We start from the raw sequence: 44,743 nt of genomic DNA, 5'->3' as shown, positions 1-44,743 counted from the left end.
ATCCTCGGCACCGTCACGTCAACCGAATGCCGAAATTACTTCACAGAGGCAGGCTATGCCCAACCTAAATTCATCCCGCTCTAGTAGACTTAGCTGGAGTGTTCATGCTTGAGGTTCTTGTCAGCGCGCCGCAGTCGCTGGAAATCCGGCCGGGCATGCCACAGCCCGGCGCCAGCGAGGTGGTCGTTCACGTCAGCCGTGTCGGCATCGTGGCTCCGACATTCACATCCTGCATGGCTCCAATCCGTTCGCCGTCTATCCGCGCGTCATCGACCATGAGTTCGCGGGCACCGTCACCGCGCTCGGACGCCATGTGACCGGCGTTGCCGTGGGAGACCGCGTGGTGGTCGACCCCGTGGTGTCGTGCGGCCACTGCTATCCCTGCCGGATCGGCCGTTCCAATGTCTCCGCCAACCTCGAAGTGATCGGCGTCCATCGCGACGGCGGTTTCCGTAACTTCGTCGCCGTCCCGGCGCATAATGCCATTCCAATTCCGGCCGACATGCCGTTCAGTCTGGCGGCGCTGGCCGAACCGATCTCGATTGCCGCCAACGTCCTAACGATCGACAAGCGACCGGTGTCGCACACACCCTGTAGCGGGTGGTGTGTCGCGACCGCGCTGGCATCCACTCGATTCTTGCTGAAATTCCGGCTAGCTTGGCGACAGATGGCTCAATTTCTGGTCGGTGAGCCACAATGAGACCGCCCGTCAAGAGAATAATGGGCGGCACCTTTGGTCCCGAGGCGAGTGCAATGGCGCACGAATGAGTTCTACAACGATGCGCCGTGCGGCGCCAGCGACCTTGTCCTTTCGTATACCGATCAAGCAATTGGCTATATGGGCAAGGGGAATTTCACCTTTACCAGTCCGGATTGGAATCAAGAGGGATGATTTCTGCCGATTTTTTTGACATCGCTTTCCTCCTCGATCCATCCCACAATACAACAGGAAGTCTCTGCTCACACCCGCGCGGCGATATTCGCCAACCCATCCAGTTCCGGACTCGCGATCAGAAAGCATATCTGAACGGCATTCCATAGAAGCAATATAGATTGAAAATTGCGGCCAAACCCAGGATGGTTTCGAAGCCGGCGGGCCACTCACGGTCTCAAGGCGAGAATTTTAAGAGACGTTCAAGAATGACCCAGCACGCAGAAAACGCTCGGATTCTCATGTACAGCCACGACACGTTCGGGCTCGGCCACTTGCAGCGCTGCCGGACTATCGCGCATTCGCTAGTCGAGGATTTCCGTGGGCTTCAGGTGCTTATCATTTCGGGTGCGACTATCGCTGGCGCCTTCGACTACCGCGCCCGTGTCGACTTCGTGAAGATCCCCAGCGTCATCAAGTTGCGCAACGGCGAATACACCTCGTTGGAAAAGGACATCGATCTGCATGAGACGCTAAGGATGCGTCAGTCTATCATCCGCCACACAGCCGAGACCTTCCGGCCGGATATCTTCATCGTCGACAAGGAACCGCTCGGCCTGCGCGGTGAGATTGAGGACACGCTGTCCTACCTCAAGACGCGGGGCACCACGCTGGTGCTTGGCCTGCGCGAGGTGATGGATGCACCGCATCTGCTCGAAGCAGAGTGGGCGCGCAGGGATGTGATGCGCAAGATAGGCCTGTTCTACGACAAGGTCTGGGCCTATGGCCCGCCGGATTTCTACGATCCGTTGACCGGCTTGGATGTGCCGCCGGCTGTCAGAGCAAAAATGAGATTCGTCGGTTTCCTGCAGCGGAGCCTGCAGCGGAACGAGTTGCCCGGCCACCGGCCAGAGGGCGACTATATCCTGGTTACCACCGGTGGCGGCGGCGACGGCGCCGAATTGATTCACGACGTCATCGATGCTTATCAGCAGGATCCGAAATTGCAGCACAGGGCGCTGATCGTGCTTGGGCCTTACATGCCGGCGCGCAAGCGCAACAAGTTGCTGAAGAAGGGGGCCACGATCCCCTACATCAAAATTATCGAGTTCGACAACCGCATGGAAGACCTGATTGCCGGCGCCAAGGCGGTAGTGGCGATGGGCGGTTACAATACTTATTGCGAGATACTATCTTTCGACAAGCCGGCGCTCATCGTGCCGCGCATCGAACCCCGCCAGGAACAACTGATCCGCGCTCGGCGCGCGGCCGAACTGGGCCTCGTCGAAATGCTTCTGCCGGAGGAAGCCAAGGACTCCCAGCGGTTTGCCGATGCACTGGTGGCGCTGCCGAACCGGCCTCGTCCATCCCAGAGTAATCCGCATCTGACCCTGGAAGGGCTCCCTCACATTTCCGAAATCGTCGCGGAACTGCTCGACCGGCAGGCCGGTCCTCACCTTTCGGTTATTGAAGGCATGAACTGAGTTGCAACATCGCAAGATCGTCGTGGTTCTGAAGGGTTATCCGCGGCTGTCGGAAACCTTCATCGCGCAGGAACTGCTCGGACTGGAGCGTGCGGGGTTCGATCTGATACTCGTCGCGCTCAGGCGGCCGACCGACGCAAAACGCCACCCCGTGCATGACGAGATCAAGGCGCCCGTCCATTATCTGCCGGAATATCTGCATGAAGAGCCGCTGCGCGTAGTTCGCTCGCTTTTTGCTTGTTTGCTGCGGCCGGGCTTCTGGCGTGCACTGGGATCGCTGGCCGTCGATATCCCGCGCGACTTTACGCGCAGTCGCGCGCGCCGTTTCGGGCAAGCGCTCGTGCTAGCGGCCGAATGGCCCGAAGACGCGGTATGGTTGCATGCGCATTTCGCGCACACGCCGGCATCGGTGACGCGCTATGCCAGCCAGCTTCTTGGTCTACCCTGGAGCTGCTCGGCCCATGCCAAAGACATCTGGACTTCGGCGGACTGGGATCTGGCCAGCAAGCTTTCCTCGGCGCGCTGGACGGTAACTTGCACGAAAACCGGCTTCGACCGTCTGAAAAAACTCGCCGACGACAACTCGTCCGTGCATTTGAGCTATCATGGGCTCGATCTTGATCGGTTCGGCATTTTCGGCGAGGCGCGAAAACAGCATGACGGCTCGGAGCCGAGCGGACCGGTCATCGTTCTGAGTGTCGGGCGCGCCGTCGAAAAGAAAGGCTACGATATCTTGCTGAAAGCCCTTGCCATCCTGCCTGGCGACTTGGCGTGGCGTTTCGAGCATATCGGCAGCGGCGAGGAACTGGAACCGCTGAAGGCGCTGGCGCAAAAGCTCGGACTGGATGGTCGCATCTCTTGGAAAGGCGCGCTAGCACAGGAGGAGGTGCTTGAGCACTACCGCCGTGCCGATATCTTCGCCCTGGCCTGCAGGATCACTGCAAATGGCGACCGGGACGGTCTTCCGAATGTTCTGGTGGAGGCGGCCAGCCAGCGGCTTGCCTGCGTGTCGACCGATATTTCCGGCGTGCCGGAGCTTTTATCGCCGGATGAAACCGGGCTGCTGGTTCCGACGGAAAACCCAATTGCCCTGGCACAGGCGCTGGAGCGCCTGATCCGTGATCCCGTGCTGCGTGCCCGCCTCGGCGACACCGCAGAGGCGCGCGTGCGCGGCAATTTCGATCATTTGGCAAGCATTGGACATCTCAAGGAGCTGTTCGAACGGGAGTGGCGGGCCGTCGAATGAAGCGGCTGCGCGCTTTCTTCTATGTCCAGCACCTGCTCGGCATCGGCCATCTCGCGCGCTCCAGCCGCGTCGCGGCGGCTCTGGTCGATGACGGGTTTGACGTAACCGTCGTCACTGGCGGAGCGCCGGTCGCGGGATTTCCGGGATTGGGGGCAATATCTGTAACCCTGCCACCTGTCACCTCCGGTGATGAAGGATTCTCCGGACTTGTCGACCTGCAGGGCAAGCCCATCGACGATGATTTCAAGAGACGACGTTCAGAGATGCTGCTGCAGGCATTCCGGGATTGCAGGCCTGATATCGTCATTGTCGAGGCGTTTCCATTTGGACGCCGGCAGATGCGTTTCGAACTCTTGCCGCTGATCGAGGCCGTCGACGCGGCGTCGCCCAGACCGCTGCTGGTGACGTCCGTCCGTGATATCCTTCAGGAGCGCGTCAAGCCGGGCCGAAACGAGGAAACGGTCGATCTCGTTAACAGGCATTTTGACCTTGTCATGGTCCACGGCGATCCAGCTTTCGCAACCATCGACAAGACATTTCCACTGGCGGGGGCGATCAGGGCCGAGGTTGCGTACACGGGACTCGTTGCCGCGTCACCAGCGCCCGCGGCCTCCGAGCGTTTCGACGTTGTGGTGTCGGTTGGCGGCGGGGCCGCCGGAAAGAGCCTTGTCCGGTCCACCATCGCATCAGCGTGGAATGCCGACAACGCCTGGAAATGGTGTCTGATCACCGGCCCAAACTTGCCGAAGGACGAGTTTGACGCGATTTCACGCGATGCCACGCCGGGCCTGTCCATCTTCCGGTTTCGCGAGGATTTCGCCAGCTTGCTTACCGGAGCCCGCCTGTCGGTCTCGCAGGCGGGTTACAACACGGTCTGCGATGTCCTGCGCGCGGGTTGCCGCTCCCTGCTCGTCCCATTTGCAGCCGGCGGCGAAACAGAACAAACGGTTCGCGCCCTGATGCTCGAGGAACTGGGTTTGGCGACGGTTCTGAGGGAAAACGACCTGACGCCTGGAGGTCTAGCACAAGCGATCGAACAGGCGCTTGCGGGACCGACGCCAGCTGCGCATCGTCTCGATCTGGATGGCGCGCGTCGCTCGGCGCAAGTCCTGCGCGAGCGATATCGAACCTGGTCCTCGAAATCCTAGCGCAGGTCGCATCTCGGTTGGATTGGCGCAACGCGCTTCAAACAGTTCCAATCAGCATGAAGCGCGTATATTTTTTTGTCCGCAGTTCGCCGGAGAACCTGATCTCCCGTAGCGCCGCCATTGCTTCGAAGGCTGCCAGTGAAACCACGCAATTGATGTGCGTCGGCTCGCTGAAATAATCGTTCGATTGCAGCAGAACATTCGCGCCCCGTGGAACCAGAGCAAGCCAGGCGCGCAGATCGGCTATGTGTTCGCAGCTCGTATTGATCACCAGGTCGGGCCGCCCGGCCGCATAGTCGAGTGCGTACATATCTTCCGTCAGCGCCTGGAAACGGTCGCCGGCTTCCCGGTTGAGGGTCCGGGCGACCGGCCCGACTTCCGGATCGATGTCGATGCTGTCGATCGCCGCAATGTCGAAACGGGCGTCGTTGAAAAGCATTGCCGGCAATACGCCGTACCATCCACCCAGCACCCATATACGCCCGAACCGGCCACCGCAGCTTCCAAACAGCTCGTCGAGCGCCCACATCTTGCAAGCGACCTGCTTGTGGTTGAAGGCGTTGGCGATATCGGCCGTCGGATGCTTGGCGATGACGCGCGCCAGCCCGGCGACGAGAGGGTGATCGACATAGGCGGCAATTCCCCGGGCGAGGTCCAAGGCTTGTTCGTGCCCGCCGGCATTGCGTGCTTGTGTGACATCCATCATATTCGTCTTCTATGTTGGGATTTCGGGCGACACAACGCAATATTGCCTCACGCGAGCCTGTTCGACTTGCGGATGAGAGGATGCCGCCAGCCGTTTCGCCGTTGCGCGGTGGTGAAGGGGGCCGATTGCGTCTGTCCCGACCAGCGGCGTCCATCCGCGAAGATATTGCCGATACATCGTTTGCCAGCAGGTGCTTTCACCGCCTGCATCCTCCAAACTGACAGTCGCATATGGAACCCAGCCTAGCCCGCTATATCTGGACGCACACCCGGAAGCAGCAGATCTGGATATTGATGATCGTCCTGCTTTCGATGATCCCATATTTCATGTCCTTCGACCTGCCGAAGCTGATCGTCAACGGCCCGATCCAGGGCAAGGGGTTCGAGCAACCCGGCGCGACCCTGCCCTTCATGAGATTGCACTATAACCTGCCGTTCATTGGCGAGGTCCAGTTCTTCTCCGGTTTTCAACTTGACCGCAAGGAGACGCTGCTCGCCCTGAGCCTTGTGTTCCTCTTGCTGGTCGTCATCAACGGCCTGTTCAAACTCTACATCAACACTTACAAGGGCCGCCTCGGCGAACGCATGCTGCGGCGTATCCGCTTCGATCTGATCGATCGTGTGCTGCGGTTTCCGCCGATTTACTTCAAGCGTGTGAAATCCGCCGAAGTGGCGACCATGGTGAAGGATGAGGTGGAGCCGCTTGGCGGCTTTATCGGCGATGCCTTCCTGCAGCCGGTGCTGCTCGGCGGCCAGGCGCTGACGGCCATGCTGTTCATCATGGTCCAGAACGTCTGGCTCGGAATGATAGCGGTGGTGATCGTGATCATCCAGATCGTACTCATTCCGCGGATGCGGCGGCGGCTGCTCGTGCTTGGGCGCCAACGGCAGTTGACGGCGCGCGCGCTTTCGGGCCGGGTTGGCGAAATCGTCGACGGTATCGGCACGGTTCACGTCCACGACACGTCGAACTACGAGCGCGCCGACATAGCTGCTAGGCTAGGGCTCATCTTCAAGATCCGCTTCGATCTTTACCAATGGAAATTCATGGTAAAGTTCCTCAACAATTTTCTCGCACAGCTCACGCCCTTTCTGTTCTACATGATCGGCGGGTATCTGGTCATCGGGGGCCGGCTGGACGTCGGCCAGCTCGTGGCGGTGATCGGAGCCTACAAGGACCTGCCCGGACCGATGAAGGAACTGATCGACTGGGATCAGGATCGGCAGGATGTCCAGGTCAAATATCAGCAGGTCGTCGAACAGTTCACCGTCGAGGACATCATTGCGCCGGGAATCGCGGCACTGACGATCGACGATCCCGGTCCGATGACAAACCCGCTATCGGCGGTCGGTCTGTCCATGGCAGACGATGGCGGTGCAATGCTCCTCAACCGTGTCTCCATGCAGGTCAAGCCGGCTGAGAGGGTGGCGCTGGTCAGCACCCCGACAGGCGGAGCGGAGGCGCTAGCAGAAGCCTTCGCGCGTCTGAACTGGCCAGAGAGTGGAAAGGTCGCTTCAGGCGCCGATGATCTGCTTGAACTCCCCGAAGCCGTGACCGGCCGGCGCATGTCCTACGCCTCGTCGGATGTTTTCCTATTCCAAGCAAGCCTGCGCGATAACCTGCTCTACGGGTTGAAGCATGCACCGCTGACATCGGTGACTTATGACGGCGCCGCGGCAGACCAGCAGCGCTGGAACATGGACGAGGCGCGCCGGTCGGGCAATCCGGATTTCGACGTCCACAGCGACTGGATCGACTATGCTTCCGCCGGTGCTACCGGCCCGCACGACCTCTTTGAAGCGGTGCGCCGGGTGCTCGACGCGGTTCTTCTGTCGCGCGACATTCTGGATCTTGGCTTGCGCTCTTCGGCCGACCTCACGCGTCACACGAAGCTCGCCGGGCGGATCGTCGAACTGCGTGCAGCGCTGCGAACCCGGCTGGAACAGGAAGGGCTGCGCGAACTGGTGGTTCCTTTCGAGCCGGGCGCTTACAACACGGAAGCGACGATCGGCCAGAACTTGCTTTTCGGCGCCGCCGCCGGCCCCGAACTGGCCGACAAGGCTCTGGCGGCCAATCCCTACTTTGCTTCCGTGCTGAAGCAGGCCGGCCTCGACAGCACGCTCTACGAGATGGGCATGGAGATCGCCGAACAGGCGATCGAGCTGTTTGCCGACCTGCCGCCAGATCACCAGTTCTTCCAGCAACTCGCCTTCATGAGCGCCGAGGAGATCCCCGCCTACGAGACCTTGCTGCAGCGGCTCAAGAACCGCCCCTACGAGGCGGTTTCGGAGGCCGACCGCGCCATGATCATCACCTTGAGCTTTGCCTATATCGAGCCCCGGCACCGCTTCGGCCTGCTGACCGACGAGTTGATGAGCAAGATCGTCGCCGCACGCAACCAGTTCTATGAAAACCTGCCGCCCGAGCTGCACAACGCGATCGAACGGTATGATCCTGCCAGATACATTGCCGCGGCCACCGTCATGGACAATGTCCTATTCGGCCGTGTGGGAAACAACCATCCCGACGCCCCGGACCGCATACGCTCCATCGTCTATGACATTCTTGACGAGCTGGGGCTCTATGCCGAGCTTCTGGATGTCGGCCTGGACTTCAACGTCGGCGCCGGTGGAAGGCGGCTGACTGGCGGACAGCGACAGAAGCTCGATGTTGCCCGGGCTCTGCTCAAGCGTCCCGATTTTCTCATTCTCAACCGGCCGCTGTCGGCGCTCGACCAGCGCATTCAGGACAAGGTGCTGCGAAACGTGCTCGAGGAAGCCAGACGCGACGGCCATTCGCCGGCAATTGTGTGGGTCGTGACGAGTCCGGCAATGGCGATGATGTTCGATCGCGTTATCGTCTTTGACTCGGGTCAATTGGTGGAAGACGGTACACACGAGACACTTTTGGCAGAGAACGGTATCTTCAAGGAACTTCTGTCATAGACTGGCAGACGCGAATTTAGGAAGGTTTGCGACAATGCTGCTCAAGGATGAAGTTGGAATGCTGCAACGCGTTCCCTTGTTCTCTGGCATTGAGCCGGCAAAGCTCAAGCTGCTCGCGTTCACATCCGATCGCGTGAATTACAGCGCCGGCCAGATTCTTTTCCGGCAGGGCGACGAGGCAGACGCTGCCTATGTCATCCTTTCAGGCAGGGCGGATATTCTGGTCGATTCCGACAGCGGGCCGATAAAAGTTGCCGAACTGCTGCCAAATTCGATTGTCGGCGAGATCGCCATATTGTGCAACAGCTCCCGCACTGCCACCGTCAGCGCGGCAAGTGATCTGGAGGCCTTGAGAATCCGCAAGGATCATTTCCTGAGGCTTATGAAGGAGTTCCCGGAAATGACCATCGAGATATTGCGGGTTCTTGCCGATCGGCTAAGCCATACGACCGCGGATCTGATCAACGCACGAAGCGCCTAGAGCTATGATGGGCGAAAGGTAGCATGGACGACGATTTTTTCCTGGTCAGATTTTGGGGCGTGCGCGGCAGCATTGCTGTATCCGGGCCAGAATTCGCTCGCTATGGCGGCAACACAATCTGCATTGAGATGCGATGCGGCAAGCATACGCTTCTGTTCGACGCAGGCTCTGGCCTGCGGCCTGCCGGCAGGGCGCTTCAGGCGTCGGATGTGACCGATTTCGACCTGCTTTTCACCCATTGCCATTACGATCACATCATCGGGCTGCCGGCTTTTGCGCCTATCTTCGACCCGAGCGTCAAGCTTACGCTTTGGTCCGGGCATCTTGCAGGACGCATGACGACCCGGCAGATTATCGATGAGTTCATACGGCCGCCGTGGTTTCCGGTGAAAATGAACGTCTGCAAGGCAAATCTCGACTGCCGCGATTTCGTATCCGGAGACGTGCTTCGGCCGCGCGAAGGGGTGGTGGTTCGGACCGGCAGTCTCACCCATCCGGGAGGCTGCATAGGCTACCGGATCGAATGGGGCGGCCGCGTCGTGGCGGTGATCACCGACACCGAGCACGAGCCGGACAAACTCGATCAGTCGGTGCTCGACCTGATCGAAGATGCCGACCTCGTCATTTACGATTGCACCTACACCGAGAAGGAAATGGAACGCCGCCGCGGTAACGGGCACTCGACATGGCAACAGGGCGTCAAGCTCTGTGAGGCGGCTGGTGCACGTGCGCTTGCGCTGTTTCACCACGATCCGACACGCACCGACGAGCAACTGGACGAGATGGAGAAGCTGGCCAAGCACAGGTTTGCCGGCGCTTTTGCCGCGCGGGATGGCCAGACGCTCAAATTCCCGGTCTCATCGCACAGAAAGCGCTGAGCTATTTTCCTTTACCCGCGCGGCGCCCGATCAATGTCCTGATCGGAAGCCATGCACAGGGTTCAGCCTGTGCGGTGACTGTCAACAATCGTTCGAGGAAAAGCCAGGCCGATTCATCATGTACAAGATGGTGGGTGAGCAGGCCGATCGGCTCGCCGTCGGATGCATGCTGCAAGTGTGCGATGATAGCCTGGACCAATAGACCATGATCGCGGCAGCCGCGCGTGCCATGCCAATCCATGATGTCGACATTGCTGTTGATGACAGCCAGTGAAGCCGGCTTCGGCGGCCCGAAGACCGACAATGCCGCGAATCCTATCGACCCAAGGTCGGCTATCACGCCGGCGTCGATCCTGTTCCAGGGCGGCACCAGCATCGGAACGGCACGTGCGCCATGCAGGCCGGTTACGCGCGACAGTCCGCGAGCCAGATCATCGAGCACCGCCTCGCGTGGCCGATGCGCGCCGAGCTCCTGCTTTTTCTGGCCCTCGGGCGCATGATTTCGGTGCGCCCAGCCATGGATCGCGACCGTGGCATGCGGGGCCTCGTCAAGCCGGGCGACAAGCTTCGCGTCGGTCAGGGCCGGAATGACGGCCAGAGTGACCGGAACCGCGAATTCACCGGTGAGGTCGAGCAGCCGATCAAGCGCAGGCGTCGGATCCACGGCGTCGTCGTCGCGCAGCCAGAACTTCGCCTTGCGGCCCGCCCGTTGCAGGCGCGCCAGCTCGTCCGCCAAGAGCTGCCAGATCGGATCGGACGTCATGAGACCGGGACCTTCGCAAAAAGTTCGGCCAGACGCGCAGCTGCGCCACCGAGGGAACGTTCTTCGAGAACGAAACGCCTGGCTTCCGCGGCCATGATGGTTCTTTCATCGTTACGGGCGAGAAGCCTTTCAATGGCGGAAGCAAACTCCGTGACATCGCCCGGCGTGGTGAGAAACCCGGTCTGGCCATCGCGCACGACTTCCGGCACGCCGGCGATGTCCTGAGCCACCACCGGAAGGCCGGCGGCCTGTGCTTCAAGATAGGCAACGCCGTAGGCCTCGCCATAACCCGGCCAGACATAGATTCCCCCGGTATAAAGGACATCCGGCACGGCGGCAGGCTCGATCGAGCCGATCCATTCGATACGATCGCCGGGCAAGCCGGCGAATTGCGCTTCGACCTCGTCGCGAGCTGGCCCGTCTCCGACGACCGACATGGTCCAGGGCAGATGGCTGATCAATCCGAGCGCTTGCGCCAGCATGCGATAGCTGCCCAGTTTGTCGCCCGGGCGCATCATGGCGACGGTAACGAGGCGGGTCGGACAACCCCGTGCCGGGATTTCCCGGAATGCCGATATGTCGATGAAGGGCGAAAGCATACCGAAAGTGGCCTTGGGAATAGCATCCGCCAGTCCCTGACGATCCCTTTGGGTGAAGCAGATGTTCAGAGCCGCCTGTTCGATGGCTCGCGCCACCAATGCTTGGCTATCGGCCCACAAGCCGGCATTGCGTCGCCTGGAATAGGAGGCTTCCGCTGTCACATAGGGGACAGCAAAGGCCGACGCCAGCTCCGGCCCGATCAAGTCGGGCGCCTTGTAATAGGGATGGTAGGTGAACCAGAGATCGGGCTTGCCGTCACGATCCCAAAGCTTGGTCAGCCGCGCGGCTTCCTCTGCGGCCTCGATCTTTAGTGCCGCGAAACTTTTCGACTCCGGCTGGCGTAGATAGAAGCGCAACTCAGATGCCAGTTCGACGCGATGCCCTCCGTGCTCCAGCGCTTTGACGAGCATCCGTGCCATCTGGCGGTCGCCGGAGACAACGGGATGATTGGGTGACTTCAGCGGCGCGTAGAAGGCAATTCGCATCGCGCGACCTATCATCGGAAAGCCTGCGCAAGTCAATTTCGAAGCGTAATCGACTTCACCTTCAAGCCGTGGAATGTGCTATCTGATGGCCATGGAAACAGCTGTCGCGTCCGACCCGTTTGTCGCTTCTTTGCCGGTCTTCGCAAAGTTCGAAAGCGTTGCCGATATCGATAACTATCGGCCCCTCCCCGATGGCTGGGCGCTGGCCACTGCCGACATTGTCGGCTCGACCAAGGCGGTCGAGGCGGGGCGCTATAAAACCGTCAATATGGCCGGCGCAAGCGTCATTTCGGCGCTGCTCAATGCGCTGGGTCGGCAAGATCTCCCCTTTGTCTTCGGCGGCGACGGCGCACTCGTGGCGTTTCCCGGCTCGGCGCTGGAGGTCGCCCGCAACGCGCTGGCGACCGTCCAAAGATGGGTGGCGGACGAACTGGGCCTGACCTTGCGCGCCGCGATCGTGCCGATAGGGGACATAAGGGCGCATGGCCTCGACGTTCGCGTGGCGAGGTTCCAGGCCTCCGAAGCGGCCTTCTATGCCATGTTCGCCGGCGGTGGCGGCAGTTGGGCGGAAGCCGAGATGAAGGCGGGGCGCTACCGCATCGATCCCGCGCCTGTCGGCGCGCGGCCGGATCTGACCGGCCTTTCCTGCCGTTGGAACCCGATCGAAGCACGGCATGGCGAAATCGTCTCGATCATAGCCACACCGGGGGCGTCGCGCGACTTGCGCGGGTTTCAGTTTCTGGCTTCCGACATCATCGCCCTCGCCGGCAGGCAGGAGCGCGATGGCCACCCGGTGCCGGTGGACGGCCCGGGCTACAGTCTGCTGCCCGCCGGCCTGGATGTCGAGGCGCGGGCGATGGCCCCGGCAGGATGGCGGTGGCGGTCGAAGCTGTGGATCGTGTTCCTGATGACGCTCACGGCTGTAACCGATCGATTTGGCTGGACGATTGGCCGTTTCGATCCGAAGGTCTACAAACGCGAGGTGGCCAGCAATTCGGATTTCCGAAAGTTCGACGACGGCTTGAAAATCACCATCGACGTTGACGCGGATGTGCTGCATCGGATCCAAGACCGGCTGAAGCAGGCGGAACAGGCGGGCATCTGCAATTATGGCCTGCACCGCCAGAAGTCGGCCTTGATGACCTGCCTCGTCATCTCGCCGCTGCAGCGCGATCACGTTCATTTCATCGATGGCGCCGCCGGCGGCTACGCGATGGCTGCCGCAAGCCTGAAGGCGAAGGCGCCGGTCTGCTGACTGCTTGCGGAAATCGATTTCCGCAATATGCCCTCACTCATGGTTCTTGGCACCGGTGAGCCGCGCCATGGGAGGGGTAGTCTGTCCGAATTGACGGCAAAGCAGATTTTTGGACGCCTCACGATCGACATATGACCGTCTTCTGAACCGGATTTCGAGGCGCGCCGCGCATCTCGGCGTGATCGCGCTGGCTATGTCGGGTTGCCGCTGTCGGTTGCGATCGCACGCGCCGGGTCCCCGGTTTCCGGCTTCGGAATCGAAACCCGGAAGGTCGAGAGCCTGAACAACGGCCAATCTTACTTGAGGCAGTGACGTCGACAGCCCTTGCCGGCCGGGCGCTTCCGCGCCACTGCGGATTTGTCGAACTAGCCGTCTGCGATGCCATCATAATCTGCGTTCCGACACACGACACACCGGGAGCCGGAGAGGATCCCCGACGGATTCGATGCTGTCGTCGTGGCAACCGACCACGACGATCGACTATCAGGCGATCGGTGATCACGCTCCTCTGATCGTCGACACACGCAATGATTTGGCCGCCTCGGGCTGGTCCAAGAGACAGTGGTGGTGAAGGCCCGACGACGTCTGAGACGGCGAATTCTTTGCCCGATGTCAGGATCGAGATTGCACTCCGCCGGAAGCCTCGCCACATAGGGTTCCAGGTGATAGATGCTGTTTACGCCTGCTTCCTTCCTGCAAGGAGTTATTTAGGAAATTCTTCGCCGGCTTTCGTCGAAGCCGGCTTCAGTAACTTCGATTGTGTGGCGGATCAAAGGAGATGGCTCGTCTTCGACGGGTTTGAGATAGCATGAGCACAGCGCAAGCAGAGATTTCCACCATTCTCATGGATAAAGTTGCCGACTGGCTGAGCCAATCGGCGCTGGCGGGCAACGACCTGGAAACATTGGTAAAGGGCTTTTGTGAACGGCTGGCTGCTGCCGGCCTGCCGCTGAAGCGGGTGCATTTGAGCTTTTCGATGCTTCATCCGCTTTATGACGCGCTTGGCTTTACCTGGCTTCGCGGCCAGGGCCTGGAAGTGGAAGGCTTCCGCAGTGAGAACGGCGTTCATTCCGACAGATTCCTGACCAGCCCATACTACCATCTGCTCAGCAACAAGCTCGACCACCTGCGGCGCCGGCTTGACCCGTCGGTGCGGTCGGAGTTTCCTGTTTTCGACGACCTCAGGCGTATGGGCGTCACCGATTACATGGCTTTCGTGCATCCCTTCAACGGCGATACCAGCCAGGGCATGATGGGGTCGTGGTCGACCGACAGTGCGTCTGGCTTCAGCGACGGCATGATTTCGGCGCTGTTGCGGATCCAGAACTATCTCGCTATCGCCACCAAGATGGCGGTGCTCACCAAGCTCGCCGACAACATGATGACCACTTATCTTGGCGGCGACGCCGGCAGGCGTGTGCTGGACGGCCAGATCAAGCGCGGCGAGGGTGACACAATCCGGGCCGCATTGGTCATGGGCGATATGCGCGGGTCGACAAGGCTTGCAGAAACCTCCGGTCGCGAAATCTACATCGATACGCTGAACCAGTTTTTCGATGCCATCGCTGCGCCTTTCAATCGCAAAGGCGGGCAGATCATGAGTTTCCTGGGTGATGGCTTCATCGCCGTCTACCCCTGCGAAAGGCATCGTTCGCAGTCCGAGATCGCCTGCCAGGCTGCTCTTGCGGCAGCGCACAAGGCCAGCGCGCGCATGATGGAACTCAATCGGCGCAGAAAGGAGCAGGGACTGGGCGACATAAAGTTTGGTATCGGCCTGCATGTCGGCAATGTGATGTTCGGCAATGTCGGGCTTACCGACCGGCTGACATTCTCTGTCTTCGGCTCGGCTGTAAACGAGGTCCAGCGTCTCCAGACCCTGACCAAGAAATATCCGCACAGCGTTCTCGCCAGCAAGGACTTCGCCAGCTATTGCGGCGCCAACAGTTGGCTGACGCTCGGCACGGAGGAACTGGCGGGCAGCAAGCAGAAGCTGACGGTGCTTTCACCCGATCTGTCGGGTGCTCTCGCACTCGATGAAGACGCTGCGCCGATTCACGACCGGATATCGGACGCCGAGCAGGTCATGCTGCTTCATCGCGATGCCGCGCGGCTGTCGGCGAGTGAGCGGAGGAAGCTCCAGTAACCGACACGATCTGGTCCGAGCGCCTTGGTGTGCAGTCCGGTCGCCGGTTCTGTCGCCGAATCCGTTTCGAATCCAAGTTGCTCTAGGCTGGCAATGCGCTAGTCTCGCTTTTGGGTCTGCCGCCCGGCAGACTGCCAGAGTGGGGCTGGTGTGAGAATGAATTCGGGCGTTGATCTGCTGCGGATCGAGGATCTTGGCATCTCTTTTGCCATGATCGGGGGACCGTTGCATGCTGTCAGGCGTGCAAATCTTCGCGTCCTGCCCGGCAAGGTTACCGCGCTTGTGGGCGAGTCCGGTTCCGGAAAATCGGTTCTCAGCCAGGCAGTGATGGGCATTTTGCCGAACACAGCACATGTTCGCGGCCGTATCCTGTTTTCCGATCCTGAAAAGCCCGGAACGACGCAGGATATCCTGCAGATGCAGCGTGACGGAACCGAAATCCGGGCGTTGAGAGGCAGCCGCGTCGGCAAAATCTTTCAGGAGCCAATGACATCGCTGTCGCCGCTGCACACGATCGGCAACCAGGTCAGCGAATCCTTGCAGATTCATACGCCTATGGCTCGGGCGGAGCGCAAGGCGCGGACCGAGGAAATGCTCGGCCTTGTCGGCTTCCCCAATCCCAAGCGCGCCTACGACATGTATCCATTTGAACTTTCGGGAGGATTGCGGCAACGCGCCATGATTGCCATGGCGCTTATCTGCCGGCCTGCTTTGTTGATCGCCGACGAGCCGACGACGGCGTTGGACGTCACCATCCAGGCGCAAATCCTGCATTTGCTGCGCGGGCTTCAGACCAAGCTGAACATGGCGATGCTGCTGATCACGCACGACCTCGGCGTTGTCGCCAATGTCGCCGACGAGGTGGTGGTCATGTACCATGGCGAGATCATGGAAATGGGGCCTGTCGAGGCGATATTCCGCCGGCCGGGCCACCCTTACCTGAAGGGCCTGATGGCAGCCGTTCCGCATTTCGAGCTGAAGCCCGGTGAAAGGCTAAAGGCGCTCCGCGAGGTACCGGTAAATGTCGGGAACCTGCTCGGCAAGCAGACTGCCCCGGGATCGAGGGGGCCAGACGACATCCTCCTGTCGGTGAGGAATCTGACAAAGACCTTTACCACCCGCAAGTCCGGATGGTTCAGCGGGGGTCATCAATCCTCTGTTCACGCGGTGGACGGCGTGAGCTTCGACATCAGGCGGGGTGAGTGTCTGGGTTTGGTCGGCGAAAGCGGCTGTGGCAAAACAACCGTCAGCAAGATCCTCATGCGGGCCATCACCCCCAGCGGCGGTTCTGTGATCTTCAACGGCCGCGATGGACCGACCGACGTCCTGGGCGCAGAGGGAGATGCCCTGCGCATGTTGCGCGCGAAAATCCAGATGGTCTTCCAGGACCCAGTTTCGTCGCTTTCACCTCGCATGACGGTGGAGAACATCTTGAGCGAGCCGCTGGAAATCCATGAGCGTGGCAATACCGCGTCCCGGCTCGCCACGGTCAAGAGCCTGATGCAGGCAATCGGGCTCGATCCGCGCTTCATCAAGCGTTATCCGCACAGTTTCTCCGGCGGGCAGCGTCAGCGCATCGGCATCGCGCGCGCATTGGCGCTGGGGCCTGAACTCCTGATCTGCGACGAGCCGGTTTCGGCGCTTGACGTCTCTGTCCAGGCGCAGATCCTGAACCTTCTGAAGGACCTGCAGAAGGAACTGGGCCTGACCTACCTGTTCATATCCCACAATTTGGCGGTGGTGGACTACATGGCGGACCGCATCGCGGTGATGTGCGGCGGGCGTATCGTCGAGCTTGCGCCGCGCGAAATTCTGCTCAGGAAACCGATCCACCCCTACACGCGCTCACTGCTTGCCGCGGTACCCTTCCCCGATCTCGACCGGCCGATGGATTTCAAGACGCTGAAGCTCGGCGGCGCTTCCGACACCAGCGCATGGGGACCGCAATTCCGCGAAGAAGGCGACGAGGATGTCCTGGCGCCGCTCGATCTTGGCGGCGGCCACCTCGTGCTGGCCCGACGTTCGGCCGATGTCAGCGAGTTACGCCATTGATCAGCCGTCGCACCGTCCTTGGCCTGATGGCTTCGGCACTCCTGCCGGGCACGTCGCGCGCTGGCGACCTGGAGCCGGAATTTCTTCGGCCGCAGCTGACAGCCAGGGCGCTGCCGGCACTCACCGAGCGCCTGCCCAAGAGCCCGCGCGCCTTGAATCTCGCCACGATGGGCCGGCAGCCGGGCCAATATGGCGGCACGCTGCGTACGATCATCGGCAGCCAAAAAGATATCCGGATGATGACGATCTACGGGTATTCTCGCCTGGTCGGTTATGACGAAAAGCTCAACATGCAACCCGACATTCTCGAACGTTTCGACGTAGCGGATGATCGCGTCTTCACCTTCAAGATACGGGAAGGGCACAAATGGTCTGACGGCAGCCTGCTGACGCCGGAGGATTTTCGCTATTGTTGGGAAGATGTCTGGCTGAACGACGAGCTTTCGCAAGGCGGGCTCGCCCCGACCCTGCTGGCGGACGGCAAGCCGCCACGCTTCGAGATCGTCGATCCGTTGACGGTGCGCTATAGTTGGGATGCGCCTAATCCAGACTTCCTGCCCAAGCTCGCTGCCGCTTCGCCGCTATCGCTTGTCCTGCCGGCCGCCTATCTCAAGCAATTCCACAAGAAATATCAGGATCCATTCCGGCTCGCCGGCCTGATGAAGGAGAACCGGACCCAGAAATGGACGCTCCTGCATATCCGTATGTCGCGGCAGTATCGCCCGGAGAACCCGGAACTGCCGACGCTCGACCCCTGGCAGAACCGGACCAAGCCGCCGGCCGAGCAATTCATCTTCGAGCGCAACCCGTTCTTTCATCGAGTAGACGAGAACGGCCGGCAACTGCCCTATGTTGACCGGATCATCATGAATGTCAGCTCATCGGCGATCATCTCCGCCAAGACCGGGGCGGGCGAGAGCGATCTTCAATGCATGGGAATTGACTTCAGCGATTACTCCTTCCTGAAGGACGCGGAAAAGCGCTATCCGGTGAAGATGCACCTGTGGAAACGCACACAGGGTTCTCGGCTGGCGCTGCTGCCGAATCTGAATTGCGCCGACCAGGTGTGGCGTGGCCTTCTGCGTGACGTGCGCGTGCGCCGCGCACTTTCGCTCGCCGTGGACAGGCGCGAGATCAATATGGCCGTGTTCTACGGATTGGCGCAGGAAAGCGCCGATACGGTCTTGTCCGAGAGCCCGCTCTACCGGCCGGAATTCGCTAAAGCTTGGGTTGCCCATGATCCCGACCAGGCCAACGCGCTGCTCGACGAGGTCGGGCTTCTGGCACGTGACGATGACGGTCTGCGGATACTTCCCGATGGACGCTCTGCCCAGATCATCGTGGAAACCGCCGGCGAAAGCACGCTGGAAACCGACGCGCTCGAACTCATCACCGATCACTGGCGAAAGATCGGCATCGCCCTGTTCATCCGGACTTCGCAGCGCGACATCTTCCGCAGCCGCGCGCTTGGCGGCCAGATCATGATGTCGATGTGGTCGGGCATCGACAATGGCGTGCCGACCGCCGACATGAACCCGAGTCAGTTGGCCCCCACCATCGACGATCAGCTGCAATGGCCGCTCTGGGGTGCTCACTACTTGTCTCATGGCAAGATGGGCGAGGCGCCCGATCTTCCTGCAGTGATCGAGTTAATGGTTTTGCTCAAGCGCTGGAACGCATCGACCGAAGCGACAGAGCGCGCCGAAATCTGGAATTCGATGCTGTCGATCTACACCGATCAGGTGTTTTCGATCGGGACCGTGAACGGAACGCATCAGCCGATTCTGGTGTCCTCACGGCTGCGCAATCTGCCTGACAAGGCGCTCTTCGGCTACGATCCGACCGCCTATTTCGGTGTCTACATGCCGGATACATTCTGGCTTGGAGAGTCCTGAGCGTGCTTCGATATATTGTCTGGCGCATTACTGTGATGGTTCCAACGCTGCTGGTGATATCAGCGCTGGTGTTCACGATCATCGAACTTCCCCCCGGCGACTATTTCGACAGCTATGTCGCCGAGCTTCGGGCACAGGGCGAAGGGGTGGATTCCGATCGCATCGAGATGATGCGCAAGGAATATGGTTTCGACAAGCCTCCGATCATTCGCTACTTCTATTGGGTCGGCGGGATGCTGCACGGCGATTTCGGCTATTCCTTCGAGTATGAGTTGCCGGTTCGCGACGTCGTCGGGGACCGAATGTGGCTGACTGTGCTGGTTTCCTTCGTCACGATCATCTTCACTTGGCTCATCGCCTTTCCGATCGGCATGTACTCCGCGACGCATCAATACAGTTGGGGCGATTACGGCCTGACCTTTTTTGGCCTCCTGGGCCTTGCCATTCCGAACTTCATGCTGGCGCTGATCCTGATGTATTTCGCCAACATCTGGTTCGGCACGTCCATCGGCCATCTCATGGACCCGCAATATCTCAGCGAGCCGATGAGCTGGGCCAAGGCGAAGTCGATACTCTCCCATCTCTGGATCCCGGTCTTGATCATCGGCACCGGCGGCACGGCAAGCATGATCCGGCGGCTGCGCGCCAATCTGCTGGATGAGCTACACAAGCAATATGTGGTGACCGCGCGCGCCAAAGGTCTTCATCCGTTCAGGGCGCTGATCAAATATCCGCTGCGCATGGCGCTCAATTTCTTCATTTCCGACATCGGCTCCATCCTGCCGGCCATCATCTCCGGCGCCGAAATCACCGCCATCGTGCTGTCTTTGGAAACGACCGGGCCGATGCTGATCAAGGCGTTGCAAAGCCAGGACATGTATCTGGCGGGGTCGTTCCTGATGTTCCTCGCCTTCCTGACAGTCATCGGGGTCCTGATTTCCGACCTGGCGCTGGCGCTGCTGGATCCACGAATTCGTTTGCAGGGCGGCAGCACCAAATGAAGACGGATTCGCCGCTCCCCGCTCCAGGTGCTCCACTAGAACACTATGTTTCCAGCGCGCCCTTTGACCTGCAGTCGGTTGAGGCGATGACGGTGGAGCAGTCGAAGGTCTTTCAGGCGTCGCAGTTGCGGCTGATGTGGTGGAAATTCCGCATGCACCGGCTTGCCCTTGTATCCGGCATATTCCTGGTAGTGCTTTATTTCGGGATACTTATCTGCGAGTTCCTGGCGCCCTACAATCTGCACACACGCAACATGGACTACATCTATTCGCCGCCGCAGCAGGTGCACCTGTTCCACAACGGCCAGTTCGTCGGGCCGTTCGTCTATGGCCGCCAGATGACGCTGGACATGGACACGCTCAAGCGGAACTACATCGACAACCAGGACGATGTTCAGCGGCTCCGTTTCTTCTGCAAGGGCGATAGGTACCGGTTCTGGGGCCTGCTCGAAGGGAACAGGCATTTTGTCTGTCCTGCCGAAAACGGCCAGCTCTTCCTGGCCGGCACCGACAGGCTGGGGCGCGACGTGCTCTCGCGCATGATCTATGGCGCACGCATTTCGCTGACAATCGGCCTCGTCGGAATCAGTTTCAGCTTCCTGCTCGGCATCATCATCGGCGGACTGGCCGGTTATCACGGCGGCATCTTCGACTTGATCGTTCAACGGATAATCGAAGTTCTGCAATCGATTCCCAGCATTCCGCTATGGTTGGCCCTGGCGGCGATCATGCCGATAACCTGGAGTCCGATCCTGATCTATTTCGGCATCACCGTCATCCTCGGAGTGCTCGACTGGACCGGACTGGCGCGGGCCGTGCGTTCAAAGCTTCTGGCCTTGCGCGAGGAAGATTACGTTCTCGCCGCGCAGTTGATGGGCGCCGGAAGCAGCCGCATCATTAGGCGGCATCTCATTCCCGGCTTCATGTCGCATCTGATCGCGACGGCGACGCTCTCCATACCCGGCATGATCCTGGGCGAGACGGCGCTGAGCTTCCTCGGGCTCGGCCTGAGGGCGCCGATAACCAGCTGGGGCATCCTGCTCACCGAGGCGCGCAGCGTCAGCGTGATCGCGTTCTATCCATGGCTTCTCCTGCCGATGCTCCCCGTCATTCTCGTCATCATGGCGTTTAACTTCCTCGGTGACGGCTTGCGGGACGCCGCAGATCCCTACAAGTGAGGTCGTTATTTTGCCGCGCGCCGTGCCGCCTATTCCATCCGGTATGATCCTTGCCGGCTGCCTGTACGGTTGTTGCAGTGTTCATCGCCCACCTCTATATGTGCCGAGACGTGATCGAGTTTAGCACTACGCCTTCGGGATTCACCCGTGAACAGTTCTTGTCGGCGGCATTGACGATCTCTTGAGCTGGTTCAGGACACACAAAAGCATATGAGTCGCCTCGAGAATTTCATCAGCAGGATGACCGCACAGCGCGACATTCTCGACCAAGTCTGCGTCGAGGTGGCGAAGATGGAGGGGCTTGTACTCGAGCTCGGCCTCGGCAACGGTCGGACGTTCCACCATCTGCGCGAGCGCCTGCCCGGGCGCCGGATCGTGGTGTTCGACCGCGAAGTCGGCGCACATGCCAGCTCAATTCCCGAAGCCGAAAACCTCGTGCTCGGCGAAATTCGCGAGACGGCCCGCAAGTTCATTGGCATCGAAGCCGCCCTTGTTCATGCCGACATCGGCACCGGCTATGACGATCGGGATGCAGTGACTGCTACCTGGCTTCCCGATCTGATTGCGAGCCTTCTCCGCGTCGGCGGCTTTGCGGTCAGTGGCACGCCGCTCGATCACCCGCTGCTGCAACGCCTCCCGGCGCCGACTTCAGAGCCCGCCGATCGTTATTTCCTCTGCAAGCGCGTGTGAGCGGCCGAGAGCGCCTCATCTTTTCACGCAAACGCTGCTCTACCGCAATTCCAAGGGAAAGTGCTACGCGCTTTTCCCGAAAAAACGTTTACACTTCCCTGGAATTGCTCTGGACGGCCCAATTGCTCAGGGGATTGTATACACCGCTATCTCCCGCTCGATGCCGCGCAGCGAGACCTCGTGAGGCACGGGCGTCAGAGCGTTCCTGCGCAACAGATCGGCGGTGAGATTGTCGTCGACCACCGCGCGGGTGGCGAAGATAGCCTGTGCGTTGGCCAGGTTCTGGACCCGTGAAGCAATGTTGACCGTCTGGCCGAAATAGTCCTGTCGCTCGTTCATGGACACGGCGATGCAGGGGCCGGCATGCACACCGATCTTGAGCAGCAGATCCTCGCGCCCGCTTCTGTCATTAAGCGCACGCATGGCATCACGCATCCTGAGGGCCGCAGCCATCGCGCGATCAGGCGTCGCGAATGTCGCCATCACCGCATCACCGATGGTCTTCACCACCGCGCCTGCCTCCGCCGCGACGATCTCGTGCAGAACTTGGAAATGCACGCGCACGAGATCGAAGGCTGAAAGGTCGCCCACCCGCTCGTAAAGCGCGGTCGATCCGCGCAGGTCGGTGAACAGGAAGGTGAGGCTGGTGATCTTCAGGCGCTGGTTGATGTCGAGCGTATCCGTACGATAGAGGTCGCGGAATGTCTGGTTGGTGAGCAGGCGCTTGGCGGTCAGAAAAGGCCGGCGTTTGCCCAGGAGATTATGCAATGCCTCGCCGGCGATGAAGACTGCCGGCAGCACCCGGGTGTCGGTCCTGTTTTCCAGCGAAATACGCAGCGGACCGGGTTGCATTTCCAGTGTCTGGTTCTGGACATGGTCGCGATCGAAAGCCAACGACAGGCTTCGCCGCTCTTTTGTTGGTTCGCCCTTCGCGTCGATGAACTGCGCTGAATGGGTAACCGGCTCGAAGACGATGATGAATTCGGACGGAAGCTGTATGGGCAGAACGGCCTTTTCACCCGGCGCCAGCTCGATATCCGCCAGCGAGAACGCTTCTATGTTTTTCGCCAGATCCTCTTCCGGCAGATCGACGCCGGATCCCCAGTAGATCTGGCGAAAATATTCCACCAACGGCAGTTCGTGTGGATTGTGGGCGGCAATCCTGCGCACGCGGGAACTCACGGTGAATGTCACCTCGACCATTTCATCGAGGGTCGGCGAATAGCCTTCGGAACATAGCGCGCAGGTGTATTCGTCCCTCTGCAGGGTTTTCAGCGTAGCGTTGGTGTCGAGCACGCCGCCACAGCCGGGGCACAGAACATTCCAGGAAATATCGAAGATGGCCACCCGCGCCGCATGGAGGAAGGCGCTTATGGCGCGTTCCTCGTCGAGGCCATGCTTGCTGGCGAAAGCCGGCACATTGATGCGGCAAAGTTCATGATCCTTGCCTTCCGCGATGGTCCGCCGAATCGCGTCGATTGCCTGGGGATCGACATCGGTCGATTGCCCCAAAAGCGAGAACAGATCCTGAGTTTCGGTCATCGTGCAGGCTCCGGAAAATGCGCCCCCGAGGTGGGTTGGCCGGAACCGGTCTTCGTTCCGAGCGCTCCATCTTACTTCGAAACGGAGCGTACAGCCATTCGAATGGAAAAGCCCGCCGACGTGTCAATTCCGTCGGGATTTTCACCGATCACAAGCGGCGCTATGGTGGGTCCATGGAGTATTCATCTTTGGGACTTTCTCCCGCGCCGACACCCGACAACCCGCCATTTCCCGCGGCCTTGCGGCTTTCTCTGCGGGGGTCATCATCGTCCGGATCGTCGGCGCCGGCCTTTTTTCGCGCCTGCGCTGGTCAAGCCGCGCTGGCCCTGGGCCGTCACGCCGTTCAACGCCCGCTTCCTCGGCGGCTTCTACACCGCCGAAATGGTCGTCATGGCGGCGCTGCTGGTCTGGAATCGCTGGTCGCCAGGCAGGCTCGTGCTTGTCATGGCCTTCATCTTCACCGTCATCGTTTCGGCGGCTTCGTTCATCAATCTCGGCTACTTCAACTTCGAGCGGAAAGCGCCCTGGCTCTGGTTTTTGGTCTATCTTGCTTCGGTCGCGGTATCCGGGCTGTTCTTGTGGCGGGCCAGGGCTCGTCCTTCCGCAAAGGGCGTGACCTTAAACTCTGCATGGCGGGGCTACATGTCGATGGAAATGGCGATCCTCGGGCTCTATGGCGTCGGTCTGCTGCTGTTTCCCCTGACATTCGGCGGCTTCTGGCCATGGCGACACCGCGATGCACCGGATCGACTGGACGGCGACGGGGACATTGTGCTGGCTCGCCCTCTACGCCGTCTCCCGGTACTTCAGCGCGCAATCGGCATCATAGGATGCGGAGATGGCTGGATTTTCAGGTGACGTCCGGTGCATCGTGCCGGGCCGATTGCCTTCGCCGGGAAAGCCATGACCAGCACGACCTCGCCATTCCCAGAGAAAATCCAGCCGCAGCTCCGGGCCATTCGGCCAAGCGATGCGGAGGCGCTTTGCGCCATCTTCAACATGCCGGGCTTCCGCTGGGGCACGCTCAGGATGCCATTCGAGATGGTGGAGCAGGTAGAACGGCGTATCGCCAAGTCCGGCCAGGAAACCACCTGGATCGTTGCCGAGCTGGACGGCAAGGTCGTCGGCCATGGCAGCCTGGTCGTGCAGGGTTCGCCGCGCCGTTCGCATATCGGCGAGATCAATATCGGCCTTGACGATGGCTTTGTCGGCAAGGGTATCGGCTCTGCCATACTTGGCGCGCTGCTTGACGTGGCCGACAACTGGCGCGCCCTAAAGCGAGTCGAATTGACCGTCTATGCCGACAATGAACCGGCCATCCGCCTCTACACAAGCCACGGCTTCGAGGTCGAAGGCCGGCATGTGAAGGCCGGCTTTACCGAAGGGCGGTACCACGACCTCCTGAGCATGGCCCGGCTGCGGTTTTGATGACCACGGTCTTTGATCCAACCCTTAAGCCCCCGGTGGAACTTCTGGCAGTGCTGTCACGGCTCTGTCCGGAAGTCGTGCGTGACATCGAGCAGAACTGGAATGCACCGGTTTCCGAATACGCCCGCCATCTGTGGCGGCCGGTAGCAAGGCCTGCATCGGGTCCGGCGATCGCTGCCCGCTCGATCCTGCTTGATATCCTGCATCAGCGCCTTGGTTTGATCATGCAGCCTGAAGAGGTCGGCAAGGCCCTCCAAGAATTCGACCACAGACCCGTGATTCAGTCCGGCCTGCACTGCCTGCTTCTGATGGACCGGATCACCTTCGATGCCCTCCTGTTTGCCTGGCTCGGCGCGGTCGAAAACGGGCTGTCGGCCTTCGTCGGCTTCATGGGAACGACGATGACCATGGAGACAGTTGGCCGGGAGGGGCCGGGATGGCTCGATGTCGGCGACGACAAGGTCAACCTGTTTGGCATGGGGCGCCACAAACTGTGCCGCAAAAGCGCCTGCGCGGCCGGTCCCGTCACCCTCAACAAACGTGCGCTCGAAGCGGTGGGCGACGAAACGGATGCCAGCCGCTGGCTGGGCACACTGCTCGCCAGCCAGGACAAGGTGTTTGGAACCGCCGCCGATGCACTGACAGCGCTCAACGAGGATCTGGTCGCCGATTGGGATCGTTCCGGCATGGCTCGGCCGGTGTTCATCGATGACCGGCTCGCGGCTTCCGTCGTGGCGCGGCATCTGGACCATGACGGCAGCCTTCTTTCCAAGCTGCTCCTTGAGCCCGCAAGGCGTCAGCGTCTCGAACGTACCCTGCAAGAGACCGAATCGGGCCCATTTGGCAGATTCCTGCCCAATGCCACGGCCTACTTCTGGGGCATTCGCGAGGAGCGCGTGCGCAAGCTTGTTCTCGATAACGGGCACCTGATCGAGCCTGAAAGGCAGAATGGTCTTTCCATCCCGTTCGAGAGGGCGCATCTCAAGCAGGCGCTGCTGGACGGCGTGCTGCTGCCGAACTTGTTCCTGACATTCCTCGTTCTTGCCATATTGCCGCGTGTACGAGTTGTGGGCGGCCTGAGACAGATTGGCTATGTAGCGCTCTTCCACTCGATCCTGCTGGCTGCGCTGGATGAAGATGCGCCGGAAGAGCGCGATCTGGCTGCGGAGCTGCAGGTCCGGGAAAATGCCTGGGGCATGCAGGTCATCGATGAAAAGAGCTCGGTCCGCGAGCAGCTTGCCGGCCTGCCGGCAGGGGCGCTCTTCCCGGACCTGCTTCGGCAATATCGCTTGCGGACATTTGCCGAGATGACCGAAGACCTGAAACTGGTTCGCGAAAACGCCCGATGGCGAAAGATCGGCCGGGCCTTTAGCATCTGATCCGGCCGCATGCCCTCATTTGTCATTGCACTATTCCGCCTTGCGGAGCCCGTCGATCATGAGTTCGAAATCGGCAGGGTGTCTTGTAAGGCAAGACTTTGCGACGGTATTCCAGCGAATAGTCAGGATTGACGCGAGCAGTTCCTGCCATGCCGCCCGCGCGTGCCGAGATCGCTGACCGAGAGGTCGAGCCTCGCCTTGACCTAGCGATAGGCGTCCTCGGACAGGCAGATAGCGCCGGGCGCCGCGACGCCCTCCAGACGCGAGGCGAATCTTCGTCCGCGCTGGCGACCGGCTGTATCCAACCACATCTGCAGCTCGGATTGCGACTAGTCTGCGATTCTCGCTTAAGGTCCGTCTCCTCATCTCCATAGCAGGAAGACGGAGGGGCGAAGAGAGAACTTCGCAACGACGGCCAAGCAGCCGTCCGAATCGGCAACGCTCCGCCACCGGACCCACGGATGCCCATTTGCGCTGCCGCTTGCCGGTTGACGGCTATCGGTTCATCATTGTGAATACCCTGGCCGTGAAGGGCGTGGCGAGATCACGAGTCATGGCCCCAAGAGCCGGATGATTGCAGGCCGAATCGACCTGAAATCTGAATCCATCTCTAGGTCAAAGAGACAGAGCATGATGTGGTCCGAAAATCGCTTCAAACTTTTCGGCATCATGCTCGGGTGAGGTTTCCATGGACTGCTCGGGCTGCGGTTTCGAGATTGAGGGCGGTTACGCCTTCTGTCCGAAGTGTGGCAGGCGCCAGCCTGTGCCATGCGCCAGCTGCGGCTACCCCTGCGCACCTGATTTCGAGTTCTGTCCGAAATGTGGGGCACGCCTTGGTGCGTCCGCAAAAGCCGCCGAACGGCCTGTTCCGGAACCAAGCGCGACCATCGTGCCGCCTTCTCGAATCCCGTCGCTGCCTCCGAACATCGAAAGCTATGGGCTGCATCCCGTCTCTGACGCCGATCGCCGGACGGTAACGGTCCTGTTCGCCGACCTTTGCGGCTTCACGACACTCAGCGAACAGCTCGACCCCGAGGTGATGCAAGCTCTGCAGAACGCGCTGTTCAAGGAATTGACGGCGGCCGTGCGAAACTTTGGCGGTTTCGTAGACAAATTCATCGGCGATGCGCTGCTCGCTTTGTTCGGTGCGCCGGTGGCGTATGAAGACGATCCGGAACGTGCGCTTCGCGCCGCTCTCGACATGATTGCCCGGACGGCGCGGCTCGGTGAAAGCACCCCCCACTCCGGCTCGCCTCTGTTACTCCACATCGGCATAAACACCGGTCCGGTTGTTACTGGCGGATTGGGCATCGGCACCGCCAAATCCTATTCGGTGACCGGCGACACCGTGAATACGGCGCAGCGCCTGCAATCTCTGGCCGCACCGGGTGAGGTGCTGGTAGGCGAACTCACTCACAGGCTGACCCGGCATGCCTTCTCTTACGAGTCGCTGGGCGATGTCGTGCTTCGCGGCAAGGCCGGCAGCGTGCTCGTCCATCGACTGGATGCACCGCTTGCGGCCCCGCGTGCAGCACGTGGGCTGGAGGCGCTCGGCCTCAGCGCGCCGATGATAGGTCGCGGTGCGGAGCTTCATAGAATGTTGGCGAGCCTTGACCAAGCGTGCGGCGGCTCGGCCCAACTTGTCCGCCTCGTCGGAGAGGCCGGTATCGGGAAGTCGCGGCTCGTGAAGGAGTTCGTCGCCCGCGTCGGCGACGAGGATCGTTTTCGCAACGTCGCCGTGCGGCAGGCCGCGTGCTCACCGCTGGGCGAACAATCATTTGGCGCCTTGGACGCAGTTGTGCGCAGCGCTGCGGGGATGATGCAGAACGACAATGGGGATGAAATAAGGGGGAAGCTCGCAGCCTTGCTTACCGATCTCGGCCTGCAGGGCGAGGAGGCGAAGCGACTGATGCCTTTGCTTTACCATGTGCTTGGCCTTGGCGACCCCGATGCCACCTTGCAGCATATCGAACCCGAGCAGCTGCGGCGGCAAATTCTTTACGCAGTCCGCACAATCATCGAACGGCGGCTTGCGTTGTCGCCGCTGTTGATTGTCGTGGAAGACCTGCACTGGGCCGACGCCGTGTCAATTGAGGCACTGCGTTTCGTGATGGACAGGTTGGAACGCACACGGTTGATGTTGCTGGTCACGCATCGTCCAGCGCTGGACAACGACCAACTCGATTCAAATCGGGTCAGTCACACGGCGCTCAGGCTTTCGCCGCTCAACAATGATGACGGACGCAGTCTGCTGGCGGCGCTTTTCGGCGAGAGCTGGGTAAGCTCCGCAGGAGGGCTTCTCGGCCAGATCCTCGAGCGCGCGGGCGGCAACCCGCTTTTTTTAGAGGAGATCGTTCGCGGCCTTATCGATCGCGGTGTATTGATGCGAGAGGGCCAGCGATGGCGGACTGTGGCAGGCGAAGTCGCAACCGGCATTCCCGCCACGATCCAGGCAATGTTGCTTGCTCGGGTCGACCGGTTGCCCCAAGAGTTGCGCCGGTTGGCCCAGGAAGCCGCGGTAATCGGCCCGCGCTTCGATGCCCCCCTTCTGAAAACCGTTACATCCGACCCCGGCCGGCTAGAAGCCGGCTGCGAACTGCTTTGCGATGCGGAAATCATCGAGGAAGTTGCCGGATCTGGCTCGGGCTCGTCGCAAAGCTACCGCTTTACTCAAACATTGCTGCAGGACGTGATCTACCAGAATCTGCTCGTGCAACGCCGGACCGACATTCACGGGCGGGTCGGTGCTGCCTTGGAGCAACTGTGCGGCGACAGGCCGGAACGGCTCGAGGATTTGGCCGTGCTCGGTCATCATTTCGCACAGAGCGCCGAGCGGGAGAGGGGCGCGCATTACCTGCAGGCGGCGGGTGATCGCGCCCGCATGATATACGCCAACGACGACGCCCTTCGTTTCTATGAGCGAGCACTGACTGCGGTGGGTGCGATCGGGCAAACACCGCTCAAACTGGCAATTGCAGAGCGCATTGCCGATCTGAGCGGCCCGGCAGGCCGCCGCCAAGTCGCGCACCACCACTACGAGGCGGTGTTGCTGGCATACCGCGAGTCGGCGGATCGTGTCGCTTCGGCGCGAGTTTTGCGTAAGGTCGGTCGGCTGCTCTGGGACGTCGGCAAGCGGGACAACGCAGAATCCCGCTATGCTGAAGCGGCAGCGCTCCTCGATGGAGCGGATGCCCCGATCGAGCAGGCGCATCTCTGGCAAGAACGTGGCCGACAGGCGTTCCGGAGCGGAGATCACTCCCTCGCGACAAAATGGGCGGACGCGGCGCTGGATTGTGTACGCACTTTGACGACGGAGCATGTTTCCGACGTAGGACGCGATGCCACTCTTGTGACCGCCGAGGCACTTAATACCAAGGCTGTTGCGCTGGCTCGCCTCGGACGAAACCGTGAAGCCGTTGGCCAGGTCGAGCGCAGCATTGAATTGGCCGAAGCCGCCGGTCTGCTGGGTGCGGCCTGCCGCGGCTACACCAATCTCGGCGTGCTTTACACGACTATCGATCCGGCAAAGGCGATGGAGGTCTGTCGGCGCGGTCTGGACGTGGCGCGCCATATTGTTGATCTGGGTTTCCAGGCCCGCCTCCTCGCCAATCTGGCGGTCGCTTGTTGTACTTTCACGGATCGCTGTCCAACGGAGGGCGTGCCTGCCGCCGAGAAGGCTATCGAGATCGACCGGGCGCTCGACCAGCGCGAGCACCTGCCGGTGCCGTTGATCGTGCTTGGGCAGATCCACCAGTGCAACGGTCGTCCGGAACTGGCGGTTGGCCTGTTCCACGAAGCACTGGACGTCGCCCGCGAAATGGGCGAGCCCCAACTGCTCTTTCCGTGTTATGATGGTCTCGCAACGCTTAATCTGGACCTCGACAATCTGGCCGAGGCCGAACGCTACTTTTCCCTGGCGCAGGGTATATGCGCCCAGCACGGGCTCGACCCGGAAGCGCTTGTGGTGCTGCCTTTTCTCGACTAGCCGGGGTTAGGGTTGGAAATGTCCGCGCCTAGTGACTTGGTACCGCTTCAACCGGGCGACCGTGCGCCGAACCTGGTGCTTGACGCCATTACCCAGGAAGGCAAGATCGCGCTCGACGACTTTCGCGGGCAAAAACCAGTGCTGGTCGGCCTGTTTCGAGGTCTGCATTGTGCCTTCTGCCGGCGCCACATCGCCGCCCAGGCGCGGCTTGATCCGGAGCTGCGCGAAAGGGGCGTAGAGAGCCTGACGGTGGTCAACACGCCGATCGAACGGGCGCGTCTCTATTTCCGCTACCACCCGATGCCGAACCTGCTTGCGGCCTCCGACCCGGAACGCGCTTCACATCGTGCTTTTGGACTACCCAATCTCGAATTCACCCAAAACGAGACGAACTGGCCGTACAAGGTCTCGATGGCAGCAGCAAAGGATATGCGGGTCGACATACCAGGCGAGTTGCCCGGTCCCATGGATCCTTTTGCAGCGAGCGAAATCCTCGATAGGAAGCACCCTTACGAAGTGACCGAAGCCGACGAACAGATGATCGCAACAGGACACGGACAATTGGTCGGTCAATTCCTGCTGGACAGGCAGGGAATTGTCCGCTGGAGTTTCACGGAGGTTCCGGAGGGGGGGCGATACATGTTTGGGGCGCCCAACCCGAAGGAACTGATGTCAGCTGTGTCGCAAGTCGCCCAATGAGGTCCCGTTGGGTCAAATCTTCACGTTAATAATTTGCGGCTTGAGATGCAGTGCGCTCCAGCGTCGGCAAGCGACAATCAGGCTGGGAGCCGCCACATTCGTACGCGACCTGCACCACGCAATTCCGTTTCCTCGAGTGGATCGCAAGCAAATTTTGGTCCCAGCAGTTGGCGCGTTGCATCGGAGATACGGATTTCACCGGGCTCCGCGGACGTTTGAATACGTGAGGCGAGATTAACGGTCTCGCCCCACAGATCATAGGCGAACCGCCTTTTGCCTATGACGCCAGCGACGATCGGTCCCGAGTGAATTCCAATTCTCAGCCTTATCGGTTCTCCTGCGAAGAGTTCGCGCTTGACCGCCTTGCGCAGTTCAACTGCATAGTGCGTGAGGGCTCGTGCATGATCGGATCGCGCAGTGGGCAGGCCAGCGACCACCATGACACAATCGCCGATAGTCTTGATCTTTTCGCAGCCGTGTCGTTCCGAGAGCCTATCCGCCGCCTTGAAGAAGTAATTCAAGATAGCGAGCGTCGTCACCGCTCCGACGCTGCGCGCTCTTTCGGTAAAGCCGACGATGTCGGCAAAAAGCACACTCACCTCCGCGTGGTTGTCGGCAATTTTCTTTTGCGCTTTCAACCGCTCCGCGATCGACGCCGGAAGAATGTTTAGGAGCAGGGTTTCGGCGCGCAGATATTCACGCGCCAATCCCTCCTGGCTCTTCCTCAACGCCTCATTGGCCGATTGTAACTTCTCGTTGAGGTGGCGCTCCCTCTCTTGCAGAAGCGTCATTTCATAAGCCTTCTGTTGAAGCCGTTGCTTGTTGTCGCGTTCGGCAGTCGCATCAAGAAAGAGCAGCCACACGCGGTCATCATCAGCAAAAAAATGAAGGTCCGCGACACGCCCGCTGGGCAGTTCGACCATAGGCATATGAAATGGAAGCTCCGGGCAAGGCAGCAAACCTTCCATGAATTCAAGCTGATCGGCAACAGGCTTACCGATGCGAAGGGATGAGAGCCCGTAATGTTCAACGTTACCGCCCTTCGCCGCTGTCCGCAGCTGGGCGTCAATTTTCACATACGCAATAGCACGCTCGTTGTAGAAGAAATCGTAAATCCAGTTTCCGATCTCTCTTGGCAATCTTTGCATGGTCTATTTGGTGACCATCGAAGCAAGTCTAAGAAACGCGTCATCGACATGCTCACCCGAGAGCGCACTTGTTAGATAGACTTGCCATCCCCGTTGCCTCAGTTCCTCAATTTCTCTATCCGGTATTACCCACCGATCGGCCAGATCTGATTTGTTGAAAAGCAATACGAACGGCATAGCACCGAATTCAGCCTCGACCCGCTCGCGCAGCGTGAGCGCGGCGGTAAGGGTAGCGGCGCGGGTTCCATCGACGACAAGCACGAGCCCCGTTGCGCCTCGCACATGGCTAACCCGGAACGAGCCGATATCATCTTCGCCGGCCAAATCCCATAAAATCAGATCCACTGTTTTGTCCGGGAGTTCGACACTCTTTTTGTCGATTTTCACTCCCACCGTGGTCAAGTAGGTTTCTGAAAAGATGCTTTTCACAAACCTGCGGACCAAGCTCGTCTTTCCGACAGAGAACCCCCCCAGCATACAGATCTTTTTTTGCAACATCTTGGGCTCCGCCCTAGTCCAGGTTTACCGTAACCGAAACCCGGCGATTGGTGGAGCTACCAGCTTGACTATTTTCAGGCACCGCCGGTTCAAAGGTACCCGCACCCCGAACCAGCAGCAGTTCCGGAGCGACGCCGCGCTTGTTGAGAAGCGCACGAACTGTCTCGGCGCGGGCGGCGCTGATCGATGCGTTAGCCGTCTCACGGCCCGTGGTGTCCGAATGGCCGGTCAACATGAACCGCGCAGTTACGCCTGACTTGCGGGCATTTTGGGCGAATTCCTTTATTTGATCCGCCAATCTCTCGAGAACCGGCGTCTGCTCTGGTCCAGGCACAACTTTGCCGGAAGAGAAGAAAATGTCGGTCATCTGGATGGCCTCTCTCAAATGATTGAGCTCTGCAAGGTCCAGCTCACGCAGCTGCGAGACATCCAGAACCACTCCGTCCGCCGAAAGTTGTTCAGCGGCGGCCTGCGCCCGGTTGATCCAAGCGGCAGGAGCCTCGCCCACGACAACGATGCGACCCTGGATGATCGAAAGTCGGACCGATTTCGGCGGGGTCAGCGACGCCGTCAGCCGCTTCACCACAAACTTCGGATCAAGGCTCTGATAGAATTGCCACTGTGAATGAACGCGGGCAGGATCAACCTCCGTTCCGGACAGCAGAGCTTGCGGGTCGGCGGCAAGCGGGTCTCGCAGGCCGGAAATATAGAAATGTCCACCCCTGGCCGATTGTTGGGCGACAATAATTCCCGGTTGGGCCTCAAGTCGCGACACATAATACTGCCAGTGCTCCGCCGCGCGTGCATCGGGGCTCACATCACGAACCTTGGAAATGTCGAATTCCGGTCCGCCTGCCGAAAGCTGTCGGGCCGCTGCGCGCGCCCGATCTATCCAGGTGTCGGGAGCCTCGCCCTCGGCAATGATGCGATTATTGACGATCGAAAGTCGTACTGTATCTGGTGGATACAGCGACGCCGTCAGCCGTTTCAACACGAACTCCGGCTCAAGGCTCTGATAGAATTGCCATTGTGAATGAACCCGGGCGGGATCGACCTGCGTTCCAGACAACAGCGACTGCGGGTCGTCGGCAAGCGGGTCTCTCAGGCCGGCAATATAGAATCGGCCATCGCGTATTTTTTGTTGTGCAACGATGATGCCCGGCTGGGCCTCCAGTCGCGACACGTAGGCCTGCCAGCGCTTCGCCTCGAGTACTTCGGGGCTTACGTCACGAACCTTGGAGATGTCGAATTCCGGTCCGCCTGCCGAAAGCTGTCGGGCCGCCGCGCGCGCCCGATCTATCCAGGTGTCGGGAGCCTCACCCTCGGCAACGATGCGCTCATTGTCGATTGATAGTCGTACTGAATCCGGCGGAGCCAGCGACGCCTTCAGCCGCTTCAGCACGAACTCCGGTTCAAGGCTCTGATAGAATTGCCACTGCGAATGAACCCGGGCGGGATCGACCTGCGTTCCAGACAACAGGGACTGTGGGTCGGCGGCAAGCGGGTCTCTCAGGCCGGCAATATAGAATTGGCCGTCGCGCGCCTGTTGTTCGGCAACGATGATGCCTGGCTGGGCCTCCAGTCGCGACACGTAGGCCTGCCAGCGCGACACATAAGCCTGCCAGCGCTGCCCGGATTGCCAGGAAAGAAAGAACCAACCGCCTGCCAGAAGCAAAAACAGCAGGGCCACGGCCGCCACCAGCCACGGAAATCCCTCGTTTGATTCCTCCTGCTTCTGCTCGACGCAGGTCCGCAATTGCGCCTCTACGCCGGCCAACTGCGAACTGTCGCCGTCAAACTCAACTAAAGCCTGTGAGCATTCCTCATGGATGCGAAGCAATACATCGCGAGCTATTTCATGCAATTCCTCTGGCGGATTTCCCCGGATCACGGAAACCAGGGTCGCAAACGGTCCAACTTCCGACCAGAGACGAAGGTCGCCAAAACGGATAGTGTCCAGGCCGCTCTGCTCTCTCTCGTTAAACGAATCTTTCACAAAATCTTGAATTGCACTAAGCATTGACGAAATCAGCTGGGGATCTTCGCTCGTCGCATTGTCGGCAGCTACATGCGCGATCAAAAGCCCGGAATTACGATTAATGAGAAAGGCATGCTCTACACGATAGATTAGAGAATGCTTTAGAACAACTTCCGAGAAGCTCGCACCTGTCCTCCAAGCTTCAAATCTCCACTTGAGCCCGTGCCAGGTAAATATATGTCTTAAAGTTTCATTCAGTGACTGAAATGTCTGGTCGATCTTTTCCCCGATCGACTTGCGGATTGCCGGCAGAAACACCGGGTATAATATATCCGTCAGCGTGCGCGGGCTCTTCTGGATTGACCGTTGCACAGCCCTTTCGACAGCTGGCGCAAGCGCCTCGCCGAGCTGCGCATGAGGCGCTCGCGCGGCCGCACTGGGAAGAATGTCGCCCACTGCTGCCGCAAGCTGCTCGGGTTCGTCCAGCAGATGCGTAACTCGTGAAAGCTCCGAAATTTCGCGGCTGACCAGCAACTGGCGCAGCGTTTCCATGCGAGGATCGGCGGTTGGGACTCCGTCGAAACGCGCACGATAGTCCGGATCAACGTTCCGGGCAATTTCGACCAAAAGACGAGCCAGAGCCTCGCGATCAATTTCTGTATCGTTCGAGGCTGTTCTTTGTGGAAGACTGATTGGGTCGACGGTTGACGTCAAGGTCCCATCAACTCACTTTCCAGCTACGATCCGAGTTGCCCTTGCTGCCGACGGGATCCTGATTCAGACATTTCGCAACCTCTACAAACAGGCCAGCCAAAAGATTTCGGTCGGTCTTAACGTTGCTGAGATCGGCAAACATTTTCTCTATCAGCATCTGAACGCCTTCATTCTTCTGCTTAATTTCCTCACGCAACAAATGATCGTTTCGATTTATCCGGTCCGAAACGTCCCGCTCAAGCGCGCTCAATTGATCCGACAACGCACGCACCTGCTTTTCAAGTGCCTGGTTTTGCTCGCGAAGATTCCGGTCAATCTCCTTGTCGGCATCGGCTCGTGAGTCTTTTTCGTTCCGCAATTGCGCCGCGAGCGAATCGATCTGCTTCTTTGCATTTGACTCGTACATCTCAAGATTGCGCTTGGCTTCGGATTCGACATCCTTGAAGCGCTGCAACACCCGTTCTTCAAGCTTGGAAAAACGGCGGTCATAGTCCTGCATCTGGTTGCCGAACAGCAGATCGCGTATCTTGTCGACACCTACGGCGTCGCCGGCGCCCCCGTTTTCGCGAACCTGGGCCGCCATGAAGTTCAGCCCGCTTCCGTCTGCATTACCAAGCAAATTTGCGTCCGCCTTGTTTGCGGAGGAAACGGCACTCGAAGTACTCGAAGATTCCTTGGCCATCCTTATACCCCTCTATGTGAACCACCTGCCACAGTGCAGAGACCCATAAACAGGTGAAGATGCCAGCAAAATCCGCGACCTGCAAGCCGGAATCTTCTTGGTGCAAGCCAATTTGCGTGCTCTTTTTACACCTCTTGGACTGGCCGAAAAAGCACCAGTACCGCTAGGTGTTGCTCTCGCCTCTCTCTGTGATAGCAACCATAGCCGTTTAATCTAATTGGTTATCGAGCGAAATCTACTATGAGGCCGAGTGATACAATGGCATTATGTATATCTATTTAGACAGATGTAAGTAATGAGTTTTCATTAGAAATTGCTAAAATAACTTTTCCAGCGGGCAGCATATTGCCTCTCGCTCCGCTATATACTGCCACCATCAGCTTCCGGCGCGAGCTCAACAGTAGAAGGAGAATCTTCTTTTCACACGAGGAATCGCCGATCAAGAATGCAGCCCGGAATCGAGGTGTTTCGGTCGACAGGAGAGAGCAATAGGTCCCAATAGCTGGCAGTCATTCAACCAAAGCTTCAGTGGGCTTGCATTGTTGCGTCGTCGATTGCAAAGGACGGCAGTTTGCCATAGCCAAGTGCCAGGGACCGCAGCTTGTGGTCATGGTGCCGATTTCAGGGATCGACATGAGTATGCGGCATGCTTGGTTTTGACGTGCATCTGCGACAGCCGGCGCCCGATCTCGGCGGCACGGATGAAATGCTGCGCCAGGCTTCTAATGTCGCTAGCATGACAGGAGCAAGCTCGCACTGCAGCCGAATGGCGGCGCGACGGCTCGGAAGAGTTCACGGGAGACTGTTTGGACGCAGCATCCTCGATGACCGTTTCCTTTGGCGGGAAATCGCCGGCTATGTCTTGGGGCTCTTGTACCTTCGAACCAGGCGTGGGTAAGACGGCATGGCGCATAATCCATTGGTTTCAATCGTGGTTCCTGCGCACAACGCAGAGGTGACGCTGGCGCGCGCACTCGATTCCCTCCTCGATCAGGAAATCGAGGATTGGGAGGCGATCATCGTCGACGACGCCTCCACGGACCGCACCCCCGCGATCATTGCCGATTATGTGGAGCAAGATGCCCGATTTCGGGCGTTGAGTTCTTGCGCGCATGGCCCCGCCCGCGCGCGCAATAAAGGGATTTCGACGGCGCGCGGCCACTGGCTCATGTTTCTGGATGCGGACGATTGGGTAGACGCCAGCTTCCTCGCGAAAATGCTAGCCGCACTGGAGGCCGCGCCGGATTCAGTGGCCGCCTATTGCGGTTCTCAGCGCGTGATGCCCGATGGCGAACTTATCCGGTTGAGCATCTCGTCAGAGGTTGCGATCCAGCCCTTTGAAACATTTGCCCGCCGGTGTGCCATCGCCACCCACGCGCTGCTGGTCGACCGGGAGACAATCGTCGAGTTGGGCGGTTTCGATGTGTCGCTGCGCACATGCGAGGACTGGGATCTGTGGCAGCGCCTCGCCCGTCTCGGCAGAAATTGGGTAATGGTCGACGAGCCGCTCGCCTTTTACCGGGCTAGCTCCAACTCGCTCACCCGCAATTCATCTCAGATGCTGGCCGACGCGGAAATCGTGATCGCCCGTGGCTTCTCTGCCGACTCCAGAGTCAAACACCCGGTGACTATCCACGCCAACGGAGCGAACTCGGCGGATGGCCGCACCGCTTCCGAAGCACTCGCGTGGTTCGCATTGTGGAACGCCGCGTCGGATTGCGGCGGCGGCTCGGGCTCGATCAACCCGCAGTCCCTGCGCGCGCTTCCGGCCGGACGCAAGTGGGCGAATGAGATCGCCAAGGTAGCCGTCAACGGCCTTGCGGTGGGAAGCCTGTCTGTGCCGGCGCAACTGGCTGCCAGGTGGGGAAGGTTCGGCCGCGCCATCACCGAGTTGATTACCGAACTCGGCAAGGTCTGGGACAATCCCGCAGCGGCTCGCCGCATCCAGTATCAGCTTGAGCAAATGGTTCTCGACGCCGACGATCTTGGCACACCACGCAGGCTGGCGCGAACACTTGGAATCCGCGTCGACGCGCGAAATCCGACCTCGACCGAACTGCCGGAAGGAATCGACCAAATCTATGCCTACCTGATGATGGATGGTCACATCGAGGCCGTCGTACAATTCGGCGTGCTCGGGACAGTGACAAGGGATCATTGGATTGAACTGATCCGGAATTTCGCACCGCAAAAGGAGGCTGGCGCCAACACTCCGAACACGCTTCCAGCCCCGGCATTGTCAGGCACAGCCGAACGCGAGCCTGATCCGGACAGCCATTTCGGCAAACTCGCGAGATTGGCTGCGCAAGCGCGGGAGTTGGTTCGGTCGAGCGCCGAACCTGCGGAGCCTTCTGCCGCGCCGCGCCGTGCACGGGTCAGGCACGACGAGAATCGCACGTCGTTCTGGAATGGCTATTTCGCGACCGAGGACCCCTGGAACTACGGTTCGTCCTATGAGCAGGAAAAATATGAGCGGCAACTCGAGATTCTGCCTGCGGGTCCCATCGGACGGGCACTTGAGCTCGCCTGCGCGGAGGGCCACTTCACGCGCCAGTTGGCGCCGCGAGTGGACCATTTGACCGCAACCGACATCTCCGCCATAGCCGTCGGACGGGCCCGCGCGCGATGCGGCGATCAGCCGAACGTTGAATTCAGCGTAATGGATTTCTCCGCCGACACGCTGCCGGGTGAGATGGATCTGATCTTCTGTTCGGAAGTGCTCTACTATCTGGATGATCTCGCCGAGTTGCGGCGCATTGCCAGGAAATTCGCTGAGGCGTTGGCGCCTGGCGGCAGTTTCATCAGCGCCCACGCATTCGTGCTGCGTGACAATGTTGAAAGGACGGGCTTCGACTGGAACACATTCGGGGCACAAGCGATCTCAGAGACGCTCGCAGCGACCGAAGGTCTCGTCCTCGAGCAGTCGATCCAGACCGAGCTCTATCGCATAGACCGCTTCCGCCGCCTGTCACCGGACGATGTAGTGACGGAACCGAGGATTGATCATGCGTCGATCCGCGCGCCTATCGAACTCGGGGTCGCCCGAAATATCGTCTGGGGCGGGGCGCGGGCCTTGCGCCGCGACGTCGCGCGCAGCGAGCGGCGGTCACGTATCCCTGTCCTCATGTACCACAGCGTCGCCGAAGAAGGTCCGGCCGCTCTCGCCCGTTTTCGGCTAACGCCCGCCGCATTCGCCAGCCAGATGGCATGGCTGCGCGCCAATGGCTTTCACGCGACCACGTCCGAGCAACTGGAACGGTCCATCGCCAACCGTCAGCCTTTCGCTGGCCGCCCAGTGCTCATCACCTTCGATGACGGTTTCCAGAATTTTGCCGACCAAGCCTGGCCAACCTTGCGCGCGAACGACCTGACCGCCGAAGTGTTCCTGGTGACTGACCTAGTGGGTGAAAGCGCGCAGTGGGATGCCGAAAACGGTCCGCCGACGCAGCTTATGGATGCCGGGACGGTGCGGCGGCTCGCCGCCGAAGGTGCGTTCTTCGGGAGCCATCTCGCGACGCATCGCGCGATCGATGGTCTGTCGAGCTCTGACTTGGCCGCCGAACTGCTGCGCTCTCGTATGTTCATCGAACGTTGGACCGGTCGGCCAACCTCGGCGTTCGCGGCACCCTTCTCTGTCACCGACCGACGGCTCGGCAGACTGGCCAAGGAGTCCGGCTATCGGATCGGCTTCGGCAGCAGACACGGGCCGGCGGACCTTAATTGCGATCCCATCGACCTTCCACGAATCGAGATTCGCGGGGATCGCTCGCTCGACGACTTTGCCGCCACCGTCGAGGCCATGCTCGATTAAACGGTGAACTTTGTCACGGTCATCGGTCCCGCTCACGATGCGCAAGATCGACGAAACGCTCCGCACTCGCCAGACTGCTGCGATCGCCCGATATCACCCGAGATCGGAATGGCCTGCCCCGGCGGCTGAGTAAACACTGCCAAAATACCCGGCGCCTCAGCATATTCAAGCGTGGCATGCGTGGCACCTATCAGCCCTGCGCAGAAAGCATCTGCACCGCTACCTCTCCGATTACGACTTCCGCCCAATTTCACGCGCAGCCCCTGGCATGAACGACGATGCGCGGCCGGTCGCAGCCTTGATGGTATCGTCGGCAAACGCCTCGCCTCGGGTTACTTCATACGGAAGCGACGCCGCTTAAGCCGACCCAGTGCAGGCTAACTGTATTCGATAGCCGCTTTTCCCGAGCAGATGGACTTCAGATTACGAGCAAATAAATAAACGCCTCCGAAGTAATTTGGATACATTTCAACGAGCTTTTCTTTCTTGTCCACCTCGACCAAGACAGCCTTTATCTCACTGCCCCTTAGCTCGATTTTTTGCTCGATCTCTTTCAATTTTCGTGCGCCTAATGTAAGTGCCCTGAACGGCTCGACGGTCAGTTTATGATCTTTCCCATATTGAAGCAAATAGTATCGAGTTTTTTCCGCTTGATGTACGAAATTTTCTGGGCAGCGGGCAGTATTCTTTATTTTTTCTAGTATGCCGATCGCACCTATACGCTTGTTGAGATCCCGCAATTCTCGAACCCGGCCGTTGTGATCCGGAACACTTACATGAACGGGGCACTGCTCCACGTGCGCGAATTCCGCCGACATAAGCTGGAAAAGGCGAAGCCAATCTTGGTCGCCCTCTCCGTGCTTCAAATCCTGGCCCCGGAATAGCCCGACAGCCTCAACCGCAGTTGCCCATGAGTGCTGAAGCTTGGTACGAACTTGCAACTCGATGCGTCGTCCGTCGAAAGCCTCGGTGTCGGCATCTCTGGATCGGTATTTGAAAACAATATGGTGACTTCGATACCCGTCCGGCTTCGGCTCATCGATATAGTTAAACTCCCTAGAGTGTATCTCATGGGGGAACTTGTCTCGCATCGATGCGAGAAGCGAGCGAACACCTTTGATATCGGCCATGATCGCTCGGCAACCGCCGATGTCGTTCATGGTGTCCAAATTGGTGGTGGACTCTCGAAGCTTCCGACGAATGGATGCCATGCGCTTCGGCCGGGATGCCATGTCGCCCTCCAGTCGCAGGGCTCTTATGTGATGACGGACAGAGAACCGAACGCTGCGCATCGGCAGAAAGTGCGAGTCGCGCCAGCTATTGGCGATTGAGAAGATTTCGAGTGCGTCCACATACTGGCCGACAGTAATGTCTCGTCCGAACTGAATAGGTTTTGCCAGCCGGTCGCCTGCCTTGCGAACGGCTTTCATGCTGTAGGCAAGGCGCGGGTACTCAGTCATTGGAGCCAAGAAGTCATGGTAGCCCGCCTCATTCTGGACTGGCGGGACTATCGCAGGGGAATCAGATCCCAAGAGTCATATCCGTTTGGGTAAGCGAAGTACCATAGCGCGCGACATCGGATCTCCGCGAGCGAGATACCGTCTCGGCCGTATCTGGCTAGATCGCGCCCCCGGACATGACGCGAACGTACATGCCGCCACGCTCAGCCAGCTTATAGATCTTTTTCAGTGCTTTAAGGGCGACGCCGACAACATAGCAATTGCCTCCTGAAATATACCTCAGGACAATTGCAAGCTTCATAGCAGGAATTTCCCTTTTCTCCATCGCATTGGGCATTAAAAGCACCACCGTGATGGCACATTGGCACAAGCAGGCCGGCATTCCGGAGGGCTACACTCTGCACGGGCTACGCCGTACCTTCGGCACGTATCTCGCCGAATGCAACATCCAAGCGCGCGCTATCATGGAGGCGATGGGGCATTCTTCCACGACGGTGACGGACGAATATGCGGCCCTGCGCGTCGTCAAGTAAGTGAAATCAACCGACCATGCGCAGGGTGGCCATATCAGCGGCCCTTTTTTTGGGCCCACAATGGGCTCAAAACGTTTTGGGCCGACGCATATTTTGATCAATAGAATCAATGGTTATGGTGGGCCCGGAGGGACTCGAACCCCCAACCAAGCGGTTATGAGCCGCCGGCTCTAACCATTGAGCTACAGGCCCCACGCGGGCTGGATTAATGTTTTTCGCATCGCGGCACAAGGCTTTCCCGACGGGCTTCCGCAGATCGCCCAAATCAACCCATAATCGCGCTCTACGCGACCCCTTGCGACTTGATCGCAGACCAAGGAGATTTTCATGACCAGACATCTTTTGCCTCTCGCGCTCGCCACTGCAATCGCTTTTCCGGCGATGGCTGGAGCCGCCGATCTGCCGACGCCGCCCCGCATCATCGTCTCGGGCGAAGGCGAAGCAACCGTAGCCCCCGATCTGACGGTCCTGACGCTGAGCGTCATGCGCGAGGCCAAAACCGCGCGCGCCGCGCTCGATGCCAACAATGACGCCATGGCCGCCGTGATCGCGGCGATGAAGTCCGCCGGCATCAAGGACCGCGACCTGCAGACCGCCGGCATCCAGATCAACCCGCGCTACAACTACACCAACAAGCCGGACGGCAGCCAGGAAGCCGAACTCATCGCCTACCAGGTGACCAACACGCTTTCGGTGCGGGTGCGCGATGTCGACAAGACCGGCGAGATCCTCGACAAGGCGGTGTCGCTCGGCGTCAACCAGGGCGGCGGCATCGCCTTCACCAATGACAACCCGGCAGCCACCGTCACCGAGGCGCGCAAGAAGGCGGTTGCCGACGCCATGGCCAAGGCCAAGACGCTGGCCGAGGCCGCAGGCGTCAGCCTCGGCCGGGTGCTCGAGATCACCGATCAGAACATCGCACCGGCGCCAATGCCGATCAACGCCAAGGCGTTCGACGCGGCAGGTGCTGCGGCTCCGGTGCAGGCTGGCGAGAATTCCTACAATGTGCAGGTCACTGTCACCTTCGAACTGAAGTAAGCGGCTCTGAGGATCCCTGGCTGGGTCTTGCCCAGCCAGGGATACAATCACCAGCCAATAGCGTGCATGAAAAACCCCGCGGAATTGCTCGCGGGGTTTTTCGAGCCACACCCTTCAAACGGAAAGGGGCTCGGCTAGTCCGGCTGATCTTCGTAGAAGATCATGCTGCCAGACCGACCTTCACTGAAGGTCGTGTCTCCCGGCTGATCCTCGCAGACGATCATGCCTCTATGATCCGCCAAAGCCGGCCTTAGCGATAGATGACGGGGCAGCCGCGCTCATTGGCGAACACGACGACGACGCGGTCGCCATCCTGACGGCCCGCCACCTTCACCGTACGACGGTTGACGTCGACGATGCGGACACGGTGGAGACCCATGCGTTCGGCCTTGTCGAGGGCGCGGTCCGGCGAGCAGCCACGGCGCCAGTCGCCACGGCGTTCGTCACGGCGATGGCGATAACCGTCGTCACCGGTATAGACGCCGAAACGCGGGTCGTTGTTGTTGCCGAAGCCGAGGTAAAGGCTGTCGGCGTGAGCGGGAACGGCCGCCAGCGTGCCGAGACCGACCAGGGCCGAAAGGGCTGCCGTCTTGATCGTGTTGAACATCGTCTTCTCTCCTTTTTGCGGGCCTTCGCCCGTCCTCGTGAACCGATGGGGGGAGAATGCGCTTGCCTGTCTGAACTCTTTACGAACCTGCCGTTCATCTCCGGTTCATATGGCGGGAAGAAGGAAAGTTCCGGCCATTTGCCGTTGTCCCCAGCCCTTGGTGAAGGCCAGAACGTCTGACTCGACGCCCCGGTTCCGACCCCGCTGATTGGCCGAATGCATTCGAACGGGAGGCTCCTGCTCACCGCCGCTGGTCCTACGGCTCCTCGTCCAGCACATAGTCAAAATAGTCTTCCGGCTCGGCAAGATCGGTTTCGCTCGCCTTGACCCGGCCGCGCATCGAGATGCCGGCTTCATGCACGGTCTCGGCGCTGCCCGACACCAGCCGGTGCCACCAGTAGAGGTCGCGGCCCTCGGCCACCAGCCGATAGGCACAGGTGCTGGGCAGCCAACTGATGGTTCGCACATTCTGCGGCGTCAGCCCGACGCAGTCGGGAACGCGCGCCAGCCGATTGGCATAGTCCGAACAGCGGCAGGTCTCGGCGTCGAACAGCCGACAGCCGACGCTGGTCCAGTATATCTCGCCGGTGTCCTCGTCCTCGAGCTTTGACAGGCAGCATTTACCGCAGCCGTCGCACAGCGATTCCCACTCGGCCGGGCTCATCGCCTCCAGCGCCTTGGTTTTCCAGAATGGCGTTTCCATTTCCGGCATGTGGCCCCAGCCGCGGGCAAGGTCAAGCGCGGCAATGGTCGCAATTGCGGCTATCGCCAGGTGAATGACATGAAGTTGCCTTCAAAAGGTCGGTCAATCGCCCCGTACGGCCTCTATCCGTGCCAGACTGGAACCAATCGGCACAAGATCGGTTTCGGCAAGGATGGGACCCCACAAGGAGAATTTCGATGAAACGCCAACCACGGATTCTGGCAGGCACGGCACTTGGCCTGTTGATGGCATCCGCGCCGTTGGGCGCGTTCCCGCTTCAGGGAAGTGTCGCGTCCGGCCTTGCCCAGCGCACGGCAGCCCCATTCATCCTGGCGCAAGCAGCATGCGCCGAAGGCGAAGCGGCCGAAGCCTGCGCACAAAAGCAGCAGGCGGAACCCGAACAGAAGCGCGAACGCAAGAAGGCCGAGCCTGAACAGCAGGCCGCGCCTGCCCAGAGCGAGCAGCCCGTCGAGGAGCAGCAGCCACGCCGGAAGAAGCGCGACCAGCAGCAGCAGGCCGAGCAGGCGCCGGCCGAACAGGCAGCACCCGCGGAGGAACAGCAGCCGCGCAGGAAGAAGCGCGACCAGCAGCAGCAAACCGAGCAGGCGCCGGCCGAACAGGCAGCACCCGCCGAGGAACAGCAGCCGCGCAGGAAGAAGCGCGACCAGCAGCAGCAAACCGAGCAGGCGCCGGCCGAACAGGCAGCACCCGCCGAGG

General features: G+C 60.0%; 35 protein-coding genes, 1 tRNA gene and 2 pseudogenes. 25 read left to right on the top strand and 13 right to left on the bottom strand.

Translation table 11 applies throughout. The features are described from left to right. Window positions 1-104 precede the first annotated feature (104 nt). From NKH52_RS30920 to NKH52_RS30900, 5 genes are all read left to right on the top strand, one after another. Window positions 105-317, top strand: coding sequence for a hypothetical protein (locus NKH52_RS30920; protein WP_352735675.1), 213 nt, complete (start codon window positions 105-107; stop codon window positions 315-317). Beyond that, a complete protein-coding gene (locus NKH52_RS30915) occupies window positions 221-700 on the top strand; it encodes an alcohol dehydrogenase catalytic domain-containing protein (protein ID WP_352735676.1) in 480 nt (159 codons plus the stop codon). Before NKH52_RS30920 ends, NKH52_RS30915 begins: the two co-directional genes overlap by 97 nt. A gap of 440 nt (window positions 701-1,140) precedes the next feature. Further along, window positions 1,141-2,355: a glycosyltransferase family protein gene (locus NKH52_RS30910; protein ID WP_127292073.1), complete on the top strand. Its 1,215-nt coding sequence runs from the start codon at window positions 1,141-1,143 to the stop codon at window positions 2,353-2,355. A gap of 1 nt (window position 2,356) precedes the next feature. Beyond that, on the top strand, window positions 2,357-3,601 hold the full coding sequence (locus NKH52_RS30905; protein WP_352735674.1) for a glycosyltransferase: 1,245 nt from the start codon (window positions 2,357-2,359) through the stop codon (window positions 3,599-3,601). Beyond that, complete coding sequence (locus NKH52_RS30900; RefSeq protein ID WP_352735673.1) at window positions 3,598-4,749, top strand: glycosyltransferase family protein; 1,152 nt, start codon at window positions 3,598-3,600, stop codon at window positions 4,747-4,749. Before NKH52_RS30905 ends, NKH52_RS30900 begins: the two co-directional genes overlap by 4 nt. A gap of 37 nt (window positions 4,750-4,786) precedes the next feature. On the opposite strand, the gene NKH52_RS30895 is transcribed toward NKH52_RS30900, so the two are convergent. Next, window positions 4,787-5,452, bottom strand: a complete 666-nt coding sequence (locus tag NKH52_RS30895) for a class I SAM-dependent methyltransferase (RefSeq protein WP_127292370.1) — start codon at window positions 5,450-5,452, stop codon at window positions 4,787-4,789. A 233-nt stretch (window positions 5,453-5,685) separates the two neighbouring features. Here NKH52_RS30895 and NKH52_RS30890 point away from each other — a divergent pair, with 233 nt between their 5' ends. The 3 genes from NKH52_RS30890 to NKH52_RS30880 are packed head-to-tail and all read left to right on the top strand — an operon-like array spanning window position 5,686 to window position 9,759. Further along, window positions 5,686-8,400 carry an ABC transporter transmembrane domain-containing protein gene (locus NKH52_RS30890; protein WP_352735672.1) on the top strand — a complete coding sequence of 905 codons (2,715 nt, stop codon included), beginning with the start codon at window positions 5,686-5,688 and terminating at the stop codon, window positions 8,398-8,400. A 34-nt stretch (window positions 8,401-8,434) separates the two neighbouring features. Further along, on the top strand, window positions 8,435-8,881 hold the full coding sequence (locus NKH52_RS30885) for a cyclic nucleotide-binding domain-containing protein (RefSeq protein ID WP_352735671.1): 447 nt from the start codon (window positions 8,435-8,437) through the stop codon (window positions 8,879-8,881). A 23-nt stretch (window positions 8,882-8,904) separates the two neighbouring features. Then, window positions 8,905-9,759 (top strand): MBL fold metallo-hydrolase, encoded by an 855-nt coding sequence (locus NKH52_RS30880; protein ID WP_352735670.1) that lies wholly within the window; start codon window positions 8,905-8,907, stop codon window positions 9,757-9,759. Window position 9,760: 1 nt separating this feature from the next. On the opposite strand, the gene NKH52_RS30875 is transcribed toward NKH52_RS30880, so the two are convergent. After that, window positions 9,761-10,522 (bottom strand): polysaccharide deacetylase family protein, encoded by a 762-nt coding sequence (locus NKH52_RS30875; protein WP_352735669.1) that lies wholly within the window; start codon window positions 10,520-10,522, stop codon window positions 9,761-9,763. Further along, entirely contained in the window at window positions 10,519-11,607 is a 1,089-nt protein-coding gene (locus NKH52_RS30870) for a glycosyltransferase family 4 protein (protein ID WP_352735668.1), read from the bottom strand. Before NKH52_RS30870 ends, NKH52_RS30875 begins: the two co-directional genes overlap by 4 nt. Before the next feature lie 73 nt (window positions 11,608-11,680). Here NKH52_RS30870 and NKH52_RS30865 point away from each other — a divergent pair, with 73 nt between their 5' ends. The 7 genes from NKH52_RS30865 to NKH52_RS30835 all read left to right on the top strand — a co-directional run bounded on the left by NKH52_RS30865 (window position 11,681) and on the right by NKH52_RS30835 (window position 21,821). Further along, the gene (locus tag NKH52_RS30865) at window positions 11,681-12,862 is read left to right on the top strand and encodes a DUF3095 domain-containing protein (protein ID WP_352735667.1); all 1,182 of its coding nucleotides are present in this window, start codon (window positions 11,681-11,683) and stop codon (window positions 12,860-12,862) included. Window positions 12,863-13,670: 808 nt separating this feature from the next. Continuing rightward, on the top strand, window positions 13,671-15,005 hold the full coding sequence (locus tag NKH52_RS30860; RefSeq protein ID WP_352735666.1) for an adenylate/guanylate cyclase domain-containing protein: 1,335 nt from the start codon (window positions 13,671-13,673) through the stop codon (window positions 15,003-15,005). A gap of 156 nt (window positions 15,006-15,161) precedes the next feature. Next, window positions 15,162-17,057, top strand: coding sequence for an ABC transporter ATP-binding protein (locus NKH52_RS30855; protein ID WP_352735665.1), 1,896 nt, complete (start codon window positions 15,162-15,164; stop codon window positions 17,055-17,057). Beyond that, the gene (locus tag NKH52_RS30850) at window positions 17,054-18,952 is read left to right on the top strand and encodes an ABC transporter substrate-binding protein (protein WP_352735664.1); all 1,899 of its coding nucleotides are present in this window, start codon (window positions 17,054-17,056) and stop codon (window positions 18,950-18,952) included. The genes NKH52_RS30855 and NKH52_RS30850 overlap by 4 nt, the downstream gene beginning before the upstream one ends. 2 nt (window positions 18,953-18,954) lie before the next feature. Next, window positions 18,955-19,953, top strand: a complete 999-nt coding sequence (locus NKH52_RS30845; RefSeq protein ID WP_352735663.1) for an ABC transporter permease — start codon at window positions 18,955-18,957, stop codon at window positions 19,951-19,953. Beyond that, window positions 19,950-21,131 (top strand): ABC transporter permease, encoded by a 1,182-nt coding sequence (locus tag NKH52_RS30840; protein ID WP_352735662.1) that lies wholly within the window; start codon window positions 19,950-19,952, stop codon window positions 21,129-21,131. The genes NKH52_RS30845 and NKH52_RS30840 overlap by 4 nt, the downstream gene beginning before the upstream one ends. 210 nt (window positions 21,132-21,341) lie before the next feature. After that, window positions 21,342-21,821 (top strand): class I SAM-dependent methyltransferase, encoded by a 480-nt coding sequence (locus NKH52_RS30835; RefSeq protein ID WP_023809557.1) that lies wholly within the window; start codon window positions 21,342-21,344, stop codon window positions 21,819-21,821. A gap of 126 nt (window positions 21,822-21,947) precedes the next feature. Here the strand turns inward: NKH52_RS30835 and NKH52_RS30830 are convergent, their stop codons facing one another. Next, on the bottom strand, window positions 21,948-23,363 hold the full coding sequence (locus NKH52_RS30830; protein WP_352735661.1) for an adenylate/guanylate cyclase domain-containing protein: 1,416 nt from the start codon (window positions 23,361-23,363) through the stop codon (window positions 21,948-21,950). A gap of 30 nt (window positions 23,364-23,393) precedes the next feature. Between NKH52_RS30830 and NKH52_RS30825 the strand changes: the two genes are divergently transcribed. From NKH52_RS30825 to NKH52_RS30805, 5 genes are all read left to right on the top strand, one after another. Then, complete coding sequence (locus NKH52_RS30825; protein WP_352735660.1) at window positions 23,394-24,221, top strand: hypothetical protein; 828 nt, start codon at window positions 23,394-23,396, stop codon at window positions 24,219-24,221. A 45-nt stretch (window positions 24,222-24,266) separates the two neighbouring features. Next, on the top strand, window positions 24,267-24,791 hold the full coding sequence (locus NKH52_RS30820; protein WP_352735659.1) for a GNAT family N-acetyltransferase: 525 nt from the start codon (window positions 24,267-24,269) through the stop codon (window positions 24,789-24,791). A gap of 35 nt (window positions 24,792-24,826) precedes the next feature. Next, window positions 24,827-26,170, top strand: a complete 1,344-nt coding sequence (locus NKH52_RS30815) for a hypothetical protein (RefSeq protein WP_352968308.1) — start codon at window positions 24,827-24,829, stop codon at window positions 26,168-26,170. Between the two features lie 688 nt (window positions 26,171-26,858). Further along, window positions 26,859-30,155: an adenylate/guanylate cyclase domain-containing protein gene (locus NKH52_RS30810; protein ID WP_352735657.1), complete on the top strand. Its 3,297-nt coding sequence runs from the start codon at window positions 26,859-26,861 to the stop codon at window positions 30,153-30,155. Between the two features lie 18 nt (window positions 30,156-30,173). Then, complete coding sequence (locus tag NKH52_RS30805) at window positions 30,174-30,854, top strand: redoxin domain-containing protein (protein ID WP_127292367.1); 681 nt, start codon at window positions 30,174-30,176, stop codon at window positions 30,852-30,854. 77 nt (window positions 30,855-30,931) lie between these two features. Here NKH52_RS30805 and NKH52_RS30800 read toward each other — a convergent pair whose 3' ends face one another. The 4 genes from NKH52_RS30800 to NKH52_RS30785 are packed head-to-tail and all read right to left on the bottom strand — an operon-like array spanning window position 30,932 to window position 35,874. Continuing rightward, entirely contained in the window at window positions 30,932-32,002 is a 1,071-nt protein-coding gene (locus tag NKH52_RS30800; protein WP_127292022.1) for an adenylate/guanylate cyclase domain-containing protein, read from the bottom strand. Between the two features lie 3 nt (window positions 32,003-32,005). Then, complete coding sequence (locus NKH52_RS30795) at window positions 32,006-32,500, bottom strand: Rab family GTPase (RefSeq protein ID WP_352735656.1); 495 nt, start codon at window positions 32,498-32,500, stop codon at window positions 32,006-32,008. A gap of 13 nt (window positions 32,501-32,513) precedes the next feature. Further along, window positions 32,514-35,192: an OmpA family protein gene (locus tag NKH52_RS30790; protein WP_352735655.1), complete on the bottom strand. Its 2,679-nt coding sequence runs from the start codon at window positions 35,190-35,192 to the stop codon at window positions 32,514-32,516. A gap of 7 nt (window positions 35,193-35,199) precedes the next feature. Then, window positions 35,200-35,874 (bottom strand): coiled-coil domain-containing protein, encoded by a 675-nt coding sequence (locus NKH52_RS30785; RefSeq protein WP_127292014.1) that lies wholly within the window; start codon window positions 35,872-35,874, stop codon window positions 35,200-35,202. 904 nt (window positions 35,875-36,778) lie between these two features. Here NKH52_RS30785 and NKH52_RS30780 point away from each other — a divergent pair. Then, window positions 36,779-39,685 carry a trifunctional glycosyltransferase/class I SAM-dependent methyltransferase/polysaccharide deacetylase gene (locus NKH52_RS30780; RefSeq protein WP_352735654.1) on the top strand — a complete coding sequence of 969 codons (2,907 nt, stop codon included), beginning with the start codon at window positions 36,779-36,781 and terminating at the stop codon, window positions 39,683-39,685. Window positions 39,686-39,843: 158 nt separating this feature from the next. Then, a pseudogene (locus NKH52_RS30775) lies at window positions 39,844-40,066 on the top strand (hypothetical protein); the annotation flags it as partial. Here NKH52_RS30775 and NKH52_RS30770 read toward each other — a convergent pair. Continuing rightward, entirely contained in the window at window positions 40,063-41,145 is a 1,083-nt protein-coding gene (locus NKH52_RS30770; RefSeq protein WP_352735653.1) for a RelA/SpoT domain-containing protein, read from the bottom strand. The pseudogene NKH52_RS30775 and the gene NKH52_RS30770 overlap by 4 nt on opposite strands. A 157-nt stretch (window positions 41,146-41,302) precedes the next feature. Then, window positions 41,303-41,482: a hypothetical protein gene (locus tag NKH52_RS30765; RefSeq protein ID WP_352735652.1), complete on the bottom strand. Its 180-nt coding sequence runs from the start codon at window positions 41,480-41,482 to the stop codon at window positions 41,303-41,305. A 16-nt stretch (window positions 41,483-41,498) separates the two neighbouring features. Here NKH52_RS30765 and NKH52_RS30760 point away from each other — a divergent pair, with 16 nt between their 5' ends. Continuing rightward, a complete protein-coding gene (locus NKH52_RS30760) occupies window positions 41,499-41,678 on the top strand; it encodes a tyrosine-type recombinase/integrase (protein WP_352735651.1) in 180 nt (59 codons plus the stop codon). A 116-nt stretch (window positions 41,679-41,794) separates the two neighbouring features. Here the strand turns inward: NKH52_RS30760 and NKH52_RS30755 are convergent. Beyond that, window positions 41,795-41,870: transfer RNA gene (locus NKH52_RS30755), tRNA-Ile, on the bottom strand. Between the two features lie 135 nt (window positions 41,871-42,005). Here NKH52_RS30755 and NKH52_RS30750 point away from each other — a divergent pair. Then, window positions 42,006-42,716, top strand: coding sequence for an SIMPL domain-containing protein (locus NKH52_RS30750; protein WP_352735650.1), 711 nt, complete (start codon window positions 42,006-42,008; stop codon window positions 42,714-42,716). Between the two features lie 250 nt (window positions 42,717-42,966). On the opposite strand, the gene NKH52_RS30745 is transcribed toward NKH52_RS30750, so the two are convergent. Then, complete coding sequence (locus NKH52_RS30745; protein ID WP_013530174.1) at window positions 42,967-43,323, bottom strand: hypothetical protein; 357 nt, start codon at window positions 43,321-43,323, stop codon at window positions 42,967-42,969. Between the two features lie 256 nt (window positions 43,324-43,579). Further along, window positions 43,580-44,026 (bottom strand): YcgN family cysteine cluster protein, encoded by a 447-nt coding sequence (locus NKH52_RS30740; RefSeq protein ID WP_013530173.1) that lies wholly within the window; start codon window positions 44,024-44,026, stop codon window positions 43,580-43,582. A 197-nt stretch (window positions 44,027-44,223) separates the two neighbouring features. Here NKH52_RS30740 and NKH52_RS30735 point away from each other — a divergent pair. Continuing rightward, a pseudogene (locus NKH52_RS30735) lies at window positions 44,224-44,743 on the top strand (OmpA family protein); the annotation flags it as partial.

Origin of the sequence: Mesorhizobium sp. M1066, assembly GCF_040318635.1 — a bacterium.
In the GTDB taxonomy this organism is placed as follows: domain Bacteria; phylum Pseudomonadota; class Alphaproteobacteria; order Rhizobiales; family Rhizobiaceae; genus Mesorhizobium.
Note: the sequence above shows the minus strand (reverse complement) of the source record. Positions and strands in the feature narration are given on the sequence as shown.

Bases quoted from the DNA above. Each gene is read 5' to 3' on its own strand.
- NKH52_RS30920 (WP_352735675.1), top strand. From the start codon at position 105: ATGCTTGAGGTTCTTGTCAGCGCGCCGCAGTCGCTGGAAATCCGGCCG.
- NKH52_RS30910 (WP_127292073.1), top strand. From the start codon at position 1,141: ATGACCCAGCACGCAGAAAACGCTCGGATTCTCATGTACAGCCACGAC.
- NKH52_RS30900 (WP_352735673.1), top strand. From the start codon at position 3,598: ATGAAGCGGCTGCGCGCTTTCTTCTATGTCCAGCACCTGCTCGGCATC.
- NKH52_RS30895 (WP_127292370.1), bottom strand. From the start codon at position 5,452: ATGGATGTCACACAAGCACGCAATGCCGGCGGGCACGAACAAGCCTTG.
- NKH52_RS30890 (WP_352735672.1), top strand. From the start codon at position 5,686: ATGGAACCCAGCCTAGCCCGCTATATCTGGACGCACACCCGGAAGCAG.
- NKH52_RS30885 (WP_352735671.1), top strand. From the start codon at position 8,435: ATGCTGCTCAAGGATGAAGTTGGAATGCTGCAACGCGTTCCCTTGTTC.
- NKH52_RS30880 (WP_352735670.1), top strand. From the start codon at position 8,905: ATGGACGACGATTTTTTCCTGGTCAGATTTTGGGGCGTGCGCGGCAGC.
- NKH52_RS30875 (WP_352735669.1), bottom strand. From the start codon at position 10,522: ATGACGTCCGATCCGATCTGGCAGCTCTTGGCGGACGAGCTGGCGCGC.
- NKH52_RS30870 (WP_352735668.1), bottom strand. From the start codon at position 11,607: ATGCGAATTGCCTTCTACGCGCCGCTGAAGTCACCCAATCATCCCGTT.
- NKH52_RS30865 (WP_352735667.1), top strand. From the start codon at position 11,681: ATGTGCTATCTGATGGCCATGGAAACAGCTGTCGCGTCCGACCCGTTT.
- NKH52_RS30860 (WP_352735666.1), top strand. From the start codon at position 13,671: ATGAGCACAGCGCAAGCAGAGATTTCCACCATTCTCATGGATAAAGTT.
- NKH52_RS30855 (WP_352735665.1), top strand. From the start codon at position 15,162: ATGAATTCGGGCGTTGATCTGCTGCGGATCGAGGATCTTGGCATCTCT.
- NKH52_RS30840 (WP_352735662.1), top strand. From the start codon at position 19,950: ATGAAGACGGATTCGCCGCTCCCCGCTCCAGGTGCTCCACTAGAACAC.
- NKH52_RS30835 (WP_023809557.1), top strand. From the start codon at position 21,342: ATGAGTCGCCTCGAGAATTTCATCAGCAGGATGACCGCACAGCGCGAC.
- NKH52_RS30830 (WP_352735661.1), bottom strand. From the start codon at position 23,363: ATGACCGAAACTCAGGATCTGTTCTCGCTTTTGGGGCAATCGACCGAT.
- NKH52_RS30820 (WP_352735659.1), top strand. From the start codon at position 24,267: ATGACCAGCACGACCTCGCCATTCCCAGAGAAAATCCAGCCGCAGCTC.
- NKH52_RS30810 (WP_352735657.1), top strand. From the start codon at position 26,859: ATGGACTGCTCGGGCTGCGGTTTCGAGATTGAGGGCGGTTACGCCTTC.
- NKH52_RS30805 (WP_127292367.1), top strand. From the start codon at position 30,174: ATGTCCGCGCCTAGTGACTTGGTACCGCTTCAACCGGGCGACCGTGCG.
- NKH52_RS30800 (WP_127292022.1), bottom strand. From the start codon at position 32,002: ATGCAAAGATTGCCAAGAGAGATCGGAAACTGGATTTACGATTTCTTC.
- NKH52_RS30795 (WP_352735656.1), bottom strand. From the start codon at position 32,500: ATGTTGCAAAAAAAGATCTGTATGCTGGGGGGGTTCTCTGTCGGAAAG.
- NKH52_RS30785 (WP_127292014.1), bottom strand. From the start codon at position 35,874: ATGGCCAAGGAATCTTCGAGTACTTCGAGTGCCGTTTCCTCCGCAAAC.
- NKH52_RS30780 (WP_352735654.1), top strand. From the start codon at position 36,779: ATGGCGCATAATCCATTGGTTTCAATCGTGGTTCCTGCGCACAACGCA.
- NKH52_RS30770 (WP_352735653.1), bottom strand. From the start codon at position 41,145: ATGACTGAGTACCCGCGCCTTGCCTACAGCATGAAAGCCGTTCGCAAG.
- NKH52_RS30765 (WP_352735652.1), bottom strand. From the start codon at position 41,482: ATGCCCAATGCGATGGAGAAAAGGGAAATTCCTGCTATGAAGCTTGCA.
- NKH52_RS30760 (WP_352735651.1), top strand. From the start codon at position 41,499: ATGGCACATTGGCACAAGCAGGCCGGCATTCCGGAGGGCTACACTCTG.
- NKH52_RS30750 (WP_352735650.1), top strand. From the start codon at position 42,006: ATGACCAGACATCTTTTGCCTCTCGCGCTCGCCACTGCAATCGCTTTT.
- NKH52_RS30745 (WP_013530174.1), bottom strand. From the start codon at position 43,323: ATGTTCAACACGATCAAGACGGCAGCCCTTTCGGCCCTGGTCGGTCTC.
- NKH52_RS30740 (WP_013530173.1), bottom strand. From the start codon at position 44,026: ATGGAAACGCCATTCTGGAAAACCAAGGCGCTGGAGGCGATGAGCCCG.